This is a genomic window from Dactylosporangium sp. NBC_01737, from assembly GCF_035963215.1.
In the GTDB taxonomy this organism is placed as follows: domain Bacteria; phylum Actinomycetota; class Actinomycetes; order Mycobacteriales; family Micromonosporaceae; genus Dactylosporangium.
On the sequence record NZ_CP109153.1, the window covers coordinates 2178502 to 2236172 of the forward strand.

At 71.5% G+C, this 57671-nt stretch carries 46 protein-coding genes (2 of these 46 only partly in view); 29 read left to right on the forward strand and 17 right to left on the reverse strand.

Annotation, left to right across the window (positions count from 1 at the left end; genetic code table 11):
- Positions 1-1102: the 3' portion of a hypothetical protein gene (locus OHA72_RS09500; protein WP_327007467.1), read on the forward strand. The gene continues 260 nt to the left of window position 1, outside the view; 1102 of the gene's 1362 nt are visible here — the last part of the coding sequence; its start codon lies beyond the left edge, outside the window; its stop codon occupies positions 1100-1102.
- Here OHA72_RS09500 and OHA72_RS09505 read toward each other — a convergent pair.
- A complete protein-coding gene (locus OHA72_RS09505) occupies positions 1017-1514 on the reverse strand; it encodes a hypothetical protein (protein WP_327007468.1) in 498 nt (165 codons plus the stop codon). The two genes, OHA72_RS09500 and OHA72_RS09505, sit on opposite strands and share 86 nt — an antisense overlap.
- Before the next feature lie 87 nt (positions 1515-1601).
- On the opposite strand from OHA72_RS09505, the gene OHA72_RS09510 reads away from it, so the two are divergent.
- Together OHA72_RS09510 and OHA72_RS09515 are read left to right on the forward strand one after the other, a co-directional pair.
- A complete protein-coding gene (locus OHA72_RS09510) occupies positions 1602-2012 on the forward strand; it encodes a GNAT family N-acetyltransferase (RefSeq protein ID WP_327007469.1) in 411 nt (136 codons plus the stop codon).
- A 50-nt stretch (positions 2013-2062) separates the two neighbouring features.
- Entirely contained in the window at positions 2063-2710 is a 648-nt protein-coding gene (locus OHA72_RS09515) for a LysE family translocator (RefSeq protein WP_327007470.1), read from the forward strand.
- On the opposite strand, the gene OHA72_RS09520 is transcribed toward OHA72_RS09515, so the two are convergent.
- The 3 genes from OHA72_RS09520 to OHA72_RS09530 form a co-directional block, all read right to left on the reverse strand.
- Entirely contained in the window at positions 2696-3913 is a 1218-nt protein-coding gene (locus tag OHA72_RS09520; RefSeq protein WP_327007471.1) for an RNA polymerase sigma factor, read from the reverse strand. The two genes, OHA72_RS09515 and OHA72_RS09520, sit on opposite strands and share 15 nt — an antisense overlap.
- 238 nt (positions 3914-4151) lie before the next feature.
- Positions 4152-5954: a gamma-glutamyltransferase gene (gene ggt, locus OHA72_RS09525; protein ID WP_442788547.1), complete on the reverse strand. Its 1803-nt coding sequence runs from the start codon at positions 5952-5954 to the stop codon at positions 4152-4154.
- Between the two features lie 39 nt (positions 5955-5993).
- A complete protein-coding gene (locus OHA72_RS09530; protein ID WP_327007472.1) occupies positions 5994-7010 on the reverse strand; it encodes a GlxA family transcriptional regulator in 1017 nt (338 codons plus the stop codon).
- Between the two features lie 19 nt (positions 7011-7029).
- Between OHA72_RS09530 and OHA72_RS09535 the strand changes: the two genes are divergently transcribed.
- On the forward strand, positions 7030-8358 hold the full coding sequence (locus tag OHA72_RS09535; RefSeq protein ID WP_327007473.1) for an MFS transporter: 1329 nt from the start codon (positions 7030-7032) through the stop codon (positions 8356-8358).
- A 204-nt stretch (positions 8359-8562) separates the two neighbouring features.
- Here the strand turns inward: OHA72_RS09535 and OHA72_RS09540 are convergent, their stop codons facing one another.
- From OHA72_RS09540 to OHA72_RS09560, 5 genes are all read right to left on the reverse strand, one after another.
- Positions 8563-10863 (reverse strand): DUF7933 domain-containing protein, encoded by a 2301-nt coding sequence (locus OHA72_RS09540; RefSeq protein ID WP_327007474.1) that lies wholly within the window; start codon positions 10861-10863, stop codon positions 8563-8565.
- Between the two features lie 76 nt (positions 10864-10939).
- The gene (locus tag OHA72_RS09545; RefSeq protein ID WP_327007475.1) at positions 10940-12499 is read right to left on the reverse strand and encodes an aldehyde dehydrogenase family protein; all 1560 of its coding nucleotides are present in this window, start codon (positions 12497-12499) and stop codon (positions 10940-10942) included.
- Positions 12496-12966 carry a T3SS (YopN, CesT) and YbjN peptide-binding chaperone 1 gene (locus tag OHA72_RS09550; protein WP_327007476.1) on the reverse strand — a complete coding sequence of 157 codons (471 nt, stop codon included), beginning with the start codon at positions 12964-12966 and terminating at the stop codon, positions 12496-12498. Before OHA72_RS09550 ends, OHA72_RS09545 begins: the two co-directional genes overlap by 4 nt.
- Positions 12967-12999: 33 nt before the next feature.
- Positions 13000-13545: a hypothetical protein gene (locus tag OHA72_RS09555; protein WP_327007477.1), complete on the reverse strand. Its 546-nt coding sequence runs from the start codon at positions 13543-13545 to the stop codon at positions 13000-13002.
- Between the two features lie 745 nt (positions 13546-14290).
- Complete coding sequence (locus tag OHA72_RS09560) at positions 14291-14734, reverse strand: HAAS signaling domain-containing protein (protein WP_327007478.1); 444 nt, start codon at positions 14732-14734, stop codon at positions 14291-14293.
- 85 nt (positions 14735-14819) lie between these two features.
- On the opposite strand from OHA72_RS09560, the gene OHA72_RS09565 reads away from it, so the two are divergent.
- From OHA72_RS09565 to OHA72_RS09595, 7 genes are all read left to right on the forward strand, one after another.
- Positions 14820-15275 (forward strand): MarR family winged helix-turn-helix transcriptional regulator, encoded by a 456-nt coding sequence (locus OHA72_RS09565; protein ID WP_327007479.1) that lies wholly within the window; start codon positions 14820-14822, stop codon positions 15273-15275.
- A gap of 83 nt (positions 15276-15358) precedes the next feature.
- Positions 15359-21094, forward strand: a complete 5736-nt coding sequence (gene pulA / locus OHA72_RS09570; protein WP_327007480.1) for a pullulanase-type alpha-1,6-glucosidase — start codon at positions 15359-15361, stop codon at positions 21092-21094.
- A 58-nt stretch (positions 21095-21152) separates the two neighbouring features.
- Complete coding sequence (locus OHA72_RS09575; RefSeq protein ID WP_327007481.1) at positions 21153-21542, forward strand: LPXTG cell wall anchor domain-containing protein; 390 nt, start codon at positions 21153-21155, stop codon at positions 21540-21542.
- A gap of 204 nt (positions 21543-21746) precedes the next feature.
- The gene (locus tag OHA72_RS09580; protein ID WP_327007482.1) at positions 21747-24497 is read left to right on the forward strand and encodes a sensor histidine kinase; all 2751 of its coding nucleotides are present in this window, start codon (positions 21747-21749) and stop codon (positions 24495-24497) included.
- Positions 24497-24919 carry a roadblock/LC7 domain-containing protein gene (locus OHA72_RS09585; protein WP_327007483.1) on the forward strand — a complete coding sequence of 141 codons (423 nt, stop codon included), beginning with the start codon at positions 24497-24499 and terminating at the stop codon, positions 24917-24919. The genes OHA72_RS09580 and OHA72_RS09585 overlap by 1 nt, the downstream gene beginning before the upstream one ends.
- Complete coding sequence (locus tag OHA72_RS09590; RefSeq protein WP_327007484.1) at positions 24916-25881, forward strand: TAXI family TRAP transporter solute-binding subunit; 966 nt, start codon at positions 24916-24918, stop codon at positions 25879-25881. Before OHA72_RS09585 ends, OHA72_RS09590 begins: the two co-directional genes overlap by 4 nt.
- Positions 25882-25956: 75 nt before the next feature.
- The gene (locus tag OHA72_RS09595; RefSeq protein WP_327007485.1) at positions 25957-26916 is read left to right on the forward strand and encodes a threonine ammonia-lyase; all 960 of its coding nucleotides are present in this window, start codon (positions 25957-25959) and stop codon (positions 26914-26916) included.
- A gap of 1180 nt (positions 26917-28096) precedes the next feature.
- Here the strand turns inward: OHA72_RS09595 and OHA72_RS09600 are convergent.
- Complete coding sequence (locus OHA72_RS09600; RefSeq protein WP_327011517.1) at positions 28097-30172, reverse strand: S9 family peptidase; 2076 nt, start codon at positions 30170-30172, stop codon at positions 28097-28099.
- 269 nt (positions 30173-30441) lie between these two features.
- On the opposite strand from OHA72_RS09600, the gene OHA72_RS09605 reads away from it, so the two are divergent.
- The gene (locus OHA72_RS09605; RefSeq protein WP_327007486.1) at positions 30442-31326 is read left to right on the forward strand and encodes an alpha/beta hydrolase family protein; all 885 of its coding nucleotides are present in this window, start codon (positions 30442-30444) and stop codon (positions 31324-31326) included.
- A gap of 224 nt (positions 31327-31550) precedes the next feature.
- Entirely contained in the window at positions 31551-32771 is a 1221-nt protein-coding gene (locus OHA72_RS09610) for an FAD-binding oxidoreductase (RefSeq protein WP_327007487.1), read from the forward strand.
- Here OHA72_RS09610 and OHA72_RS09615 read toward each other — a convergent pair.
- Positions 32768-33265 (reverse strand): GNAT family N-acetyltransferase, encoded by a 498-nt coding sequence (locus tag OHA72_RS09615; RefSeq protein WP_327007488.1) that lies wholly within the window; start codon positions 33263-33265, stop codon positions 32768-32770. The genes OHA72_RS09610 and OHA72_RS09615 overlap by 4 nt on opposite strands.
- Positions 33266-33371: 106 nt before the next feature.
- Here OHA72_RS09615 and OHA72_RS09620 point away from each other — a divergent pair, with 106 nt between their 5' ends.
- The 6 genes from OHA72_RS09620 (at position 33372) to OHA72_RS09645 (ending at position 39117) form a co-directional block, all read left to right on the forward strand.
- Entirely contained in the window at positions 33372-33617 is a 246-nt protein-coding gene (locus tag OHA72_RS09620; protein WP_327007489.1) for an acyl carrier protein, read from the forward strand.
- Positions 33601-34350 carry an SDR family NAD(P)-dependent oxidoreductase gene (locus OHA72_RS09625; protein WP_327007490.1) on the forward strand — a complete coding sequence of 250 codons (750 nt, stop codon included), beginning with the start codon at positions 33601-33603 and terminating at the stop codon, positions 34348-34350. The genes OHA72_RS09620 and OHA72_RS09625 overlap by 17 nt, the downstream gene beginning before the upstream one ends.
- Positions 34351-34461: 111 nt before the next feature.
- Complete coding sequence (locus tag OHA72_RS09630; RefSeq protein ID WP_327007491.1) at positions 34462-35844, forward strand: AMP-binding protein; 1383 nt, start codon at positions 34462-34464, stop codon at positions 35842-35844.
- Complete coding sequence (locus OHA72_RS09635) at positions 35841-36887, forward strand: LuxE/PaaK family acyltransferase (RefSeq protein ID WP_327007492.1); 1047 nt, start codon at positions 35841-35843, stop codon at positions 36885-36887. Before OHA72_RS09630 ends, OHA72_RS09635 begins: the two co-directional genes overlap by 4 nt.
- A complete protein-coding gene (locus OHA72_RS09640) occupies positions 36884-38107 on the forward strand; it encodes an acyl-CoA reductase (protein ID WP_327007493.1) in 1224 nt (407 codons plus the stop codon). Before OHA72_RS09635 ends, OHA72_RS09640 begins: the two co-directional genes overlap by 4 nt.
- 131 nt (positions 38108-38238) lie before the next feature.
- Entirely contained in the window at positions 38239-39117 is an 879-nt protein-coding gene (locus tag OHA72_RS09645) for a glycosyltransferase family 2 protein (RefSeq protein WP_327007494.1), read from the forward strand.
- Positions 39118-39339: 222 nt separating this feature from the next.
- On the opposite strand, the gene OHA72_RS09650 is transcribed toward OHA72_RS09645, so the two are convergent.
- The 5 genes from OHA72_RS09650 to OHA72_RS09670 are packed head-to-tail and all read right to left on the reverse strand — an operon-like array spanning position 39340 to position 45664.
- On the reverse strand, positions 39340-39849 hold the full coding sequence (locus tag OHA72_RS09650) for a GtrA family protein (protein WP_327007495.1): 510 nt from the start codon (positions 39847-39849) through the stop codon (positions 39340-39342).
- A complete protein-coding gene (gene rffA, locus OHA72_RS09655) occupies positions 39846-41003 on the reverse strand; it encodes a dTDP-4-amino-4,6-dideoxygalactose transaminase (protein ID WP_327007496.1) in 1158 nt (385 codons plus the stop codon). Before rffA ends, OHA72_RS09650 begins: the two co-directional genes overlap by 4 nt.
- A 27-nt stretch (positions 41004-41030) precedes the next feature.
- Positions 41031-43397 (reverse strand): hypothetical protein, encoded by a 2367-nt coding sequence (locus OHA72_RS09660; protein WP_327007497.1) that lies wholly within the window; start codon positions 43395-43397, stop codon positions 41031-41033.
- A 40-nt stretch (positions 43398-43437) separates the two neighbouring features.
- Positions 43438-44340, reverse strand: coding sequence for a MaoC/PaaZ C-terminal domain-containing protein (locus OHA72_RS09665; protein ID WP_327007498.1), 903 nt, complete (start codon positions 44338-44340; stop codon positions 43438-43440).
- Positions 44341-44350: 10 nt separating this feature from the next.
- Positions 44351-45664, reverse strand: a complete 1314-nt coding sequence (locus OHA72_RS09670) for a 3-oxoacyl-ACP reductase (protein WP_327007499.1) — start codon at positions 45662-45664, stop codon at positions 44351-44353.
- Positions 45665-45753: 89 nt separating this feature from the next.
- Here OHA72_RS09670 and OHA72_RS09675 point away from each other — a divergent pair, with 89 nt between their 5' ends.
- From OHA72_RS09675 to OHA72_RS09705, 7 genes are all read left to right on the forward strand, one after another.
- A complete protein-coding gene (locus OHA72_RS09675; RefSeq protein ID WP_327007500.1) occupies positions 45754-47028 on the forward strand; it encodes an acetyl-CoA C-acetyltransferase in 1275 nt (424 codons plus the stop codon).
- Positions 47029-47061: 33 nt separating this feature from the next.
- Entirely contained in the window at positions 47062-48657 is a 1596-nt protein-coding gene (locus tag OHA72_RS09680; protein ID WP_327007501.1) for a sugar ABC transporter permease, read from the forward strand.
- Positions 48658-48792: 135 nt separating this feature from the next.
- Positions 48793-50220, forward strand: a complete 1428-nt coding sequence (gene purB, locus OHA72_RS09685; protein ID WP_442788708.1) for an adenylosuccinate lyase — start codon at positions 48793-48795, stop codon at positions 50218-50220.
- Between the two features lie 174 nt (positions 50221-50394).
- Positions 50395-50661 carry a phosphoribosylformylglycinamidine synthase subunit PurS gene (purS, locus tag OHA72_RS09690; RefSeq protein ID WP_327007502.1) on the forward strand — a complete coding sequence of 89 codons (267 nt, stop codon included), beginning with the start codon at positions 50395-50397 and terminating at the stop codon, positions 50659-50661.
- Positions 50658-51338 (forward strand): phosphoribosylformylglycinamidine synthase subunit PurQ, encoded by a 681-nt coding sequence (gene purQ, locus OHA72_RS09695; RefSeq protein ID WP_327007503.1) that lies wholly within the window; start codon positions 50658-50660, stop codon positions 51336-51338. Before purS ends, purQ begins: the two co-directional genes overlap by 4 nt.
- Entirely contained in the window at positions 51335-53917 is a 2583-nt protein-coding gene (gene purL / locus OHA72_RS09700) for a phosphoribosylformylglycinamidine synthase subunit PurL (protein ID WP_327007504.1), read from the forward strand. Before purQ ends, purL begins: the two co-directional genes overlap by 4 nt.
- Positions 53918-53919: 2 nt before the next feature.
- Positions 53920-54675, forward strand: coding sequence for a 2-phosphosulfolactate phosphatase (locus tag OHA72_RS09705; RefSeq protein ID WP_327007505.1), 756 nt, complete (start codon positions 53920-53922; stop codon positions 54673-54675).
- Positions 54676-54742: 67 nt separating this feature from the next.
- Here OHA72_RS09705 and OHA72_RS09710 read toward each other — a convergent pair whose 3' ends face one another.
- A complete protein-coding gene (locus OHA72_RS09710; protein ID WP_327007506.1) occupies positions 54743-54886 on the reverse strand; it encodes a hypothetical protein in 144 nt (47 codons plus the stop codon).
- Positions 54887-55927: 1041 nt separating this feature from the next.
- Between OHA72_RS09710 and OHA72_RS09715 the strand changes: the two genes are divergently transcribed.
- The 3 genes from OHA72_RS09715 to purF all read left to right on the forward strand — a co-directional run.
- Entirely contained in the window at positions 55928-57025 is a 1098-nt protein-coding gene (locus OHA72_RS09715) for a hypothetical protein (protein WP_327007507.1), read from the forward strand.
- Positions 56979-57332 (forward strand): sterol carrier family protein, encoded by a 354-nt coding sequence (locus OHA72_RS09720; protein ID WP_327007508.1) that lies wholly within the window; start codon positions 56979-56981, stop codon positions 57330-57332. The genes OHA72_RS09715 and OHA72_RS09720 overlap by 47 nt, the downstream gene beginning before the upstream one ends.
- Positions 57333-57516: 184 nt before the next feature.
- Positions 57517-57671 carry the 5' end (the start) of an amidophosphoribosyltransferase gene (gene purF, locus OHA72_RS09725; RefSeq protein WP_327007509.1) on the forward strand. It continues 1405 nt past the right edge of the window, so only the first 155 of its 1560 coding nucleotides appear in the window; it begins with the start codon at positions 57517-57519; its stop codon lies beyond the right edge, outside the window.

Consider the following 57671-nt stretch of genomic DNA (forward strand, 5'->3'; position numbering starts at 1 on the left):
GCTGCTGATCACGCTGCCGCTGGTCCCGCCGTTCCTGCGCCTCAGCACCGAACCCGTCACCTGGGACACCCACCTGATCTGGTGGCTGCACGCCGGCTACTTCACCCAGGGCGGCGACTTCGCCCGCGCCGCCATCGCCAACCCCGTGCTCGTCTTCAGCCACCCCGACTACCCGCCGCTCGCATCCGCGCCCGTCGCCCTCGTCTGGCAGCTGCTGAACATCCGCGACTTCTACCCCGCGGCCTTCGTCACCGGCTTCCTCACCTTCTCCGCCATCGCCATGCTCATCCACGCGATCCGGGTCGCGACCGCGCGGGCACATGCCCTGCTGTCCTGGCCCGCCGCGATCGCCGCCGGGTACGCCGCATGGACGCCGCTGTGGCTCGTCCCCACCGCCGGCTTCAGCGACGCGATGTGCGCGTGTGCGTTCGCCGCCGGCGCGGTGCTGCTGCTGTTCGCCCGGCCGTTCGCCGGGATGCTGCCGCTCGCCCTGTTCCTGCTGTCCACGGCGGCGCTCATGAAGAACGAAGGCCTCAGCCTCGTCGCCGCCCTGGCCGTCGTCGGCACCGTCCGCTTCTGGCGCGACCGGCGCCGCGCCGCCCTGCTCTGGGTGCCCGTCGGCGTCGCCGGGATCTGGTCCGTGACCGCCCGCCTGCTCGGCGCAGAGACCGACGTCCTCGCCGGCGGACGCTTCTCCGCCCTCCTGCACGGCGACACCGACACCCTCGGCCGGCTGCCGACGATCCTCGACTTCATGGCCGGCCGCGTCGGCTGGATCGTCCTGCTCGCCGCCGTCGCCGCGCTGCTCGGGCACCTCTTCCTGCGCCGCGCACGCACCGGGCTCGAGCTGGGCGCCGACGGCTGGCTGTGGGCCGTCACCGCCGTGCACACCGCAGGGCTGATCCTGATCTACCTGATCACCCCGTACGACATCCGCTGGCACCTGAGCACGTCGATCGACCGTGTCACGATCGCCATCGCGGTGCTGGCCTGCGCGAGCGCCGCCTGCTGGGGCGTCACCGCGCTGACGTCGGACCCGCCACCCGAACCGCTGCCGACCGGCGCCCCCACGGCTTATACGTCGACAGCACCGTCGAAATGATCAGCAGCGTCGAGGAGACACTCGGCGCGACCACGAGGTTGATCTGATCCCGGCGGGGCAACGCTTCACCCAGGTCGCTGGCGTTGACGAGCCCCGGATACAGCAGGAACGTCACCAGGAACAGCATCACCGTGACGATGACCAGCTTCACCGCCACCCACCACCAGCGCAGCAGCCCCCACGGCGTGCCGAGCGCGTTCACCACCCCGACCACCCACACCAGGAACGACAGCGGCACGAACAGGGCCGTGCCGACGATGCTCATCGCCGGATACGCCACGTCCTTGTCGGCGCCGCCGCTCAGCCCCGCGACCCCGAGCGTCAGCAGCACCAGGTCACTGCCGAGCCAGCCCACCGCCGTGATCACGTGCAGGGTCAGGATCGCCTTGCGCCATTTCGGGGTGAACCTCATGCCCGCCAACCCTGCCTGAAACGGGAGCCCGCGTCGCCAGCCGAGGGCGGTACATCGAACTACTCCCGGTGTCGTACGGTCGGCGGCATGATCCTGCGTGCCGCCACCCTCGCCGACCTTCCCGCCGTCCTCGCCTTCTGGAAGATCGCGGCCGAGGACACGAACCGCGGCGACTCCGCGGACGGCGTGACAGCACTGATCACCCGTGACCCCGACGCGCTGCAACTGGCTGTGGCCGACGGCGAGATCGTCGGGTCGCTCATCGCCGGGTTCGACGGCTGGCGCTGCCACCTGTACCGCTTCGCCGTGCACCCCGACCGGCGCCGGCAGGGCATCGGCGCCCAGCTGCTCGCCGCCGCCGAGGAGCGCTTCCGCGGGTTCGGCGGCCGCCGCGCCGACGCCATGGTCCTCGACGACAACACCCTCGCCCACCACGCCTGGACCGCCGCCGGCTACATCGAGCAGGACGACTGCCACCGCTGGGTCAAGAGCCTCTGACCGCCGATTGGCCCTCGACCGGCGGCGTCCGGACTGGCAACGTCGGGACCGTGATCACGATTGGGGCGGCGGCAGGGGTCGCACTCGTGGCGTTGGGGATGGTGCTCACGCCCGGGCCGAACATGATGTATCTCGTCTCGCGCAGCATCTCGCAGGGCCGCCGCGCCGGCATGATCTCCCTCGGCGGGGTCGCCGCGGGGTTCCTGATCTACCTGACGCTCGCCTCGGCCGGGCTCTCGGTGGTCTTCGCGACCGTGCCGGCGCTGTACCTCACCGTGAAGCTCGCCGGCGCCGCCTACCTCGCCTACCTCGCGTGGCAGGCCGTCCGCCCCGGCGGCACGTCGGTCTTCACCCACCAGGAACTGCCACCGGACTCCAACCGGAAGCTCCTGACCATGGGCCTGATGACCAACCTGCTCAACCCGAAGGCCGCGATCATGTACGCGTCGCTGATCCCGCAGTTCGTCGACCCCGCCGCCGGGCACGTGATGACGCAGGGCTTCCTGCTCGGCGGGGTGCAGATCGCCGTCAGCATGCTCGTCAACGCGGGCATCGTCCTGGCCGCCGGCTCGATCGCCGTGTTCCTCGCGAAGCGCCCCACATGGCTGCGGATCCAGCGGTACGTGACGGGCACGCTGCTCGGCACGATCGCTGTCATGCTCGCCACCGACAAGGCCAGGCCGCTACCCGTGCAGTGACGCGGCCTTGGACAGCAGGTACCGCTGCTCCGGGAGGCTGGTCGTGCGGCGGGCCGCCAGCTCGTACGCCGACCGGGCCTGTTCGGTGTCCCCGGACATCTCCAGCAGGTGGGCGCGGACCGCGGCGAGGCGGTGATGCCGGGCCAGCCGCTCGTCCGCGTCCAGCGCCTCGAGCAGCCGCAGCCCGGCCGCCGGACCCTGCACCATCGCCACGGCCACCGCCTGGTTCAGCGTCACCATCGGATTCGGGGCGACCCGGTCCAGCAGCTGATACAGGGCGAGGATCTGCGGCCAGTCGGTGTCCGCGGCCGACGCGGCCTCGTCGTGGATCGCGGCGATCGCGGCCTGCAGCTGGTACGGCCCCGGCGGCCCCTTCGGCAGCGTCCTGGTGATCAGGTCGACGCCTTCGGCGATCATCGCCGGGTTCCACAGCGCGCGGTCCTGGGCGGCGAGGGGGACCAGCGCGCCGTCGGGCCGGGTGCGGGCCGGGCGGCGGGCGTCGGTCAGCAGCATCAGCGCGAGCAGCCCCGCGACCTCACCGTCGTCGGGCAGCAACCGGTGCACCTCGCGGGTCAGGCGGGTGGCCTCGGCCGTCAGCTCCGGCCGGTGCAACTGCTCACCCGACGACGCCGTGTACCCCTCGTTGAAGATCAGGTACAGCACCTGCAGGACCACCTGCAACCGGCCGGCCCGCTCGGCCGCCGGCGGCAGCCTGAACTGGGCGCCCGCCTTCTTTATCGTCTGCTTGGCGCGGCTGACGCGCTGCGCGAGCGTGGCCTCCGGCACCAGGAACGCGTGCGCGATCTGCGCCGTGGTCAACCCGCCCACGGCCCGCAGCGTGAGCGCCAACTGCGACGCACTCGACAGCGACGGATGACAGCAGAGGAACAACAGCAGCAACGTGTCGTCTTTATCGGGAATGTCCACTGTATCCCATGTTTCATGTGAAACATGGACGGCGATTTCCCGCCTCCGCCGGGCGTCCTCGCTGCGGAACTGATCCGTGAGCCGCCGGCCGGCGACCGTGAGCAGCCAGCCACGCGGGTTGTCCGGCACGCCCTCGCCCGGCCACTGCATCGCCGCCGCGAGCAACGCCTCCTGCACGGCGTCCTCACAGGCATCGAACTGCCCGTGCCTGCGAACCAGGATGCCAAGCACCTGCGGCGCGAGCCGGCGCAACTCGTTCTCGACCTCGATGCCCACGAGAAGCAACCATCCCACGGCCGCCAGTCGTCACCCGACCGTGCCCCGTCCATCACCGGGACGGGCATGCGCCGTGGGTCTGCGGTGCGCGGGGCGCAGAGTGGCGCGCCGCCCCCGCGGGCGACGCGCCACTCTGCCGGTTGCTCTAGGCTGGGGTTCGACGTTGCGTCACTGGAAGGTGACGACTCCGGAGATCAATTAGGTGGCCCGCGGTACGGTCATTGAAAGCGGCCGGCCGTCACCGGGATCCTCCTCCACGGACGGTGCCCGCTGACCCGGTGCCGCGGCGGACAGGTTCGGCGCAGGCCAGCAGCTCGCCATGCGGCAGGAACTCGATCGCGGTCGCGGCCCCGATCTCGGCCATCGACGTGAACGTGTGCCCGAGCGCGCCGAGCGCGGCCCCGGGCCCGGCGATGAACGCCGGCTCCGCGACCACCGAGGCGGTGTTGCGCTGCGTGGCCCGCGGCGCCGCGAGGGCCTGGGGCAGCGTCATCCCGAGGTCGATCCTGTTGATCAGGATCTGCAGGACGGTGGTGATGATGGTCGAGCCGCCGGGGGAGCCGAGCGCAAGGAACGGCCGGCCGTCCTGCAGGACGATCGTCGGGGCCATCGAGCTGCGCGGCCGCTTGCCGGGGCCGGGCAGGTTCGGGTCGTCGGCCGGGGCCTGGGTGTTGGTGAAGTTGAAGTCGGTAAGCTCGTTGTTGAGCAGGAAGCCGCGGCCGGGCACGACGATCCCGTTGCCGCCGATCTGCTCGATGGTGAGCGTGTATTCCACGACGTTGCCCCACTTGTCGGCGACGGTGAGGTTGGTCGTCGACTTGCCGAAGTCGGTCGACGCGCCGCCGGTGGCAGTCGCGCACGAGTCGTAGCGGCCGTCCGGGACGCCCGGCAGGACAGGCTTCGTGGCGGCGTGCAGCGGGTCGATCTTGCAGGCGCGCTCGGCGGCGAAGCCGTTGGTCAGCAGTGCGTCGAGCAGCGGCCGGGGTGTGTAGTCGCCGACGTAGCGGTTGCGGTCGGCGAACGCGAGGGCGCTGGCCTCCAGGTAGCGGTGCAGCGCCTGCGTGCCGTCCAGCTTGCCCAGGTCGGAGCGCTCGAGGATGTTGAGTGCCTCGCCGACGGTCGAGCCGCCCGAGGACGGGGTGGCCATGCCGTAGACGTCGTAGCCGCGGTAGACCATGTGCGTCGGGGTGGGGCGGCGGACCTCGTAGGCGCGCAGGTCCGCGAGGGTCATGCCGCCGGGGCGGATCTCGTACTGCCACGGCAGCGCGGGGCTGGTCGCGACCGGCGGGTGCTGCACGGCCTGGACGATGTCGCGGCCGACCTCGCCGCCGTAGAAGGCGTCGATGCCCCTGCGTGCGACCAGATCGTAGGTCGCGGCGAGGTCGGGGTTGCGCAGCGTGCTGCCGACCGCCGGCGGCTGGCCGCCCGGCAGGAACAGCGCCGCCGTCGGCGTGAACTGCGAGAACGCGGCCGCGTTGTCGCTGACCTGGGTCGCGAACGTCTGGTCGACGGTGAAGCCGCGGCGCGCGACGTCGCTCGCCGGGCGCAGGTTGGTGGCCAGGGACCGCTTGCCCCACCGGTGCAGCGCGGTGTCCCAGGTCGCCAGGGTGCCGGGGACGCCGGCGGAGATGCCGCTGACCCGGGCCTCCTGGAACGCGTACGGCAGGCCGGTCGCGGGGTTCACGAACGCCGACGAGGTCATCGACCGCGGCGCGGTCTCCCGGCCGTCCAGTGTGGACACCTTGCCGCTGCGGGCGTCGTAGTAGACGAAGAATCCGCCGCCGCCGATGCCGGCGGAGAACGGCTCGGTCACGCCCAGGGTCGCCGCGACCGCGACGGCTGCGTCGACGGCGTTGCCGCCCTTGCGCAGCACCTCCAGGCCGACCGCGGTGGCCGTCGGATCGACGGAGCTCACCGCCCCGCCGTAGCCACGAGCGGTGGGTCCGGCAGCCGGCGCACCGGCAAAGGCGGAGGCCGTGCCGCCGAGCAACGATGGCACGAGCAGGAGTGGGATCAGGACGAGCGGGGCGAGCCTGCGCACGGTGCCTCCCGGAGGATCGACGGTGATCGTTCCTCTTGCCTACCGTCCCGGCGCGCCGGGCACAACCCGGAACGTGCGACGGTACGCGCTCGGGGCGACACCGATCGTGGTCTGCAGGTGCTGGCGCAGTGACGCGGCCGTGCCGAGCCCCGACCGGCGGGCGATCTGCTCCACCGCCAGGTCGGTGCTCTCCAGCAGGCCACGGGCGTGGTCGACCCGCTGCTGCAGCAACCACCGGGCCGGGCTCACCCCGGTCTCCTCGCGGAAACGCCGAGTGAACGTGCGCACACTCATCGTGGCGTACGCGGCCATGTCCTGCAGCGTCAACGGCTCGCCCAGCCGCTGCAACGCCCACGCCCGGGTGGGTGCCGTGGTGGTGTCGGTGACCCGTGGCAGCGGTCGCTCGATGTACTGCGCCTGCCCGCCCTCCCGCCACGGCGGCACGACGCTGCGGCGGGCCGCCCGGTTGGCGACCTCACTGCCGAAGTCGGTGCGCACCACGTGCAGGCACAGGTCGATCCCGGCGCCGACGCCGGCCGAGGTGAGCACGTCGCCGTCGTCGATGAACAGCACGTCCGGGTCGAGCTTGACCTGCGGGTACAGGGCCCGGAACTGCTCCGCCCAGCCCCAGTGGGTGGTCGCCGGACGGTCGTCGAGCAGGCCGGCGGCGGCCAGCACGAACGCGCCGGTGCAGATCGACATGACTCTGGCGCCGCGGGCCAAGGCGGCCCGCAACGATGAAGCCACGGCAGGCTCGATGCTGGCGTCCTCGACCGGGCCGCCACGGTGGATGCCGGCCACGATCACCGTGTCGGCCACCGAAGTGATCTCCAGGCCGTGCTCCGGCAGCACCTGGAATCCGGCCGCGCTGCGCACCGGCAGTCCACCTGGGCTGCAGACCTGGATGCGGTACCGGCGGCGGCCCTCGTCGTCACGGGCGGCGCCGAAGATCTGGGACGGGGTGCCGAGGTCGAACGCCACGACGCCGTCCAGCGCGATCACGGCCACGAAATGCTCAGGTGCTGGAGTCGACGGAGCTAGAGGCAGCTTCTCCATGGCCCGATTCTTGCGCACTATGGCTGTCGGGCCACTCGCCCGGCCGTACAAAGTCCAAGATTATTGTTCCGTGAAACGAATCCACCCTGCCTGGCTGGTTGCCGCCGTCGCGTTCGTCGCGCTGGTCGGCGCTGCCGGGTTCCGCGCGACGCCCGGCGTGATGCTGCACCCGCTGCACGAGGAGTTCGGCTGGTCGCTGGGGACCATCTCCCTCGCCGTCTCGATCAACCTGCTGCTGTTCGGGCTGACCGCGCCGTTCGCGGCCGCGCTCATGGAGCGCTTCGGGATCCGGCGGGTGGTGGCGTACGCACTGCTGCTCGTCTCCGCAGGCAGCGGGCTCACCGTGTTCATGCGGCACAGCTGGGAGCTCATCGCGCTGTGGGGCGTGCTGGTCGGCCTCGGCACCGGCTCGATGGCCCTCGCGTTCGTCGCGACCATCACGGGTCGCTGGTTCGTGAAGCGCCGTGGCCTGATCACCGGTGTACTGACCGCCGGTGGCGCCGCCGGACAACTGGTGTTCCTGCCGCTGCTGGCGCTGCTGGTCGACGCCCGTGGGTGGCGCGCGGCGGCGCTGACGGTCGCCGGAGGGGCGCTGCTGGTGGTGCCGCTGGTCCTGTGGCGGCTGCGTGACCACCCGTCCGAGCTGGGCGTGACCGCCTACGGCGCGGACCCGTCGGACCCCCCGCCTCCACCGGCACCGACCGGCGGCGCGGCCAAGCGGGCGATCGGCGCGCTGCGTGACGCGTCCCGGGTGCCGGCGTTCTGGCTGCTCGCCGGCGGGTTCGCGATCTGCGGCGCGACGACCAACGGACTCATCGGCACCCACTTCATCCCCGCCGCCCACGACCACGGCATGACGGAGCCGGTCGCGGCATCGCTGCTCGCGCTCATCGGCCTGTTCGACATCGTCGGGACGATCGCGTCGGGCTGGCTCACCGACCGCATGGACAGCCGCATCCTGCTCGGCTGGTACTACGCGCTGCGCGGCGCCTCGCTGCTGGTGCTGCCGGTGCTGTTCGCGGCGACCGTCAGGCCGAGCATGGTGGTGTTCATCCTCTTCTACGGCCTGGACTGGGTGGCGACGGTGCCGCCGACGGTCGCGCTCTGCCGGGAGTACTTCGGCGCCAGCGGCCCGGTCGTCTTCGGCTGGGTGTTCGCGTCGCACCAGTTCGGGGCGGCGATCGCCGCGACCACGACCGGCCTGCTGCGGGACCGGCTCGGCAACTACGACCTGGCCTGGTACATCGCGGGCGGGCTGTCCATCTCCGCGGCGGCTCTGTCGCTGCTGCTGTTCCGCACCCGGCGGGGCATCGCGGTCCCCGTCCCCGTCGCGGTCGCCGCCGCCTGACCATCGGCCGTCACCGCGACCATCGATTGTCACCGCGGGCGCCGAGCGCACCGCGGGCGCCGAGCGAACGCCGATGCGGAGCGGAGACACGGACGCCGGCCGATCAGCACGTGATCGGCCGGCGTCCCAGGTCGGCGCGCCGCGGCGGCGGCAGTAGTGAAGCGCCGCGGCGACAGTGGTGCAGTGCCGCAGGGCGGCAGTGGGTCAGGTGCTCCGACGGCGGCGCGGACGCCCGGCGAGCAGCAGCCCGCCGCCGGCGAACGTCACCGCGAAGCCGAGCAGCACCGTCGCCGTGGCCGGGGCGCCGGTCACCGGCAGCGAACCGGAGCCCGGCCGCCGCGTGGTGGCCGGGGCCGCCGCCGCGACCTTGATCGCCATCTTCAGGCTGTGCGGCTGGCCGTCGGGGTCGACCCCCGCCGCGACCAGCGAATGCCCGCCGACCACGAGGTCGGCGGGCACCTTCACCGGCTTGCTGAAGTTGCCGAGGCCGTCCGTGACCACGCTGCCCAGGTTGATCGGCAGCGAGTAGATGATGATCGTCGCGGTCGAGTACGGCATGAAGCCCGTGCCGATGACCACGATGTCCTGGCTCGGGGCGGCGGTGGTGATGATGCCCTTGTCGGTGGTGAGCGTCAGGTTCGTGTCGGGCACCGTGGTGCTGATCGGCGGCGCCGCCGGGGTCACCGGGTTGGACGGTCCCGCCTGCGACGAGGTGCCGCCCGGGCCCTTGGCGACGACCGTGACGGTGTACGTGACACCCGCGACCCCGCCCATCACGCACGACGTGTCGGACGCCGAAGCGGTCGAGCAGGTCGCGTCGCCGGGAGTCGCCGACGCGACGTAGCCGGTGACGGCGGACGTGTCGGCGGGTGGCTGCCACGAGGCGGTGATCTGCGCGACCCCTGCCGTCGCGACGACCTGGCCCGGTGCCGGCGCCGGGTCGGGCGCGGGTGTCGGCGTGGGTGTCGGGGTCGGCGTCGCGGTGGGCGGGCCGACGGTGAACGAGCGCGTCACCGGCGTCGCGGCCTCATACGCGGTGCTGCCGCCCTGGTCGGCGATGATCGTGCAGGTGCCGGGCGTCAGCAGCGTGACGATGCCGCCGCTGACCGAGCACACGCCGCCGGTCGAGCTGGTGTACGTCACCGCCAGCCCGGACGACGCCGTCGCGGCGAGCGTGACGGTCTTCTGGGAGACCGGGGCGGTCGCCGGCTGGTCGAACGTGATCGCCTGCGCCACCTTGCTCACCAGCAGCGTCGGCTCGCAGCTCTTCTCGGTGCGGCCGTGCTCCTTGCAGTTGCTGTCCAGGCCCGCCCGAACGCCGGTCGTGACGCTCAGCGCGGCGTCGAGGAGCTTGTACTCGTCCGCCGCCCCGGAGGTGACCGGGACCGTGATCTGGCAGAGCGACGGGTACCCCGTCAGCGAGGCGCCGCCGAGCGTCAGGAAGGAGGCGCCGGGGGTCGCGGTGAGGGTGCCGCCGCAGTCGTTGGTCGTGGCGCCCCCGGCGAGGATGAGCCCGGCAGGCAGGTCCAGCTGGTAGGCGAGTCCGCTGGACACGGCGGCGGCGTTCTGGTCGGTACGGGACATCGCCACCGTCAAGGTCGACGTGGTCAACGCGTCGATGGCGGGCGGGTCGAATGTCGCGACGACCCGTGCCGGCGCGCTGAGGACGGTCAGCGTCTGCGGCGTCTGGCTGGTCGAGACCACGCCGGTCACGGCGGTGAAGTTCACGGCGTCGAAGACGAACAGCCCGGACGTGAGGCTCCTGACCGGGAACTTGATCGTGCAGGTGGTGAAGGTGTCGAGGATCGACGCGCCGACGACGGTGAACGTGGTGTCGCCGGAGCTGCCGGTGACGGGGTCCGCGGCGCAGTCGTTCACGACGTCGCCGTAGGCGCGGTACAGGCCGGTCGGCAGCGTGATCACGTAGCCGAGGCCGGTGGCGTTGCCGCAGTCGTCCGACCTGGTGAGCGTCACGTCAAGGGTGGTGTCCTCATGGTCGTCGACGGTGGCGTCCGCCCAGACCGCGGTGGCCGCGATCGTGCTGGTCTCGGCGCAGGTGGCGATGCTCGCCCCACCCGGCGCGCCGGGTGGGGCGGCGACGGTCAGCGGCCGGGCGAAGTCGACCCGGTCGGCGGCGGCGCCGGCCGTGGGGACCTTCGAGGTGCCGGTCCCGGCCTTCGCGGCCTTGGACCTCCCCGCGCCGGTGCTGTCCTTCGCGGCCTTGGGCTTCCCGGCGCCGGTGCCGGCTTTCCCTGCCTTTCCGGCCTTGGGCCCCTCGGCGGCGGTGGCCTTCTGGCCCGCCTTGGCGTGCTTGCGCTTCGCCGCCTTCCCGGCCTTCGTGACGTCCTTGCCGTCGATGGTGGTGATCGTTGTCCTGCCGGCGCCGGCCTTGCCCGCGGCACGCGGCCGTTCGGCGGCGAAGGCGGTCTGCGGCACCGCGACGGCGCCGCAGGTGACGAGTGCCGCCACCGCGACCCAGCGGATGGTGTGGTTTCGGAATCGCATGGTTCCCCCGTAGAAGGCCGCCCGACCCGGAGCGCGGACGGCCCTACAGAGGAATTTACGTCAAATATCCGATTTGTTATTGACTGAGCCGATAATCCAGGTCCGGCGAGATCTCCAGGGTGTCCATCTGCGCACGCTGGAGGCGGCCGGAGTAGTCCCAGTTCATCGACTGCCAGCGGGTGAACTGGTCGAGCACCCACACGCCCGACTGACGGCTGCCGTTGCCCGACTTGCCGTTGCCGCCGAACGGCAGGTGCGCCTCCGCGCCGGACGTGGAGTTGTTGACGCTGACCATCCCGGCCCGGGTGCGGCGCCGGAACGTGAAGGCCTTGCGCGGGTCGGTGGTGTAGATCGCCGCGGACAGCCCGTAGCCCGGCGCGTCGGCCAGCTCGATCGCCTCGTCGAGGGTGCCGTAGCCGGTCACGCCGACCAGCGGGCCGAAGGTCTCCTGCTGGAAGATCTTGTCCTCCGGGCGCACGCCGTGGACCAGCACCGGATGGTGGTAGAGGCCCGCCTCCGGGTCGCCGACGAACCCGTCGCGCGGGTTGGCGGCGCCGATCCTGCCGACGCCGGACGAGCCCGACACCCGGTGGTGGGCCTCGACCCAGTCGAGGAACTCACCGAACCGCGCCTCGAACCGCTCCGTCATCAGCGGGCCGTAGAGCACCGACGGGTCGGTGGGGTCGCCGATCGGCGCACGGCGTACCGCGTCCTCGAGCCGCGCGGTGAACGCCTCGAGGACGTCCTCGTGCACGATCAAGGTGCCCAGCGAGGTGCAGCGCTGCCCGGCGGTGCCGAACCCCGCGAAGAGCGCGCCGTGCACGGCGAGGTCCAGGTCGGCGTCCTCGGTGACGATCATCGGGTTCTTGCCGCCGAGCTCCAGGCAGGCGCTCTGCAGGTGCCGGCCGGCGAGCTCGCCGATGCGCGCGCCGACCTCCGAGGAGCCGGTGAACCCGATCTTGTCGACCAGGCCGGCGGACAGCGCCCGCTCGAGACCGGCGAACGTCGACTCACCGTCGGCGAAGATCACGTCGAACACCCCGTCGGGCACCCCGGCGCGCCGGATGAGCTGGGCGAACGCGTCGGCGCAGGCGGCGGAGTACTCGGCCGGCTTCCACACCACGGCGTTGCCGCACAGCAGCGCGGGCACCAGGTACCAGCTGGGCACCGCGACGGGAAAGTTGCCGGCCGTGATGATCGCGGTGACGCCGACCGGCACCCGGAACGTGAACAGCTGCTTGTCCGGCATCTCGCTCGGCACGGTCTGCCCGTAGAGGCGGCGGCCCTCGCCGAGGAAGAAGTCGCAGGTGTCGACGATCTCCTGCACCTCGCCGCGGGCCTCGGCGATCGTCTTGCCGACCTCCCGCGTCACGAGCGCCGCAAGCGCCTCGAAGTTGGCCTCCACGAGGCGGCCGAGGTTGGCGATCACGCGGCCGCGGACCGGCGCCGGCACGTCGGCCCAGTCGCGCTGCGCGCGGCGGGCGGACCGGCAGGCGGCGACGAACGTGTCGGCGTCGGCCAGGGCGACCTCGGCGACGACCTGATCGAGGTGGGCCGGGTCGGTCGAGACGAAACGGGCGGCGCCCGGCGCGTCGAGGGATCTGCCGCCGACGGTGGAGACGAGGAGACTGCTCATCGCTCCATCTTGCCGTGGGGCGTGTCCGCCGGGTGCTGGGACGTCGGCGGCGGTGTGAACGCCAGCTCGCCGCCGAACTGATCGTGCAGCCGGACGTCGTAGTAGTCGGCGGCGTCGGCGACCCAGTCGCAGGCGTTGCCCAGCTCCGTCGCGTCGAGGGTCTCGGCCATCAGCTCATAGGAGGCGATGACGGAGTCGTCGCGCCAGAACAGCCGGACGAAGTTGAGCCGGCCGTTGAGCTCGTTGAGCTCGGACAGCAGCTGCGGCGAGCACTCCAGCCGGCGCAGCAGCGGCGAGAAGACCCGCACGAACGGCGGATCGTTGGCGACCAGGCGCAGATAGACCACCGCGGTGCCGCTGCGGATCGCGGCCGGTGTCGCGCTCAGGTCTGCGGGCACCGGTTGCCCGCCGAGATAGTCGGTGAGCAGGCGGTGCACCCGGGTGCGCACGGCGGCGTCGATCGACACCTTGTACACCCTATCGAATGCCCGCACGCTCACTCAGCCGCTCTTGCCCGGCCTGCCCGGCGGCAGGAACCCACGCCGGCGGGCCTCCTTCACCCACCGATGCGCGGTGCTGACCGGCACGCCGTGCCGATCGGCCAGGTCGCAGGCGGGTCGCGGGGAGTCCTGGGCGAAGTCGAGATAGACGTCGGCGACCTCGCGGTAGAAGACGTCGGGGCGCCCGCGTGACCGGGCGCCGTCGGCGGGAGCGGCGCGGGCCACCGCGAGGGCCGGCTCGACCATCTCCCACCCGGTGTCGACCGCGACCGGCGGCACGACCGGCCGGGGGCGCGGGTTGAGCACCGGTGGCGTGTCGATCGCCTCGTGGACGACCGCGAGCTGCGCGTTGGCGGCGGCCTCGATGCGCCCGACGGGGATGGCGCGCAGCAGATCGGCGCTGGGGCTGCCGTCGATGTGCAGGCCGGTGAGCACCAGCCGACCGCCGGTCGCGACGCTGACCCGCACCTGGACGGCCTGCGCCAGGGGCGGCTCCTGGCGCCATTCATACCAGCCATCGGCGACTGGAAAGAGCCGGCCACGCACCCGGCAAATCTAGACCACCTTTCCTCAAATCAACAATTGCGCGAACCTAGACGTCTAGATACGCTGATCTGGACCCGCCAGCCAGACGGCTTCACGGGGGGTGTTCGGAGATGACGATGCATGGCCGTGCATCGATTGGTTCCGGCCGAAGCCAGCGGCACGTTCGCGTCGAATGGGGAGCCAGGGGGCGACGCGGACGGGCGGTCGCCGGGCGGATGCGCAGCAGTGCGCGTTCCGCCCGGCGGCGTCGGTGACGAGCTGCGGTCGCGGGGTCTCGCCGGGCCCCGCGCCCGTTCGTCGCCGACGGGTTCACCCGGACGGGACGACCACGGGTGCGGCCGGGGCGCCAGGCGGCGGCACGGGGCGCAGCCGGGCGGGCGGGGAGCGCGTCGCAGCGCTCGGCCGCATCCAGCCGCACCCGGCCGGCAGGCGGTCGGCACTCAGGCATCGCGGCGGCCGAGGTTCGGCCCGGACGTTGCGGTGGGAGTTTGTCCGGGCGCCGGTCCGGCGCTGCGGCGAGCGGGGTTCGCTGGGGTATCGCGGCGGCCGGGGGTCCGCCCAGGCGTTGCGGCGGGCGTCTGTCCGGACGTTGCGGCCGGCGTTCGTCCGGGTGTTGCGACGGGGCGGGGTTTGCTCAGATGTCGGGTCGGGCGGCGCTCGTTCGGGCGTTGCGGCGGGCTGGGTTCGCTCGAACGGGACGGGCCGCGGCGTGTCCGAGCGGTTCGCGGCGGCGGCGGTCCAGGGGTCAGCGGTTGGTGAAGAAGAGGAACACGCCGGTCAGGACGACGCCGACGCACAGCAGCGACACCATGGCGATCGTGATGAGGACCCAGATGAGCGCGCCGACCTTGCGGCCAGGGTTGATCTCGATCGGCACCGCGGGCCCGGCGGCGGTGGCATGACCGGTGTCCTCGCCGGCGGCCCCGGCCCCAGCGGCCTCCAGTTCGGCGGCTTCGAGCTCGGCGGCCAGCTCGTGCGGATCGCCCAGCAGGTCCAGCACGGAGCGCACCTCGGACTCCGAGGCAGAGGCTGCCGGGCCCTGCTCCGCCCGCCGGGAGTCGGCGAGCTTGGCGGCGATGTGGTCGCTGAGGTCGGCGAGCAGCGCATCGCGACGGCCGGCAGGCACGCCGTCCAGAGCCTGCTCGACAGCGCGGAGATAGTCGTTGACCTGGCCATCGTAGATCTTCATGGCGCCCCCGTCCGGAAAAACTGGCACTCTCCAGCATGATCAGTAAGACTTTTCGCGCAGGCAGGCAACTCCTGGAGGGAGCGATGTGAGCCCACCGACCCGCTGGCTCGACGCCGACGAACAACTCGCCTGGCGTGCTTTCTACACCGCCACGACGCAACTCATCGACCGGCTCGACCGCGAGTTGCAGCACGACGCGGGCATGCCGCACGCCTACTACGAGATCCTCGTCGTGCTGTCGGAGTCGCCGGGACGCACCCGGCGGATGAGTGAGCTCGCCGACCTCACCCGCTCCTCCCGCAGCCGGCTCAGCCATGCGGTCACCAAGCTCGAGGCCCGCGGCTGGGTGCGCCGGCGCGACTGCGACGACGACAAGCGCGGGCAGTTCGCCGACCTCACCGACGTCGGGTTCGCCGCGATCGAGGCCGCCGCGCCGGGGCATGTCGAGGCGGTGCGGACCCACCTGTTCGACCCGCTCACCCCGGAGCAGGTCGATCAGCTGCGCAAGATCAGCGAGGCCATCACCGACTCCCTCAAGTAGCCCTCGCGTGGCGGGGCAAGCCTTGTGTCGATCATTCTGTGTCGATACGTTCACGGCCTGCCGCGAGATGATGAGGCCCCGCCATGAAGCGTCTGAAACTCACGCAAACCATCGCCGCCGCGGGTGTCGCCGTGGCCATGCTGGCCGCGGTGCCGGGCAGTGTCCCCACGCTGCCGGACCAGGCGAGGACGCCGAGCGGCTACGCGGGCGGCGTGCCCCAGTGGGAAGGTGAGCCGTCGATCGCGAGCCTGCTCGCCGGTGCCACCGAGCAGCACGCCGAGCAGTTCTACTTCGTGCTGCCGGACCGCTTCGCCGACGGCGACCCGTCCAACAACACCGGCGGCCTGCCCGGCGACCGGTTGAGCACCGGCTACGACCCGGCGGACAAGGGCTTCTACCACGGCGGCGACCTCAAGGGCGTCATCGACCGGCTCGACTACATCGAGCACCTCGGCACGACCGCGATCTGGCTCGCGCCGGTGCTGAAGAACCGGCCGGTGCAGGGCAGCGGCGCCGACATCTCGGCCGGCTACCACGGCTACTGGACCACCGACTTCACGGCTATCGACCCGCATTTCGGCACGAAGGACGACCTGAAGCGGCTGATCCGGCTCGCGCACGGGCGGGGCATCAAGGTCTACCTCGACGTCATCACCAACCACACCGCCGACGTCATCCGCTACGCGCAGGACCAGTACACGTACCGCAACAAGACGGACTACCCGTACAAGGACGCGGCCGGCAACAAGTTCGACGACCGGGCGTTCGCCGACGGGCGGAACGGGTTCCCGCCCGTGAACGCGCAGTCGTTCCCCTACACCCCGGTCTTCGCCAACGAGGCGGACAAGACGGCGAAGAAGCCGGCGTGGCTCAACGACCCGCTGATGTACCACAACCGCGGCGACTCCACGTTCAGCGGCGAGAACAGCGAGTACGGCGACTTCTTCGGCCTCGACGACCTGTGGACCGAGCGTCCCGAGGTGGTCCGCGGCATGACGAAGATCTACGCCGACTGGGTCAAGGACACCGGCATCGACGGGTACCGCATCGACACCACCAAGCACGTCAACCTGGACTTCTGGCCGCAGTTCGTGGAGGGCATCGACAAGGTCGCCAAGCCGGGCTTCTTCATGTTCGGCGAGGTGTATGACGCCGACCCCGAGTTCGACTCGATCTACGTGCGCAAGGGCCGGCTGCCGGCGACCCTGGACTTCCCGTTCCAGCAGGCCGCGACCGACTACGTGGCGCGGGGCGGGTCCGCCGCCGGGCTCGCCGGCGTGTACGCCAAGGACGACCTGTACACCTCGGCCGGCAGCACCGCGGGCACCCTGCCGACCTTCCTCGGCAACCACGACATGGGCCGCATCGGCATGTTCGTCGCCGGCGGCGGCACCGACCCGGCCGGCCACCTGCGCCGCGACCAGCTCGGCCATGAGCTGATGTTCCTCACCCGCGGGCAGCCGGTCGTCTACTCCGGCGACGAGCAGGGCTTCACCGGCGCCGGCGGCGACAAGGACGCCCGGCAGGACATGTTCCCGAGCGTCTCACCCGACTACCTCGACGACGACCTGCTCGGCACCGACACCACCCACGCCACCGCGCACTACGACGAGACCCACCCGATCTACCGCACGATCGCCGACCTTGCCCGGCTGCGGCAGGCGCACCCGGCGCTCAAGCAGGGCATCCAGCTGACCCGGTACGCGGCGCAGGGCGCGGGCGTGTTCGCGTTCTCCCGGATCGACCCGAAGCAGCGGGTCGAGTACCTGGTCGCGACCAACAACGCGACCACGACCCAGACCGTCACGGTGCCGACCGCGATGGCGAGCACCACCTTCGACAAGATCTACCCGGCCGGCGGGGGGATCGCCGCGTCCGCCGGCGACGGCGGCCTGCAGCTGGACGTCCCGCCGTTGAGCACCGTGGTGTTCAAGGCGCGCGGCACCGTCGCGAAGCCCGCCGCGAAACCGACCGTCAAGCTGGTCGCGCCCGCCGCCGGGCAGCCGGTCCCGGGCCGCGCCGAGGTCAAGGCCGAGGTCACCGGCGACCCGCTGTCGGCGGTCACGTTCGCCGCGAAGGTCGGCAACGGGCCGTGGAAGCTGCTGGGCACCGACAACGCCGCGCCGTACAGCGTCTACCACGACCTCGACGGGCTGCCGGCCGGCACCGCACTGGAGTACAAGGCGGTCGTGCGGGACGGGTCCGGTCGCACCGCCGAGACGAGGATCACGGCGAAGGTCGGCACGCCGCCGAGCGCGGTCGCGCCCGACTACGCGATCGTGCACTACCAGCGCCCGGCCGGCGGTTACGAGCCGTGGAGCCTGTACGCGTGGGGCGACATCGAGTCGCCGATGACGTGGCCGGCGGGTGCCCCGTTCGCCGGGGAGGATTCGTACGGGCGCTTCGCATGGGTCAAGCTGAAACCGGGAGCGGCGAACGTCGGCTTCCTCGTGGTCGACTCGGGCGGGGTGAAGGACGTCGCCGTCGACCGCTCGCTCGACCCGACGAAACACCCGGAGATCTGGCTCAAACAAGGAGACGCGACCATCTACACCTCCCAGGCCGCGGCCACCGGCACCGTCGCCGTGCACTACGGACGACCCGACGGCGACTACACCGGTTGGGGCCTGCACCTGTGGGGTGACGGCCTCGCGCCCGGCACCGGCACCGACTGGAGCGCGCCGCGCCAGCCCGACGGCACCGACGCCTACGGCGCGTTCTGGCACGTGCCGGTCAGCGACCCGAGCAAGCCGGTCAACTTCATCGTCCACAAGGGCGACGTGAAGGACCCCGGCGTCGACCAGTCCGTCCTGCCGAGCCAGCAGGGCGAGGCGTGGGTGCGCTCCGGCGAGGCGACGGTCCACCCGACCCGCGCCGCCGCCGAGCACACCGCGGTGCTGCACTACCGCCGCCCGGCCGGCGACTACACCGGGTGGGGGCTGCACGTCTGGACCGGCGCGGCCACCCCGACAGAGTGGGCCGGCCCGCTGCAACCGGAGGGCTTCGACGCCTACGGCGCCAGATTCCGCGTACCCCTCGCCGACAACGCGACCACGCTCAACTACATCGTCCACAACGGCGACACCAAGGACCTGCCGAGCGACCAGACCCTGGACCTGGTCACGGTCGGGCACGAGGTCTGGATCCTGTCCGGCCGGGAGCGGTACCTGCTGCCGATCCCGCCGCAGGGCACCCCCGACACGGACCTGACGAAGGCCAAGGCGGTGTGGGTCGACCGCGACACCATCGCCTGGCGGGCGGGGCCCACCGACGGGCACAGCTACGAGCTGCTGTCCGCGCCCGCGGGCGGGCTGTCGGTCGTCGACGGGCAGGTCGTCGGCACCGCCACGGCCCTCGCCATGCGGGCGACGGGCAGCCTGACCGAGCCGCAGCGGGCGAAGTACCCGCACCTGTGGGCGTATCAGGCGTTCCACGTCACCGGTGACCGCACGGCGATGTCGACCGCGCTGCGCGGCCAGGTCGTCGTCGTCGAGCGTGACGCCGCCGGCACCGTCACCGAGGCCAGCGCCGTGCAGGTCGCCGGGGCACTGGACGACCTGTACGTGGGTGCCGTCGGTGCGAAGCTCGGCCCGCACTTCGAGGGCGGCCGCGTCACGGTCAGCGTCTGGGCGCCGACGGCGCAGAACGTCGTGTTCGAGTTCTACGACGATCCGGCCGCCCAGCCGGTGCTGAAACCGATGAAACGCGACGAGCACACCGGCGTGTGGAACGTCGTCGGCGACCGCAGCTGGAAGGGCCGCTACTACCGGTTCCGGGTGACGGCGTGGCAGCCCGCGGTGCGGGGGGTGACGACGGCGTCGGTGACTGACCCGTACTCGGTGTCCCTGGCCGCGAACTCGACCCACAGCCAGATCGTCGACCTGTCCGACGCGGCGCTGCAGCCCGCCGGCTGGTCCGCGGTGCGCAAACCGCCGGCGCCGGCCCGGCCGCAGATCCAGGAACTGCACGTGCGGGACTTCTCCGTCGCCGACACGACCGTGCCGCAGGACCAGCGCGGCACGTACCTGGCGTTCACGCAGGCGCAGTCGGCGGGCATGACGCACCTGCGGGAGCTGGCCCAGGCCGGCACCTCATACGTGCACCTGCTGCCGGTCTTCGACATCGCCACGATCCCGGAGCGGCGGGCCGACCAGCTGCAGCCGCCGTGCGACCTGGCGGCGCTGCCGCCGGACTCCAGCCAGCAGCAGGCCTGCATCGCCCAGATCGCGGAGCAGGACGGCTACAACTGGGGCTACGACCCGTTGCACTACTCCACGCCCGAGGGCTCCTACGCGACCGACCCGCAGGGCACCCCGCGGATCAACCAGTTCCGCCAGATGGTCGCCGGGATCAACGGCGCCGGCCTGCGGGTCGTGGTGGACGTGGTCTACAACCACACCACCGCCGCTGGCACCGACCCGCACTCGGTCCTGGACCAGATCGTGCCCGGCTACTACCACCGGCTGCTCGACGACGGCACCGTGGCCAACTCGACCTGCTGCGCCAACACCGCGCCGGAGAACGCGATGATGGGCAAGCTGGTCGTCGACTCGGTGGTGCTGTGGGCCAAGCAGTACAAGGTCGACGGCTTCCGCTTCGACCTCATGGGGCACCACCCGAAGGCCAACATCCTGGCCGTGCGGGCCGCCCTGGACCAGCTGACCCTCGGCAAGGACGGCGTCGACGGCAAGAAGATCCTGATCTACGGCGAGGGCTGGAACTTCGGCGAGGTCGCCAACGACGCCCGCTTCGTGCAGGCGACCCAGACCAACATGGCCGGGACCGGGATCGGCACGTTCAACGACCGGCTCCGTGACGCGGTCCGCGGCGGCGGCCCGTTCGACGGCGACCCCCGCATCCAGGGGTTCGCGTCCGGCCTGTACACCGCGCCCAACGGCGACCCCGCCAACGGCAGCACCGCCGAGCAGCGGGCGAGGCTGCTGCACTACCAGGACCTGATCCAGGTCGGGCTCACCGGCAACCTCGCCGCCTACGAGTTCATCGACTCCACCGGCCACCGGGTCACCGGCGCGCAGGTCGACTACAACGGCTCACCCGCCGGGTACACGAGGCTGCCCGCCGAGGGCGTCACCTACGTCGACGCGCACGACAACGAGATCCTCTACGACGCCCTCGCCTACAAGCTGCCACCCGGCACGACCGCGGAGCAGCGGGCGAGGCTGCAGGTGCTCGCCCTGTCCACGACGGTGTTCGGGCAGGGGACCGGGTTCGTCACCACCGGCTCGGACCTGCTGCGCTCCAAGTCCCTGGACCGCAACTCGTTCAACTCCGGCGACTGGTTCAACCAGATCCGGTGGGACTGCGCCGGCGGCAACGGCTTCGGCTCGGGCCTGCCACCGGCCGCCGACAACCAGGACAAGTGGTCCTACGCCCAGCCGCTGCTGGCCAACCCGGCGCTGGTACCGGACTGCGCGGCGATCGACCTGGCCGCGGCCCGCTTCCAGGAGCTGCTGCGGATCCGGGCGAGCTCGCCGGCGTTCGCCCTCGGCACCGCCGCCCAGGTCCAGCAGCGGGTCGCGTTCCCGCTGTCGGGCACGTCCGCGACGCCCGGCGTGATCACGATGACGCTGGACGCCCGCGGCCTCGACCCGCGGTACCGCACCGTCGTCGTGGTCTTCAACGCCGGCGCGACCGCCGCCACGCAGACGGTCGGCGGGTACGCCGGTGCGCAGTTCGCCCTCCACCCGGTCCAGGCGACCTCGGCCGACCCCCTCGCGCGGCAGGCCACATTCGACGCCGCGCACGGCACGTTCACCGTCCCGGCGCGGACCGTCTCGGTGTTCGTCCGGCCCGAATAACGGCACCACCACGACACCGGCCGCGCGAAGTTCTCAGGAACGGGCGGTCGGTGCCGTTTTGTCCGATGTGAAGGCGTTCACCGTCGCGGGGTTGCTGCTGGTCGCGCTGCTGGCCGGGGCGACCGGCAAGCCGTCGCCGCCGCCCGGGCCGCCGCTGCCCGGGCCGCCGGCCATCCTCGAGCCGGGCGCGCCGCCGTCGACGCTGCCGACCCTGAGCCGGCTGTCGCCGGTGCCGTCGGTGCGGGAACCGTCCGGCCGGTCCGTCGCGCCGCCGGCGTCGGAGAGCGCCCCGCCGGCCGAGCCGAGCGTTAAGGCAACCTCAAGCCCGAGCCCGGTGGCGAAGACCGGGGGTAGCCGGCGGTCGTCGGGGTGGATCGGGCTCGGCGTGGTCATCGTGCTCGCCGCGGCGGCCGCCTTCGTCGTACTGCGACGCCGCCGTCACGCATAGTCGCAAATCGCAGGCCGTTTGGCTTGTGACGGCCGCCGTTCGGCGAATGAAGTCTTATCGGCGCAGCACCTTTCCAGTAGCGTGCCCTTTCGTGCTCCTTAACGACCTTTCCCGCTACAGCGCGGCAACGGAGCACACTCGTCTTCACTCTCCGCACGCACGTGCGGACATCGCGTGTCCTCTGTGACGGGTAGGGGATGACGGTTGGAAGGCAGCAACTCCTCCCGAGCGAACGGTGCCGACTCGCCCCGTGCGATCGGCAGCGGCGGTCGGCAGCGCCGGTCGGGCGCGCCTGACACGTCGGTCGCCGGGCACCGTCGCGGCGGCGCCGCCCGGCCCAGCCGGCTGCGGTCCGTCCGCACCCAGCTGCTCGCGCCGATCATCGTCGCCATGATCGGCCTCGCCGCGCTGAGCACCGCGCAGGCCGCGACCGCCACCACCGCCGCCCGCGACGCGGTCCAGGCCCGCACCCTCGCCTCCACCGCGACCAGCGCGGTGAGCTTCGTGCACGAGCTGGAGCGCGAGGTCGCCGAGACCGCCGCGCTGCGGCAACGTGGCGGCAAGTCCGGCGTCGCGCTCGTCGTGGCCCAGCGGCAGCGCACCGACGCGGCCGCCAAGCGCTACCTTGCCGACAGCCGCGCCGCGGTCAAGGCCGTGCCGGCGCTCGACCAGGCCGTCCGCGCGGTCAGCGACGTCTACAGCCGGCTCGGCGCCACCCGCGAGGCCGCCGACAACAACGCCGCGATCTCGCTGATGGCCGACCCGATCTACCGCCCCCTCGCCGAGGCGCTGTTGGCCATCGCCGACGCGGTGCCGGCCCAGATCGCCGACGTCGAGCTGGCCAACGCGGCCCGCGCCGTCGCCGCCGTCGCCGCGGTCGAGCACTTCGCCGCCCTGGAACGTGACCTGCTGCGCGTGGTCTTCTCCCGCGGCGCCGTCGAACCCGGCGACCTCGGCGCGATGTCGGAGCTGCGCGGCGCCCGCGACCAGCGGGTCGCGGAGTTCCAGCGGGCCGCGACCGGCGCTGCGCGCACCGTGTACGACGACGAGATCCGTGGCCTGGACGTCGACAAGGCCGACAAGCTCGCCGCCGCCGCCCGCAACGCCGAGAAGGACCCGGCCGGGCTGAAGGTCGACGCCGACACCTGGTTCGTGGCGCAGTCCGGCTTCATCCGCCGGCTCAACATCGTCCGCCTGGAGCTGTCCGACCGGCTCGACATCCGCGCCGAGCAGATCGAGGTCACCGCGCAGCAGCGCGCCTGGGCGACCGTCATCGGCACCGCCGTCATCGGTCTCGCCGCGCTCGCCATCGCGATCACCCTCGCCGTGCGGACCGCCCGGCGGCTGCGCCGGCTGCGGGCCGCGGCCCTCACCGTCGCCCGGCAGGAACTGCCCGACGTCATCCACTCCGTGACCACCGGCGCGCCGCTGCCCAGCGGCACGTCGGCCGCGGCGGCGACCCGCAGCATCGCCGCGACCAACGACGAGATCGGCCAGGTCGCCGACGCCTTCGCCACCGTGCACCGCACGGCGCTGCGGCTCGCCGGTGAGCAGGCCGAGCTGCGCGTCGACGTGTCCCGCATGGCCGAGGTGCTCGCCCGGCGCATCCGTACCCTCATCACCCGCCAGCTGCGGCTGCTGGACGAGTTCGAACGCGACGAGACCGACCCTGACGTGCTGGCCCGCCTCTTCGCCCTGGACCACATCGCGGCCCGCCTGCGCCGCAACGGGGAGAACCTGCTGGTCCTCTCCGGCGGCGAGCCGGGCCGCCCCGCGACCCAGGCCGTCGGCATCGGCGCGGTCATCACGGCCGCCGCGTCGGAGATCGAGGACTTCCAGCGCGTCGAGGTCCAGCCCGCCGACCTCGCGATCACCGGGCCGGTCGTGGGTGACCTCGTGCACCTGCTGGCCGAGCTGCTGGAGAACGCGACGACCTTCTCGCCCCCGACGCACCCGGTCCGCGTCGACGCCCGGCCCACGGTCGACGGGGCGATCATCCGCGTGCACGACAGCGGCATCGGCATCGCACCCCGCCGCCTCGCGGAGATCAACTCGCGGCTGGCCACGCCGACGACGCTGAGCAGCGCCGCGGCCGGCACGATGGGGCTGCACGTGGTGTCCCACCTCGCCGCCCGGCACCGGATCCGGGTCGAGCTGCACGCCACCGGCAGCGGCACGGTCGCCTACGTGGCGCTGCCGCACCGGGCGCTGGAGCGGATCAGCGCACTGCCGGCCGCGGCGCCGGTGTCCTCGCTGCCGTTCCCGCACGCGCCGGTCTCGTCGGCGCCGCTTGCCGCCGCCCCGGTCTCCTCGGCGCCGGTCTCCTCGGCACCCATCTCCTCGGCACCCATCTCCTCAGCGCCGATCTCGGCGGTGCCCGTGTCCGCCTCGCCCGGGTTCGGGCCGTCCGGGTTCGGGCCGCCGCCGGTGGTCGTGCCGTCGACCGTCGGTGCGCCGCTGGGGCGCCCGCGCGTGCCGCAGCAACCGCCGAAGCCCGCCGTCGCGCCTGCTGTTGCGCCGTCTGTTGCGTCGTCCGTTGCGCCGTCCGTTGCGCCTTCCGCCTTGCCGCTGCAGCGTCCGGCGCCCGCGGCCGCACACCATCAGCCAGTTCCGTCCGGGCCGCCCGCACCCTGGTTCCGCCCGTATCTCAGCGGTGGCGAAACCCCTGCCCCGCCGTTCCTCGCGTCACCGGCCCCGCCCGCACCCGGTGCCTGGCCGCCACGCCCGGAGGTCCTGTCCAACGCCGGAGGCGCCGCGACGCACGAGGGCGACCTGCCCCGCCGCCGCCCCGGAGCGCAGCTCGCACCCGGAGTCACCGAACCGCAGCCGCCGCCCACCCGCAGTAACGCGGTCGATCCGGACGTCGTCCGGTCCCGGCTGTCCGCGTTCGCGGAGGGCGTATCGGCCGCCGCGCGCCGCACGAACAGCACAGCCCCAGGACAGAAGGACCAGTGATGGCGATGCCAGACGCTCAGAACCCGACCGGCGCGGGCCAGCTCGACTGGCTCATGGCGAGCTTCGCCCGGCAGGTCCCCGATGTCGCGCACGCGATCACGGTCTCCGGCGACGGCCTGCGCCTGGCCTGCTCCGCCGACCTGCCGGTGGACCAGGCCGACCACCTCTCCGCCGTCATCAGCGGCCTGGCCAGCCTCACCTTCGGCGCGGCCCGCGTCATGCAGGCCGGCCAGGTCCGCCAGACCATCGTCGACATGGACGGCGGCGTCATGATCGTCATGTCGGTGGGCGACCGCGCGCTGCTCGGCGTGCTCGCCGCACCCGGCTGCGACCTCGGTCAGGTCGGCTACGAAACGGCGATGCTCGTCCACCGGGTCGCCGACGCGCTCGACCCGCTGCCCCGGGATGCGATGCAGCGGTGAGGCGTTTCACGGGTGCCCTGCTCACCCTCGTCCTGCTGGCCGGCTGCTCGACCACGGCGCCGCCCCGGGCGGGCGCGGGCCTGTGGCACGGCGGGCGGATCTACATCGCCACCGGCAACACCACCGGCGTGTACTACCAGTTCGGCGGCGGGTACGCCGACCTGATCACCAAGTACGTCCCCGGCTACGAGGCGCGTGCCGAGGCGACCGGAGCCTCCGGGGAGAACATCCAGCGCGTCGCGACCGGTGACATGGACGTCGCCTTCAGCATCGCCGACACCGCTGCTGACGCCGTGGCCGGTACGGGCGCCTTCGACGGCGGGCCGCGAAAGGTCGTCGCGCTGGCCAAGGTGTACCGCAGTTACGCCCAGGTCGTGGTCCGCAACAGCGCGCGCATCAACAGGTTCGCCGACCTGCGCGGCAAGCGGGTCTCCACCGGCTCGGCCGGCTCCGGCACCGACGTGTTCGCCGCGCGGCTGCTGTCCGCCGGCGGGCTCAACCCCGACACCGACATCGTCCGGGAACGGCTGTCGCTGCCGGAGACGACCAAGGGCATGCAGGCCGGCACCCTCGACGCGCTCATCTTCACCGGCGGCCTGCCCACCCCGGGCATCGCCGACCTGCTGGCCAGCGCGCCCGGGCAGTACTCACTGCTGCCGCTCGGTGAGGTCTACCGGGCGCTCACGTCCCGGCACGGCGCGGTGTATGCCGCCGGCAAGCTGCCCAAGTCGGCGTACCAGACCCCGGCCGACATCGACACCATCGTGATCGGCAACCTCCTGCTGGTGTCCCCGGACATGCCCGAGCAGCTGGCCCACGACCTGACGAAGATCCTGTTCGACTACCAGGTCGAGCTCAGCCGCGTACACCCAGAAGGCGCCAACTATGACAAAGTGGGCGCCCCGGACACCGATCCTGTGCCGCTGCACCCCGGCGCCGCGAGGTTCTACAGCAGCGGCTGATGTGTGACGTTATGGATCTCTCATTCGCCGGATGCGAGGAGGGTGATCATGCCCGTGGGCTGTCAAGATGACCCCGTGACCGCCACCCAGCAAGACCTCGTCCGCCTGGACGACATCCGCGACGCCGCCGCGCGGATCTCCGGCCTCGTGGTCCGCACCCCGCTGCTGCCCTGCCCCTGGGCCGACGAGCTGTGGCTGAAGCCCGAAAGCCTCCAACCGATCGGCGCGTTCAAGCTCCGCGGCGCGACGAACGCCCTGCACCGCCTCGACCTCGACCACCGCCAGGCCGGCGTGGTCACGCACTCCTCCGGTAACCACGGCCAGGCCCTCGCCTACGCCGGCCGGGCCCTCGGCATCCCCGTCACCGTCGTCATGCCCGACGTGTCGACCCCGCTGAAGATCGAGGCGACCCGCGGCTACGGCGCCGAGGTCGTCCTCGTCCCCCAGGCCTCCCGCGAGACGGTCGCCAAGCAGTTCGTCGCCGAGCGGGGCATGACCCTCATCCCGCCCTACGACCACCCCGACATCATCGCCGGCCAGGGCACCGTCGGCCTTGAGATCTTCGAGGACCTCTCCAACGTCGACGTCGTGGTCGTCCCCGTCGGCGGCGGCGGCCTCTCCTCCGGCGTCGCGACCGCGATCAAGGCCCTCGCCCCGCACGTCGCCGTGATCGGCGTCGAGCCGGCCGTCGCCGCCGACGCCGCGGAGAGCCTCGCCGCCGGCGTCGTGCGCATCTGGCCCGAGCAGCGCATGCTCAGCACCGTCGCCGACGGCCTGCGGACCCCGCTGTCGGAGCTGACCCTCGCGCACCTCACCGCCCACCTCGACGCGATCGTCACCGTCGCCGAGGACGAGATCCTCGACGCGGTCCGGGTCCTCGCCCGCCGCGGCCGCCTCATCGCCGAACCCAGCGGCGCCGCCGCCACCGCCGCCGTCCTGCACCACCGCGACGAACTCCCCGCCGGCCGCACCGTCGCCGTCGTCAGCGGCGGCAACATCGACCCCCGCCTGGCCGCCACCCTTTTCACCGACTGACAGTTATCCACAGGCTGTGGGTAACGCCTGTGGGCATCGCCACCGTCACCCGCACACGGATTGACCCCTGTCACCCCTGCTTGCGTGACCACCAGGCAACACGCAGGTGGATCCCCGGCATACTCCACGTGGTTATCCACAGGCATCGCCGTGTTCATCCACAGGCTCCGGCGCCGTTATCCACAGCTGGGGACAGTTCGCTGTGGACATCCCCTCGGCTCATCCCCACCCCCGACCTTCACCCCCACGCAGCAACCGCCCCCGCCACCGACCAACGCCCCGATCCCGCCGCCCCGCCGCGCTCGTGCCGCAAAGATCGCCGGCGCTCGGCCGCGGGCCCGCGTCCGGCGTGCGAAGCGAATGCAATCTCGACCTGTTACCGGTCGCCCCCGCGGAGTGGATCTTCCGAGTGATCGAAGGCGCGTGCTGGTCGCGCGGACGGCCACGGCCGTCCTTCGATCATGGCAGCCAAGCAACTGGGCCGCGCCGCCGACGCCGGTGTAACGGCACGCCTGTTGCCGGTCGCTCTTCAGCGGTGCCCCAAGGCTCAGCGAAACTCCGTGATCACGGAAAAGTGATCGAAGTAGACGGCCGGACCAGGGAGGACAACGATCTCCGCGGCACGATCGCGTCCCGCCTTGCACCTCGAGCGCGGGGTCGCGACCGAGGCAAGCCCGAATGGGCACAGGTCCAGTGCCTCCACGCGGCTCGTGCGGACTCGGGGTCCGCACGAGCGCTCAGCCCCCGAGCGAATTCGGCCCATGTGACCCAGGCAGGAGTGCTCCGGGGGCAAGTAGCCGCACTCGGCTCCGAGCGGGTCTGGGCCTGAGCGGGCTGCCTGAGCGGGCTGCCTGAGCGGGCTGCCTGAGCGGGCTGCCTGAGCGGGCTGCCCTGAGCGGGCTGCCCTGAGCGGGCCTGGGTTTGAGCGGGCTGCCCTGAGCGGGCCTGGGTTTGAGCGAGCGGCATCGAGCGAGCGGCATCGAGCGAGCGGCATCGAGCGCGCGGCCCCGAGCGCGCGGCCCCGAGCGAGTCTGGGGCCCGAGCGCGCGGCCCCGAGCTGGAGCCAGCCCGAGGCCCGGTGAGGTCACGCCCGTGCCCAGCCTGGGCTTGAGTAAGCCCAGGCTGGGGCCAGGCGGGCCCGAGTGAGCTCAGGCCTGGCGCTCGGGAGCCGGGGCGGTGGTCAGGCGAGGCCGACGCGGTCGAGGACCCAGGCGGTGATGAAAGCTTCCTCGCGCCATGCGTCGTAGCGGCCGCTGGGGCCGCCGTGACCGGCGCCCATCTCCGTCTTCAGCAGGACGTCGGAGGTGGGGGAGAGGGTGCGGAGGCGGGCGACCCACTTGGCCGGCTCGTGATACAGGACGCGGGTGTCGTTGAGGCTGGTCACGGCCAGGATCGCCGGGTAGGGGCGGGCGGAGAGGTTCTCATACGGGGTGTACGACTTCATGTACGCATACACCTCCGGGTCCTCCAGCGGATTGCCCCATTCCTCCCACTCGGTGACCGTCAGGGGGAGCGACGGGTCGAGGATGGTGTTGAGGGCGTCGACGAAGGGGACCTGGGCGACGATGCCGGCGAAGGACTCCGGGGCGATGTTGGCCACGGCACCCATGAGCAGGCCGCCGGCGGAGCCGCCGCGGGCGATGAGCTTGTCCGACGAGGTCCAGCCGGCCTTGACGAGGTGCTCGGCGGAGGCGACGAAGTCGGTGAACGTGTTCTTCTTCGCCAGGAGCTTGCCCTCGTCATACCAGCGGCGGCCCATCTCGCCGCCGCCGCGGATGTGGGCCACGGCGAAGACGACGCCGCGGTCGAGCAGGGACAGGCGCGGGATGGAGAACCAGGGGTCCATCGAGGCCTCGTAGGAGCCGTAGCCGTAGAGGACGGCGGGGGCCGAGCCGTCGCGGGGGGTGCCGGCGCGGGCCACGATGGAGATCGGGACGCGGGTGCCGTCCTCCGCGAGGGCCCACTCTCGGTGCTGCTCGTAGCGGGCGGCGTCGAAGTCGCCCAGGACGGGCTTCTGCTTGCGCAGCGTCAGCTCGCCGCTGTCGAGGTTGCAGTCGAAGACCGAGTCGGGCGTGACGAGCGAGACGTAGTGCAGGCGGAACGAGGTGGTGTCGTATTCGAGGTTGGCCTCGGGGCCGGCGGAGTAGATCGGCTCGGGGAAGGCGATGTCATAGGAGGCGTCGCCGTGCAGCGGCACGACCCGGATGCCGGTGAGGCCGTCGCGGCGCAGCGAGACGACCAGGTGGCCGGAGAACGCGTCGACGCCGAGCAGGCGCGTGCCGGGCTCGTGCTCGATGAGCGTGTTCCAGGCGCCCGGGGCGTCGGCGGAGGTGTAGGACAGCGCGAAGTCCTCGGCGCCGTCGTTGTGCAGGATCAGGAACCGGTGGCCGTGGTGCTCCACCGAATACTCGACGCCCTGGCGGCGCGGCGCGATCGACACCGGCGGGCTGGTCGGGGCGTCGGCCGGGATGACCAGGACCTCGCTGGTGACCTTGCTGTGGATGTCGATGAGGATGAACCGCTCGGAGCGCGTGAGGTCGACGCCGACCCAGAACCGCTCGTCGGTCTCCTCGTGGACGATCACGTCCTCGCCGGAGGTGCCCATGGCGTGCCGCCAGATGCGGTTGGGCCGCCACGCCTCGTCGACGGTGATGTAGAACAGCGTCGAGCCGTCGCCGGACCACGCGGAGCCGTAGAACGCGTCCTCGACCGTGTCGGGCAGCAACTCACCGGTGTCGAGGTCCTTGACGCGCAGCGTGAAGCGCTCGTCGCCGGCGAAGTCGGTGCTGTAGGCCAGGCGGCGGCCGTCGGGGCTGATGTCGAACGTGCCCAGCGCGAAGAACTCGGAGTCGCCGGCGAGCTCATTGCCGTCGAGCAGGACCTGCTCGCCGGGCAGGGCGCCGCCGTCGCCGATCTCGGGCGGGGTGCTCTGGCCCGCGGCGACCGGGACGCGGCAGTGGATCCCATACTGCTTGCCCTCTTCGGTGCGCGTGTAATACCAGAAACCGCCCTTGCGGGTCGGCACCGAGAGGTCGGTCTCCTTGGTGCGGGACTTGATCTCGTTGAACGCCGTCTCGCGGAGACTCTCCAGGTGCGCCGTCGCCGCGGTCGTGAAGGCGTTCTCCGCCTCGAGATAGGCGATCGTGTCTGGATCTTCCTTGTCCTGCAGCCAGAAGTATTCGTCGACCACGGTGTCGCCGTGGTGCGTCCGCTCGTGCGGAACCTGCTTCGCCGTCGGCGGCTGAACGCCCGTCACACCTGAAGTCACGCTCAAGACGTTACCCGTACCCTCCGACACTTTCCGGCGCGTCGGCCCCTCAAGACACCCCACGGAAAAAGCAACCAAGGGGGTAACTCGGCGGTCTGTCCTGTAGGAGAAAGCGGCGCCGGTACCGTCATGGTCTCGAAGTTCGGGCGAGCCCATGGAGGAGTGCGGTGCGGCGTCGCGGGGTGTTGCACATCGGGGTGGCGGGACTGGCAGGAATGCTGGTCCAAGCGTGCGCCGGGGAGTCGGATGCACCAGACGTGAAGGGCGGCGCGGCGCCGGGCTCCTCCGGCGCGGTCCAGCCGTCCGCCACGTTCGACCCCTCGGTGTACGTGCCCGCCGCGGTGCCGATCGGCGAGCTCAAGAAGCTGTTCAACTATGACGCCAAGGCGACCCTCAACGCCCAGCTCACCGACAAGCGGACCGGCGACGGGGTGATCCTCGAGGACATCACGTACTCCGACACCAGGGGTCGCGAGGAGATCCCGGCGTACGTGGTGGGCCCGGAGAAGTTCACCGGGCGGCTGCCCGCGGTGGTCTACGCACACGGCAGCGACGGCAACCGCGACACGCTGCTCGAAGAGGCGATGGCGGTGGCGCGCCTGGGTGCGCTGGTGTTCGTGCCCGAACTGCCGCTCAAACCGACGGGCGACCCGGTCGCGGACAGCAAGGTGGTCGCCGACTCGGTGGTGGCGTTGCGCCGCGGCTTCGACCTGCTGATCCGCCGTTCGGACTGCGACGGTACGAGGGCAGGGTTCGCCGGGCACAGCTGGGGCGCAGTCCAAGGCGCCGTGCTGTACGGCATCGACTCCCGCATCACAGCGAGCGTCCTCGCTTCCGGCACCAGCCGGATCTCCAGGTGGATGGTGCGGCAGCCGGTCCCCGCCGACTGGCACGGCTACCTGGACGCATTGTCACGATTCGATGCATTGCCGTATGTCGCAGTGACGGGACGCAAGCCGGTGCTGCTGCAGTTCGGCAAGCAGGACGCGGTTGTGCCGGAGGCGGAGCGCACGGAGCTGGCGAGCGGCGTCGCCGGGCCGAAAGAGCGCAAGGACTACGACACCGGTCATGATCTCGCGGCGTTCGAGGCGGCGCGCACCGACCGGGTGGCCTTCCTGCGGAAGCAGTTGCGGCTGAAGTAAGGACCGACTACGCTTTCGAACACATGTTCGATGTCGCTTGATGCACCATGTGCATGGTTCCTGCGCTCGATCATTCATGAACGCGTCGTTGGGAAAGCCTGGATCATGCCGTTACCGGCCTGCCCCGGCTTCCGCGAATCCCGCCGACGAGCACTTCCCCGTGTGGTCGTCTCGTCGGACGGTCCAGCTGGTGCTGGACCGTGAGCAGGGAAGCGTGGGCTGCGGTGAGCGTGATCGAAGTGTTGGCGGAGGCGTGCGGGCCTGAGCACGTGTGGGAGGCCGGCCCCGCCGACAGGGTGGACGGGGTGCCGGCCAGCTGGGTGGTGGCGCCCGGCACCGCCGAGGAGGTGTCCGGCGTGCTGCGCGCCGCGGCCGCCGCGGGGCTGTCGATCGTGCCGTCCGGCGCCGGCACGAAACTCGACTGGGGACTCCCGCCCACCCACGTCGACATCCTCATGGATCTCAGCCGCATGACGGGCGTGCTCGATCATGCCCCCGACGAGCTCGTCGCCACGGTCGCCGCCGGCACCCCCATGCGCGCGCTGAGGGCGTACCTCATGCGCGAAGGACAACGCATCCCGCTCGACGTCGCCTCGCCGGGCGCGACCCTCGGCGGCGTCCTCGCCACCAACGAGGCCGGCCCGCTGCGCCACCGCTTCGGCGCACCCCGTGACCTGGTCACCGGCGTGCGGGTGGCGCTGGACGAGGGCAGCCTGGAGCGCCATCTCGACGGGCACGACCTGGCCCGGCAGATCTGCGGCTCGTTCGGCACCCTGGGCGTCATCACCGAGGCGACCGTCCGGCTGGAGCCGCTGCCCGCGGCCAGGGCGTGGGTGGTGCGCCCCGTCTCGACGCCGCGCGAGGTGCAGCAGCTGACCGAGGCGCTGATCTCCTCGTCGCTCGGCGCCGCGGCCATCGAGGCCGACCTGCCCGGGGGCGCCGGCCGCCCCGCCGAGATCGCCGCGCTGTTCGAAGGCAGCCGCGCCGGCGCCACCGCCAGGGCCGAAGCGGCCGCCCGCTTACTCGGGGGCGGCGCCGCGGTCGAGCAGGCGCCGCCCGACTGGTGGGGCAGCTACCCGTTCGATGCCGACGACGTGGCGCTGAAGATCTGGGGTCAGCCGAGTGAACTGTTTGCCGTCGTGTACGCGCTGCGCGACGCCGCCGGCATCCCCGTGCCGGTCCGTGGCTCGGTCGGCGCGGGCATCGCCCACGTGGCCCTGCCCGGCACGATCGCTGTGGAGCGGCTCGCCGGCATGCTCACCGCGGCCCGGACCGTCCTGATGGCCCGCGGCGGGGGCGGGTGCACGCTGCTGCGCGCCCCGGTCGACCTGCGCGAGCTCGTGGAGACCTACGGGCCGCAGGCGCTGCCGGACGCGACGGTGCGGCTCAAACTCGCCCTGGACCCGGAGGAGCGGATGGCCCCGGGCCGGCTGCCTGCCTGCTAACGGCGGGTCTTCTCGGTCCACACGACCAGCTGGTCGACGCCGTCGATCTCGGTCGTGTACTGCCGCTGCGGCACCTCGACGAAGCCGAACCGCCGGTGCAGGGCGATCACCTGCTTGTTCCACGCGAGGGTGCGACCGCCGACAGACGTGAGTTTCATCTCGTCGAAGGCATAGGCGACCGCCGCCTTCTCCAGCTCCATCCACGCGGGCAGCAGCTCGCCGCGCTCCTCCAGCCCGTCGACGTCGAGGAAGAACCCCCACTCGGCGGTGCCGGTGTCCTCGTCGTGGTCGTTGAACGTGACGACACCGCAGTCATTGCCCTTGTAGGCGAAGACGAGCACCCGGCGGGACGGGTCCGACTGGACCTTCGCCCACCACTGTGCGTGACCCTCGGGGGTGATGAACGCGGTGTAGATACTGGCACCGCGGGTCTTCGGGTGATTGCGCCAGCTGCGGATGGTCTCGACATCCGATTCGTCGGCTTCGCGCAGCACCTGGAAACCTCCCGTGGGTCCACCGTGACTCATTGAAAGACCGGCCAACGGTACACTCGCTCGCGGATGCCGGCCCGCTTTCCCGATCGAACAGGACCCTGAACTGATGAGCAACCTCGATCGTCTCCGCACCGCCTTCCGCACCGCGCTGGCGCTGCCGGATGACTACGACGTCGACAAGCTCGAATACCGGGGCATCGAGAAATGGGACTCGCTGGCGCACCTTTCCCTGGTCGGAGAGATCGAGGACACGTTCGACGTGATGATCGATACCGACGAGGTGATCGACCTCAGCTCGTTCGGCAAGGCCGTCGAGATCCTCGGAAAGCACGACGTTGAGTTCTCCGGCTGACGCCAGGGTCGCCCTCGTCACGGGATCCTCACGGGGGATCGGCCGTGCCGTCGCGCGCAAGCTCGCTACCGAGGGTTACCAGCTGGTCCTCCACGGCATGCGGGAGGGATCGGCCAAGACCACGGCCGACGAGATCACCGCGGACTTCGACATCGAGCCGCTGGTCGTGCACGGCGACGTCAGCGACGCCGCCGACGTCAAGGCCATGCTGCGGCTCGTCTTCGAGCGCCACCGCCGCCTCGACGCCCTGGTCGTCAACGCCGGCGTCCACGAGGCCGGCCTGCTCGGCATGATGGGCGACGCGGCCATCGAGCGGCTGTTCGCCGTCAACGCCGTCGGCGCCACCTACACCGTCAACGGCGCGGTCAAGCTGCTGCGCCGCGGCAACGCGCCCTCGGTCGTCCTGCTGTCCTCCGTCATGGGCACCACCGGCGCCGCCGGCCAGGTCGTCTACGGTGCGACCAAGGCCGCCGTCGCCGGGTTCGCCCGCGCCGCGGCGAAGGAGCTCGGCCCCGCCGGCATCCGGGTCAACGCGGTCGCGCCGGGGTTCATCGCCACGGAGATGCTCGAGTCCCTCGACGAGTCCGGGCGCGCCGAGCGGGTCGCGGCGACCGCCCTGCGCCGCCTCGGCGAGCCGGAGGACGTCGCCGACGTGATCGCGTTCCTGCTCTCCGACGCGTCCAGGTTCGTCACCGGCCAGGTGATCGAAGTCGACGGCGGTCTGGTGGTATGACGCATCGTAACGGGGTCGTGCACGACAAATCGGGCTGCTTTTTCGGGCGGTGTACGTTGAGAGAAATCCGCGTCCACCTCGACGGCACCACTGCGCCGCGGAGGTGACGACGTGACACTGCTGCACCCCGACGCCAGGCTGATCGATGCCGCCACCGACGCCGAGCTGAGCGGTGTGCCGCTGCGCGAGGCGGTGCACGCCGCGGTCGCCGGGTTCGCCGAGATCACGCCCGGCGTGGTGTTCCTGCGCACGCCGACGACCGTCGAGGCGATCGTCCGCTACATCGGCGCGTTCGAGGCGGGACGCCCGCTGGCCCTGCTCGACCCGGGCCTGCCCGCGGAGACGCTCGCCGACTTCGTGGAGCGGTTCGAGCCCGCCGCCGTCTGCGGGCCGCTGCCACAGGACGTGCACAAGGGGTACACCGGCCGCAGCGACGACCTGTGGGAGCGGGACACCCAGTCCGGCACCGCACCGCACCCCGACCTCGCGACGCTGCTGGCGACGTCCGGCTCCACCGGCAACCCGAAGCTGGTCCGGCTGTCGCGGGACGCGATCCTGGCCAACACCACGTCGATCATCGAGGCGCTCGGCATCACCGGCGCCGACGTTGCCGTGAGCAGCCTGCCGTTCTACTACAGCTTCGGCATGTCGGTGCTCAACACGCACCTCGCGGCCGGCGCCACCGTCGTCGTGGAGTCCGAGGGCCTGGTCGCGCGGTCGTTCTGGCCGGCGATCACGAAGCACGCGGTGACCTCGCTGGCGCTGGTGCCTTCGCAGTACGAGATGCTGCGCCGCCTGCGGTTCGACCCGAAGCGGTATCCGAGCCTGCGCACGCTGACGCAGGCCGGCGGCCGGTTGCGGGCCGAGCTGGTCCAGGACTTCCACGACCGGATGGCGACCGTGGACGGGCGGCTGTTCGTCATGTACGGGCAGACCGAGGCCGCTCCGCGGCTCACCACCCTGCCCGCCGGGCGGCTGGCGGAGAAGCTCGGCTCGGTCGGGCCCGCGGTGCCCGGCGGCACGCTCACCGTCCGGCTCGAGGACGGCACGGAGACCACCGCGCCGGGCGTCGTCGGCGAGGTGCTCTACCGCGGCCCGAACGTGATGATGGGCTACGCGGAGACCGCCGCCGACCTCGCCCGCGGCGACGACCAGGGCGGCCTGCTGGAGACCGGCGACCTCGGGCATCTCGACGAGGAGGGCTATCTCTTCATCGACGGCCGGCTGAAGCGCTTCGGCAAGGTGTTCGGCGTCCGGCTCAACCTGGACGACATCGAGCAACTGGTGGGTGGCGCCGTCGCCGCGGTCGCCGGCGACGACAAGATCATCGTTTTCGTCGAGGGCGCCACGGCGGAGGAGCTGGCGCCGCGCGTGACGGAGCTCGCCGATCGGTTGAAGCTGCACTGGTCGGGCTTCGAGATGCGCGGCATCCCCGCGCTGCCGCTGCTCAGCAACGGCAAGGTCGACTATCGAGCGTTGGAGTCCGCACGATGAGCGTGTTCACCCTGCCGCAGCCGGACCGCGAGGCCCAGCTGCTGCCCCGCCTGATCGAGCTGACCGAGCAGCACCGGGCACGGGGCGAGGCGTACGCCAACATCCTCGCCGCCACCGGCCACGACACCGGCCGCGCCTACGAGCGGATCAGCGACCTGCCCTGGCTGCCGGTCCGGCTGTTCAAGACCCACCAGCTCAAGAGCATCCCCGACGACGAGGTCTTCAAGGTCCTGACCTCCAGCGGCACCACCGGCGACGTCAGCCGCATCTACCTGGACAAGGCGGCCGCGGCCGCGCAGACCAGGATGCTCGGCCAGACCCTGCAGGCCGTGCTCGGCCCGAAGCGGCTGCCGATGCTCATCGTCGACACGACCGCGATCATCAAGAACCGCCGCTCGTTCAGTGCCCGCGGCGCCGGCGTCCTCGGCATGATCACCTTTGGCCGTGACCACGTCTGGGCTCTCGACGAGGACAGCAAGCCCGACCTCGAAGCGGTCCGCGGGTTCCTCGCCAAGCACGGCGACAAGCCGTTCCTGGTCTTCGGCTTCACGTTCATGGTGTGGCTGTACCTGTATGAGCTGGCCCGCGACAACGGCCTTGACCTGAGCAACGGGATCCTGGTCCACTCCGGCGGCTGGAAGAAGCTGGTCGACCAGCAGGTCGACAACGCCGAGTTCCGCCGCGCGTTCCAGGCCGACACCGGGCTGACCCGCATCCACAACTTCTACGGCATGGTCGAGCAGATCGGCGTCGTGTACCTCGAAGGCCCCGACGGCAACTCGCTGTACTGCCCCGACTTCGCCGACGTCGTCATCCGCGACCCGGAGACATGGGAGCCGCTGCCGCCGGGCAGGCCGGGGCTCGTCGAGGTGATCAGCACGCTGCCGGAGTCGTACCCGGGCCACGTCCTGCTCACCGAGGACATGGGCGTCATCAACGGCATCGACGACGGCGCCTGGCCGGGCAAGCGCTTCTCCATCCTGGGCCGGCTCCCCCGCGCCGAGGCCCGGGGCTGCAGCGACACGTTTGTGGGTGCATCATGAAAAGCGTTTTTCCGGTTATTTCCGATATCTCCCCGGAGCGGCTCCTCGCCGAGATCACCGACGAGCCTGCCGGCGGCCGGCTCACCGTCGGCGACGAACGGGTCCGCAACTTCCTGATCGCGTTCTCGCGGCGGCTGCTCAAGCCCGACCTCGCCCGCCGCCACCCCGAGCTCGGCTCGCTCGGCTTCTTCCTGCGCAAGGGCGAGCTGGCCCGCGCCGTGGAGCGCCTCGCCGACGGCGTCGCCGGTCAGCGCCGCGCCCCGCGCGGCCTCGTCCTGCACTTCCCGCCGGCGAACGTCGACACGATCTTCGTCTACTCCTGGGCCCTGTCCGCCCTCGCCGGCAACCACAACATCGTGCGGGTCTCGGCCCGCGCCGCCGGCGCCGCGCAGACCGTCCTCGAAGCGCTCAACGACGTCCTCGCCGACGCCCACCCGGCGATCGCGCAGACCCAGCGCATGATCACCTACGACCGCGACGACGCGATCACCGGCGCCCTGATCGGCGCCTGCGACCTGCGCGTCCTGTGGGGCGGCGACCAGTCCGTCAACGAGCTGCGCAAACACCCGATCCGCCCGCTGACCCGTGACCTCGCGTTCCCGGACCGCTCCTCGTTCGCGGCCATCTCGGTCACCGGCTGGCAGTCCTCGACGATCGAGCAGCGGCGGGCGGCGGTGGACGGGTTCGCCAACGACCTGTACTGGTTCGACCAGGCCGCCTGCTCCTCGCCCCGGGACCTGTTCTGGGTCGGTTCGACCGGGATCGCAGCGGCAAGGGCAGAGTTCGACGAGCTCCTGGCCGAGGTCGTCGCCCAGCGCGGCTGGGGCGTCGACCCGGCGATGGCCGTCGAGAAGTACGTCGCCACCTACGGCCTCGCCGCGACCGGCGCCGCGACCAAGGTCGCCTTCAGTGGCAACGCCGTGGCCAACGTGTCGCTCGCCGGCCTCGACGACCTGCAGCGGCACTGGCTCGGCGCCGGCACCATCTGCCACGTCACGGTCGGCTCGCTCGCCGAGCTCGCCCCAGCGATCCAGCGCAAGGACCAGACGCTCAGCCAGTACGGCTTCACCATGTCCGACCTCGACGACTTCGTCACCACCCTCGCCGGCCGCGGCATCGACCGGATCGTGCCGTTCGGTCAGGCGTTGACGTTCGCGGGGACCTGGGACGGTTTCAACCTGCTCCACGAGTTCACGCGCATCATCACGATTCAGGCCTGACCGGAAGCGACCCAGGCCTGACCGGAAGACGGAGTACTCTCCTCCGTACACGTTTTTGTGAGGAGCTCCACAACGTGTCATTGTCCGTCGTCGTTCCGTGCTACCGCTCCGCGCGTATCCTTCCGACGCTGGTGGAGCGGCTCAACGGTGTCCTGCCCGGCATCACCCCGGACCACGAGGTGATCCTGGTCGTCGACAGCACCGACAACACCTGGGACGTGGCCAGCCAGCTCGCCGGCAAGTACGAACACGTCCAGGCGATCCGCATGGCCCGCAACTACGGGCAGCACAACGCCCTGATCGCCGGCATCCGCGCCGCCTCGTTCGACCGCATCATCACCATGGACGACGACCTCCAGCACCCGCCGGAGGAGCTGCCGAAGCTCGTCGACGCCCTCACCGACGACCTCGACGTCGTCTACGCGGTGTCCGAGCAGGAGGAGCACGGCGTCTTCCGCAACCTCACCTCATGGGGTGCGAAGACCCTCGTCATGGGCCGCACGATGGGCATCCCCAACGCGGACGTCCTCGGCGCGCTGCGCATCTTCCGCACGTTCCTGCGGGCCGGTTTCGACCAGGTCAGCGGGCCGCACGTGTCGGTGGACATCGTCCTGTCCTGGACCACGACCCGCGTGGGCTCCACGACGGTGCGCATGGACCAGCGCAGCGAGGGGCGGTCGGGCTTCACGTTCCGCTCCCTGATGAAGCACGCCGTCAACATGATCCTCGGGTACTCGACGAAGCCGCTCCGGCTCGTCACGTACCTCGGGTTTCTGATCGGCGTCTGCGGTCTGGTGCTGACGATCCGGCTGATCTGGCTGTACTTCAGCGGCGACACGACGGTGGCGGGCTTCACGACGGTGGCGTCGCTGGTGACGGTGTTCTCGTCGGCGCAGCTGATCGGGATCGGCGTGCTGGGGGAGTATCTCGGGCGGGTCCACGCTCATGGCATGGGGCGGCCGACGTACGTGATCCGCGAACACGTCCGGACGCCTCGCGTGCCCAGCTGATTCGCTGGTCACCTCCCGTCCGGGTCCGCGCAGCCTCCGGCGGCGCGATCACCGTCCGTGCCGCGTGCGGTGATGCCAAGCCAGGTCCGCACTCGCATGATCGAAGGACGGCCCTGGTCGTCCGGGCGGCCATCCCCGTCCTTCGATCATGACGGGCGTAGGCGCGGACCGAATGACCGCACGGTTTGGGCGGTTTGTGGCAGTTGAAGGCCCGGCTGGCGGTCAGCGGCGGAAGGCCCAGAGCTTGCTGAGCTGGTAGTTGATCAGCGGGGCGACCACGATCAGGATCGCCTGGGCGGTGAGGACCGGGACGTTGAAGACCTCGACCAGCAGGGGCAGGCCGGCCCACGTGAACAGCAAGGCCCACAGGCAGATCAGGTAGAACTTGAAGAAGCCCGACAGGACCGGGCCCTTCGACTGGAAGACGAAGTGCCGCTGCAGCGGATAGGTGACCACGCCGCAGAGGAAGTTCGCGATGATCGTGGGGACCAGGTAGTGCATCTGGTCCGCGGTCAGCATGAGGACCCGGCCGTAGAAGTCGTCGGGGGTCAGCAGATACAGCGCGGTGTAGAAGCCGTAATACGAGACGGCGGAGACGCCGCCGACCCCCAGATACCGCACGCGGCGGTCGTTGTAGAGCGCGATGGCCGTGCGGACCAGCCACGACCGCGGCGGCGAGCCAGCCGCCGCGTCGCTCGCCGCGTCGGTCGCCGAGGACGGGACGGCGGTCATCCGCGGGGCTGGAACGACTCGACGGCGGTGATGACGAGGTCGATGTCGGCGTCGGTCATGGCGCCGTAGAGCGGCAGGCGCAGCAGGCGGTCGGCGACGTCCTCGGTGACGGGGCAGCCGTCGGGGCCGGTGCGGCCGAACTTCACGCCGGCCGGGGCGACATGCAGCGGCTGGTAGTGGAACGTGCCCAGGACGCCGTGGCCAAGGAGGTGCTTGAGCATGCCCTGGCGGCTCTCGAGGTCGGGCAGGAGCAGGTAGTAGAGGTGCGCGGGCTGCTCGCGGTCGTCGGGGACCGTGGGCTGGGTGACCCCGTGCTCGACGGCCCAGGTGGCCAGGCGCTGGTGGTAGCTGTCCCAGATGTGCTTGCGGCGGCGCTGGATGTCGGTGAAGTGCTCCAGCTGCGCGGTGAGGAACGCGGCGAGCAGGTCCGAGGGCAGGTAGGACGAGCCGATGTCGATCCAGCGGTACTTGTCGACCATGCCGCGGAAGAACTGGCCCCGGTTGGTGCCCTTCTCGCGGATGATCTCTGCCCGCTCGTAGTACGTGTCGTCGTTGAAGATGAGGGCGCCGCCCTCGCCGCACTGGACGTTCTTCGTCTCGTGGAAGCTCTGGGTGGCCATCGCGCCGATGGAGCCGAGCTTGCGACCGCGGTAGGTGCCGCCGATGCCGTGTGCGTTGTCCTCGATGACGACGAGGCCGTGCTTGCGGGCGATCGCCTCGATCGCGTCCATCTCGACCGCGACGCCGGCGTAGTGCACGACGACGATCGCCTTGGTGCGGGACGTGACGGCGGCCTCGACCTGACGCTCGTCGAGGTTGAGCGTGTCGGGGCGGCAGTCGACGAAGACCGGCACGGCGCCGCGCAGCGCGTAGGCGTTGGCGGTCGAGCAGAACGTGAACGACGGCACGATGACCTCGTCGCCGGGCTCGAGGTCCAGCAGCAGCGCGGTCATGTCCAGCGCGTGCGTGCAGGAGGTGGTCAGCAGCGAATGCTTCGCGCCCAGGATCTCCGTGAGCAGCGCGCTCGCGCGCTTGGTGAAGGGCCCGTCCCCAGTGAGCGGTCCACTCGTCATCGCCTGCTGCATGTAGCCGGTCTCGTCACCGGTCAGATAGGCCCTGTTGAATGGAACTGCGAGTTGGTTCGTGGGGGTCACTGCTGGAGCCTACCTAACGGTGTGTGGTCATGCCGACGGCAGTTCATACACCACAGCGACCCCCGACCGATAACGTTCGGTAGCGAAGGCCGACAACTGTGGCGAAACATTGTTCTGGCTCTCGTCAACGAACAGCCAGCGTACCCCGTAGCGGTCCCGCAGCAGACCTACCGTTTGGGGTGACGGGTTCGTGAACACTGCGTCATTGTCGGCGAGGATCTCGGGGCGCCAGTAGGGCACGTAACCGACCCAGGTCTTGAGCCTCGCCGCCTCGACGTGCGCGGTCGTGGTGAAGCCCCAGCCCTCCACCAGCATGCGCCGCTCGCTGTAGGCGGTCATCGAGAAGTGAAGATCCGTGCAGTCCTTGTTCCATCGCTGGCAGTGCGCGTTGGTGGCGACGAGGTCGTCGGGGTCGGAGTGGTCGCGCAGCCAGCGGCCGGCCGGAAGGACCCCGTCGGAGACGATGACCTCGCCCTTGACCACGTTCTTCCAGCCGACGTGTGTCGAGTCCCACAGGATCTTGTAGTAGTTCTGGAAGCTGGTGTTGAGCCCATACCCGGCGAGCAGCGCGACGACCAGGGCGACGACCATGCCCCGGAGCGCCGGCACGCGGCGCCGGGCCAGCAGCAGCCCGGCGGCGATCAGCGCCGCGACGACGGCGAGCGCCGCATAGGGCAGCACGATGTCGCGGGTCAACGCCGCATAGGAGCCGGTGTTGCCGATGTTGGGCACGTCGCCGCGGCCGGTGATCTGGATGGCCTGGGTGACGGCCATGCCGAGCACGACGAAGCCGGCAAGGGCCCACGCCCGGCGGGCGGCCAGCCGGCCGACGGGGAGCAGCGAATACAGCCCGACGACCGCCGCCACCGACAGGTAGGGCCGGGCGGCCTCGACGAAGAACCGCTGGCTGTCACCGGACTGGCCGGTCAGGATCGTGGCGCCGGCACCGGCCACCCCGATGCCGATCATGGCGATGACCGCGGGCTCCGGCAGGCGGCGGCGCAGCAGCCCGGCGAGGCCGGCCCAGATGCACACCCAGCAGAAGAACAGCAGGACGGCGAGGACCGCCATCCGGCTGGTGACCTCGCCAGCGGCGTAGCCGGTGCTGGTGCCGAGCGCGCCGGTGACGAGCGTGAAGAACGGCTTGAGCTCCGTGCCCTGGCTGGTGCCGCCGAAGAGCACGATCTGCGAGAAGACCAGGGCGCCGAACGTGATGCCGAGGCCGATCAGGGCGCCGCGGTGCAGCGTGCGGTGCAGGAGCAGCTCGGCGCCGAGGACCAGCAGCAGGCCGCAGAACAGCAGGGGCAGGTAGGTGGCCTTGGCACCCATCACGCCGGCGAGCAGGATCGCGAAGAACACCCAGCCGCGGGTGTCGCGCCACTCCCGGAGGCGGTCGACGAGCACGATCATCAGCGGCAGCATCAGCAGCGCGCCGAACGTCTGCGTCGGCCCGGTCCATACCGTGAGCCGCAGCGACGAGCCGTCCTCCAGGGTGCTGAAGGCGAGGTTGGTGTAGAACTCCCAGGTGACCCACTGGTAGGGGTTGGGCGACAGCACGAACAGGGTCAGCACGCTCGCCGCGACGCCGCTCCACCAGCCGCCGGTGACCTTTCGGGCCAGCACGGCGACGAGGACGGCGAAGCCCATCAGCATCGGCAGCATCGACAGGCGCAGCAGCAGGACCTGCGGCTCGATCCCGGTCACCCAGCTGGACGCGGCCATCTCGGGATAGACGAACCAGTGATACCAGAGCGGCTCGTCGGTGATCCACGGGACCATCATCGGCATGTGGTGCTTCGCCTCGCCGACCAGTGCGAGGTGGAAGGTCGAGTCGGTGTCGGGTGTCGAGTTGTACGGGTAGCGCAACCCATACAGCCGGTAGAACTTGAAGCTCCACAGCATCGTCATGCCGGCGATCAGCGTCAGGCCCCAGCGCCACAGCAGCGGCGGCACGGGCGCGCCGGCGGCGGTGCGCCAATACCGGCGCAGCGACGGCACCAGCAGGAACGCCGCGACCGTGCCGAGTGGCCAGGCGAGCACCAGCAGCGGCAGCCCGAGCAGCCGGGCGCCGATGTAGACGAAGACCTCACCGATGTAGCCGAGCGCGAGCCCGGCGGCGACGTCGGCGACGAAGAACCCGCCGCTGCGGCTGAGGAAGCGCCACCACAGGGTGCCCGGCAGCGCGATGCCCAGCGCCAGATACAGCGTGAACACGATCGTCGTGGTGGGCGGGACCTCGAAGAACCACAGCGCGGCGGTGGTCGCGACCCACAGCAGCCCGACCGGCAGCCAGCCGGACGTCAGCACGCGGCGCAGCGGGCCGCGGTGCGCGGCCACCGGCTCCGGGACGGTGTCCGTCACGTCGGGGTCAGCGGCTTCGGTCGGCGTCTGCACGGTCTTGGCCCCCCGAAATTTGGCTTTGGCGCTGAGCAGGTTACCTGACGAGCCCGGTCAGATGCGGTCTGCCGGAACGCTCATCATGCACCCCGAAATCCCACCCATCACCCTGCGCGACGGCGCTGAAGCCGACGGTGGCCGGCAGCAGGATCGGCAGTTTGAAGGCCACGTCGGCGGTGTACGTGTCGGGCAGCCGGCCCTCCAGCGCGGCGAGGCAGCGGGCCTTCGTCCACATGCCGTGCGCGATCGTGCGCGGGAAGCCGAACACCTTCGCCAGCAGGCGCGACGTGTGGATCGGGTTGCGGTCGCCGGACACCGCCGCGTAGTCGGTGCCGACCCGCCGCGGCACCCGCCACACGGCGTTCGGCGCAGGAGCCTCACCGGAGGGCGAACCGGAGGGCGAACCGGAGGGCGAACCGGAGGGCGAACCGGAGGGCGAACCGGAGGGCGAACCGGAGGGCGAACCGGAGGGCGAACCGGAGGGCGAACCGCCGGCCGCGGCGGCCGTGCGCCGCAGGTAGGTGGAGGTGTCCCGCCACACGAGCGTTCCGTCGACCGTCGCGGTGGTGACGATGTCGAGCTGCGTGCCTCGGTCGTGCGGTCGCAGCGCCTCGGCTCGTACACCGAACGAAAAGGAAGCGGAGGACCGCAGCGGGCCGAGGACCTCGACGCGGTTGGCCACGTGGATCAGTCCGAGCAGCGGAAACGGGAAGTCCGGCGCCGTCATGAGCGCCATGGCCAGGGGGAACGCCACGACGTGCGGATAGGTGGCGGGCAGTTCGTCGCGCAGGCGGAAGCCGCAGACCCGGTTGTAGCCGGCCAGGTGCGACAGGTCGACGCCCACCCCTTCGACGGTGAGCTCGCGCGACGGCAGCGCGGGGTCGGCGGCCACCCCGCGCCGCAGCGCCGCGGCGCGGTACAGGGGACCGAGGCTCGGCATCCGGTCCACGTCAGGCGCCCAGGAGGCTCTGCCCGCAGACCCGCACGACGTTGCCGGTGACCCCGCCGGACGCCGGGTGGGCCAGCCACGCGACCGTCTCGGCGACGTCGACCGGCAGGCCGCCCTGCGACATGCTGTTCATGCGGCGGCCCGCCTCGCGGATGAGCATGGGCATCGCGGCGGTCATCTTCGTCTCGATGAACCCGGGCGCGACCGCGTTGAGGGTCAGGCCGGCCGCGGCGAGCGCCGGCGCGTGCGCCTGGACGAGGCCGATGACGCCCGCCTTGGACGTGGCGTAGTTGGTCTGCCCGCGGTTGCCGGCGATGCCGGAGACGGAGGAGACCGCGACGATGCGGCCGTTGCCGCCGAGCAGGTTCTCGGCGAGCAGCACGTCGTTGATCCGTTCCTGGCTGCAGAGGTTGACGTCGAGGACCGACTGCCACTGGGCGGCGTCCATCCGGCCGAGGGTCTTGTCCCGGGTGATGCCCGCGTTGTGGACGAAGATGTCGGCGTGCACGTGCCGGGTGGCGATGAAGTCCGCGAGGCGGCGCGGCGCGTCGTCGGCGGTCAGGTCCAGCTGCAGGGCGGTGCCCTTGAGCTCGTTGGCGACGCGGGTCAGGTCCTCGCCGGCGGCGGGCACGTCGAGGCAGACCACGTGCGCGCCGTCGCGGGTGAGCACCTCGGCGATGGCGGCGCCGATGCCCCGGGCGGCGCCGGTGACGATCGCGGTCTTGCCGACGAGGGGCTGGTCCCAGTCCTCGGGGACGTCGACGGCGGCCGGGCCGATCCGCACGACCTGCCCGGACACGTACGCCGAGCGCCCTGACAGCAGGAACCGCATGGTCGACTCGATCGCCTCCTCGGCGCCGGGCGCGACGTAGACCAGCTGTGCAGTGCCGCCCCGGCCGATCTCCTTGCCGACGGAGCGCACGAAGCCCTCCAGGGCCCGCTGGGCGGTGGCCTCACGGGCGGAAGCGCACAGCTCGGGCGGGCTGCCCAGCACGACGATCCGGCCGCTGGAGCGCAGGGTGCGGATCGTCGGGTGGAAGAAGTCGTACAGGGCGCGCAGGCCGTCGGTGTCGACGATGGCAGTCGCGTCGAACACGAGGGCGGCGGTGGGCCCCTCCAGCGGCGCGCCGAGCTTCTCCAGCAGCTTGCGCATCGGCTCGGCCACGCGGCCGGCGCCGTTGACGATCACTTGTCCGTTGATGAGCGGTTCATCCGGATCGTGCCGGCGCAGCTTCGGCGGATCGGGCAGGCCGAGTCGTCTGACGAAGAACTTCCCGGCGCCCGAGTGGGCGAAGTTGGCGTAGCGATCGGTCATTGCAGTGCCTCCCCAGTCACAACAAACGCGCTAACCTACTCACGAGTAGGGTAGCGCCAGGCCGCCCTGTCGCACTGAAGGAGACTCCGATGGCCCCGGAACGAGTGGCGATCGTCGGCGGTAATCGCATCCCCTTCGCGCGCTCGGGCAGTGCCTACGCCACTGCATCAAACCAGGACATGCTGACTGCCGCTATAGATGGCCTGCTGGCGCGATTTCGGCTGGCAGGGGAGCGACTCGGCGAGGTCGCGGCCGGTGCGGTGCTCAAACACAGCCGCGATTTCAACCTGACGCGTGAATCCGTGCTCGGGTCCCGTCTCGACCCACGGACTCCTGCGTACGACGTCCAGCAGGCCTGCGGAACCGGTCTCGAGGCCGTGATCCTCGTCGCCAACAAGATCGCCCTCGGGCAGATCGAGGCAGGCATCGCCGGCGGCGTCGACACCACCTCCGACGCGCCGCTCGGCGTCAACGAGGACATGCGGCGGGTGTTCATGGAGCTCAACCGGGCCCGGTCGCTCGGCGCCCGGCTCCGCGCCGTGAGCAAGCTCCGCCCGACCCAGCTCAAACCCGACATCCCGCGCAACTCGGAGCCCCGCACCGGGCTGTCGATGGGCGACTCCGCGGCGCTGACCGCCCTGGAGTTCGGCGTGACCCGCGAGTCGCAGGACGAGCTGGCGCTCGCCTCGCACCGGCAGCTCGCCGCGGCGTACGAGCGCGGCTTCTTCGACGACCTGGTCACGCCGTACCTCGGCCTCCAGCGCGACCAGAACCTGCGGCCCGACACGTCGCCGGAGCGCCTCGCCGCCCTGAAACCCGTCTTCGGGCGCGGGGCGGGCTCGACCATGACCGCCGGCAACTCCTCGCCCTTGACCGACGGCGCCGCGGTGGTACTGCTGGCGAGCGAGTCCTGGGCGGCCGAGCGCAACCTGCCCGTCCTGGCGTACTTCGACACGGCGGAGACGGCGGCGGTCGACTTCGTCCACGGCGGCGACGGCCTGCTCATGGCCCCGGCGTACGCGGTGCCGCGGATGCTCGCCCGGGCCGGGCTGGCGCTGCAGGACTTCGACTTCTACGAGATCCACGAGGCGTTCGCCTCGCAGGTCCTCGCCACCCTGAAGGCGTGGGAGGACCCGACGTTCTGCAAGGAGCGCCTCGGCCTCGACGAGCCGCTCGGCGCCATCGACCGCGCCCGGCTCAACGTCAACGGCTCCTCCCTCGCCGCCGGCCACCCGTTCGCCGCGACCGGCGGCCGGATCGTGGCCACCCTGGCGAAGCTGCTCGCCGAACGCGGCTCGGGCCGCGGCCTCATCTCCATCTGCGCCGCGGGCGGACAAGGGGTGACCGCGATCCTCTCCAGATGAGCGCGCCGCTCGATCCACCCATATCGTTGACGCATGACGATCCAGCCGACGATGCTCCGGCCGCCACCGACCCGACCCGGCTGGCAGGTCGCCGTCGGCCTGGTCCTCACGTTGCCCGCGCTGGTGCTGCTGCTGACGTCCTACGTCGAGCCGCTGTACTGGACCGTCTCCTCCAGCTTCCGCAAGTTCAGCGGGCTGCGGATGACCGAGGGCGGCGAGGGCGTCGGCTGGGACAACTACGACGCCGCGTACGCGCAGGGCCGCCTCGCCGACGCGCACTGGTTCGCCCTGAGCCTCGCGATCGTGCCGATCCTGCTGGTCGTCCTGCTCGCGCCGGCAATCGCGTGGGCCGCGCACGCCGGCGGCACCTGGGCCCGATGGGTCACCCGGATCGCCCTGGCGCTGCCGATCGCCGCCTTCGCGCCCGTGGCGATCGCCGTCGGGCTGCGTGAGTCGCCGACCCGGTCCGCGTACTGGCTGGGCACCTTCGGCCTGGTGGTTGCCCTCGCCGCGACCGCATACCTGGCCGCGCTGCGCCGCCGCACCCTGGACTCCACCCGCAGCCCCGTCCCCGCCGCCCTCGTCGTCGGCGGCCTGGCCGTCCTCGCCGTCGTCGCGGTCGCGCTGCAGGACTTCACGTTCGCGTTCATCGGCGGCTTCGGCAGCAGGGCCGACCTCACCCCGGCCCGCCTCATGTACGAGACCTCCTTCCGCACGATGAGCTTCGGCGCCGGCGCGGCCATCTCGGTGACCCTCCTCCTGCCGCTCATTCTGCTCGGCCTGGCCGCCACCCTCCTGGTGATCCTGCCCGGCACCCGCCTCGAGGTGGATCCGAAGCTGCCGTCCGCGTCGAAGGGTCAGCCGGTGGTCGCCTGGGTCGTCGGAGGCGTCCTGCTGCTCGCCACGCTCGGCGGCATCTGGTCCGGCCTGGGCCCGTGGCTGTCCGACATCACCGAAACCGGCCGCCCCGGCGCGCCCTCCACCTGGGTCAACACCTGGCTGCCGCCCGTGATCTCCACCCTGGTCGGCGTCACCGTCGCCGCCCTCGCCGCGTTCGGCATCAGCGGCCTGCGCCCCTTCGGCCGGCACAGCGAGTGGCTGCTGCTGCCCTTCGGCCTGTTCCTCTTCGTCGGCTCCGCGCCGCTGGCCCTGCGCAACTTCGCCGCGGGCGTCACCGCCGACCGGCTCGACTCCTTCATCGGCCTGATCCCGCCGTCGCGGGTGGCGATCCCGGCCCTGTTCGTCCTGGCGCTGCTCTTCCGCGGCCAGGCCCAGCGCCGCGAGGTCCTGCTGCAGGAGGGTCACCGCGCCCCCTGGACCGGCGTCGTGCTGCCGGCGCTGCCGATGCTGGCCCTGGCGTACGTGGCGACGTGGCTGGTCCAGGCCCAGGACCTGATCTGGCCCCTGATCACCGCCGCCGGCGACCACCCCACCGCACAGAACCAGCTCGTGCAGACCCTGCTCCTGCGGGCCCGCACCGCGGACCAGAGCCTGCCGTATGCGCAGCTGCTGCCGCTGTGGCTGCTCCTGCTGCTCGTCGCGGTCGTGATCGCGGCGCAGCTGCTCTACCTGGACCGGCTCGCCCTGCGCGTCGGCCTCCCCGAACGCGACCACCCGCCCCGCACCTGACCTGCCAACTTGCACACCCTGCAAGTTGGTATGCAGGGTGCGCAAGTTGCCCACCGAGTGGATGGGCCCGCGAGGCTCGCTCTGAAGGCGCGGGGATGGCAACCCCCCGCCCCGGCGCCGCCGGCGCGGGAGAGAATAGGGCACGTGATTCCTAATGTGCTTGCTGCTCGGTACGCGTCGCCTGAGCTGGTGGCGATCTGGTCGCCTGAGGAGAAGGTCCGGTTGGAGCGGCGGCTGTGGCTGGCCGTGCTCACCGCGCAGCGGGACCTCGGGGTGGCGGTGCCGGACGGGGTGGTCGAGGACTACCGGCGGGTGCTGGACGACGTGGACCTCGGCAGCATCGCCGAGCGGGAGCGGGTCACCCGGCACGACGTGAAGGCGCGCATCGAGGAGTTCTCCGCGCTCGCCGGGCACGAGCACATCCACAAGGGCATGACGTCGCGGGACCTGACGGAGAACGTCGAGCAGCTGCAGATCCGCAAGTCCCTGGAGCTGGTGCGGGACCGGATCGTGGCGGCCCTCGCGCGGCTCGCGGCGCGGGCGAAGCAGTACGACGAGCTGGTCATGGTCGGGCGGTCGCACAACGTGCCGGCGCAGGCCACCACGCTGGGCAAGCGGTTCGCGAGCGCGGCGGAGGAGCTGCTCATCGCGTACCAGCGGCTGGAGAACCTCCTGGAGCGGTATCCGCTGCGCGGGATCAAGGGGCCGGTCGGGACCGCCGCGGACCAGCTGGACCTGCTCGGCGGCGACAGCGGGAAGGCCGCGGAGCTGGAGCGGCGGGTGGCGGAGCACCTCGGGTTCGGCAACGTGCTCACCAGCGTCGGCCAGGTGTACCCGCGCTCGCTGGACTTCGACGTGGTGTCGGCCCTCGCGCAGGCGGTCGCGGGACCGTCGAGCCTGGCGACCACGATCCGGCTGATGGCCGGCTACGAGCTGGCCACCGAGGGGTTCAAGAAGGGGCAGGTCGGCTCGTCGGCGATGCCGCACAAGATGAACACGCGCTCCTGCGAGCGGGTCAACGGGCTCGCCGTGATCACCCGGGGCTACCTGTCGATGATCGGGGAGCTGGCCGGGGACCAGTGGAACGAGGGCGACGTGTCGTGCTCGGTGGTCCGCCGGGTGGCGCTGCCGGACGCGTTCTTCGCCGTCGACGGGCTGTTCGCCACGTTCCTGACCGTGCTGGACGAGTTCGGCGCGTACCCGGCCGTCGTCGCCCGGGAACTGGACCGGTACCTGCCGTTCCTGGCCACGACGCGGGTCCTGGTGGCCGCGGTCGGCAAAGGCGTCGGCCGTGAGGATGCTCACGAAGCGATCAAGGAGCACGCCGTCGCAGTGGCGCTCGCCATGCGCGAAAAGGGCATCCAGGACAACGATCTGCTCCAGCGGCTGGCCGGTGACGAGCGGCTGCGGCTGTCCAGGGGCGACATCGACGCCCTGGTGGCGGACCCGCAGCAGTTCGTCGGGGCGGCATCCGCGCAGGTCAGCGCGGTTGTCGCGGCCGTGGCCGAAATTACCGCGAAGCACCCGGAGGCGGGTGGCTACGTGCCTCCGCCCATCCTGTGAGCGGCGGATCTTGATCCCGGAGCGGGCCGCTAAGATGCGTGTCGGGCGATGTTTCAGGGCAGCGTTCAAGATCGTCTCCGGCGGCTCCATAGCCGGTGATCTGCGGCGTTGCCCCGCCCGGTAGGCTCGTGTCGCTCGCCCTCGAGCGCCCGACTCAACTGTCAGGAGTGCCCCGTGGCCCGCGTCGTGGTGGACGTCATGCTCAAACCGGAGATCCTGGACCCCCAGGGTCAGGCGGTCGCGAACGCGCTGCCACGTCTCGGCGTCGCCGACGTGGCATCCGTGCGCATCGGCAAGCGGATCGAGATCGAGTTCGCCGGCGCCGCCGACCTCGACCGGGCCCGCGAGATCGCCGACAAGCTCCTCGCCAACCCGGTGATCGAAGACTTCACCCTGCGGGTCGAGGAGACGCCGGCCGAGACCGATCAGGCGCAGCAGTGACCGCCCGGATCGGTGTCGTCACGTTCCCCGGCTCGCTCGACGACCGCGACGCCGCCCGTGCCGTGCACCTGACCGGCGCCGCGCCGATCTCCCTCTGGCACGCCGACCCCGAGCTGTACGGGGTTGACGCCGTCATCCTCCCGGGTGGTTTCTCCTACGGCGACTACCTGCGCGCCGGAGCCATCGCGCGGTTCTCCCAGGTCATGGAGTCGATCATCAAGGCGGCCGGCGACGGCCTGCCCGTGCTGGGCATCTGCAACGGCTTCCAGGTGCTGTGCGAGGCCCACCTGCTGCCGGGCGCGCTGACGCGCAACCAGCACCTGCACTTCCGCAACCGTGACCAGGCGCTGCGCGTGGAGAACACCACGACCGCGTGGACCGGCGGGTTCCAGCACGGCCAGGAGATCGTCATCCCGGTCAAGAACGGCGAAGGCTGCTACATGGCCGACGAGCGCACGCTCGACGAGCTCGAAGGCGAGGGGCGGGTCGTCGCCCGCTACATCCGTGGCAACCCCAACGGCTCGCTGCACGACATCGCCGCGATCACCAACGCTGCCGGCAACGTCGTCGGGATCATGCCCCACCCCGAGCACGCCGTCGAGGTGCTGACCGGCCCGTCGATCGACGGGCTGGGCATCTTCACGTCCGTGCTCGCACACCTGGGAGCTCGTGTATGACCGCCACAACCGGTTTCGACACCGTCTCGCACGCCACCGACACCCCGGACGAAGAGCAGCCCTTCGAGGAGCTCGGGCTCCGCGAGGACGAATACGAGCGGATCAAGCAGATCCTCGGCCGCCGGCCGACCTCGTCCGAGCTCGCGATGTACTCGATCATGTGGAGCGAGCACTGCTCGTACAAGAGCAGCAAGGTCCACCTGCGGCAGTTCAGCGAGAAGGCCCCGCCCTCGGACCTGATGCTCGCCGGGATCGGTGAGAACGCCGGCGTGATCCGGATCTCCGACGAGATCGCGGTCACGTTCAAGGTCGAGTCCCACAACCACCCAAGCTTCGTCGAGCCCTACCAGGGCGCGGCGACCGGCGTCGGCGGCATCGTCCGCGACATCCTCGCCATGGGCGCCCGCCCGGTGGCCGTGATGGACCCGCTGCGCTTCGGCGCCGCCGACCACGAGGACACGAAGCGCGTCCTGCCCGGCGTCGTCGCCGGCGTCGGCGGCTACGGCAACTGCCTCGGCCTGCCCAACATCGGCGGCGAGGTCGTCTTCGACCCCTGCTACCAGGGCAACCCGCTGGTCAACGCGCTGTGCGTCGGCGTGCTGCCGGTCAACCGGCTGCAGAACAAGGAGGCGCACGGCCCCGGCAACGTGGTCGTGCTGCTGGGCGCCAAGACCGGCCGCGACGGCATCGGCGGCGTGTCGGTGCTGGCCAGCGCCACCTTCAACGCCGACGGCCCGGCCCGCCGCCCGTCGGTGCAGGTCGGTGACCCGTTCATCGAGAAGCTGCTGATCGAGAGCTGCCTGGAGCTGTACGAGCGGGAGCTCATCGTCGGTGTGCAGGACCTCGGCGGCGCCGGGCTCACCTGCGCGCTGACCGAGACGAGCGCCTCGGCCGGCACCGGCATGGACGTCAACCTGAACCTGGTGCCGCTGCGCGAGGCCTCGATGGACCCGCAGGAGGTCCTCGCCAGCGAGTCGCAGGAGCGCATGCTGCTCATCGTCGAGCCCGGCAAGCTCGACGAGGTCCTCCGCGTCGCCGAGCGCTGGGGCGTCATCGCCACCGCGATCGGCCGGGTCACCGACGGCGGCCGGCTGATCATCAGCTGGCACGGCGAGGTCGTCGTCGACGTCCCGCCCGGCTCGCTCGTCGACGACGGCCCGGTCTACGCCCGGCCGATGCGCGAGCCCGCCGACCTGATCCTGCTGCAGGCCGACCGCGCCGAGACGCTGCCCCGGCCGCGCACCGGCGTGGAGCTGCGCGAGACGCTGCTGCGCCTGGCCGCCAGCCCCAACCTGTGCGACAAGAGCTGGGTCACCGAGCAGTACGACCGCTACGTGCAGGGCAACACGATCCTCGCCCAGCCGGAGAACTCCGGCGTGATCCGCATCGACGAGCAGACCGGTCTCGGCATCGCGCTGTCCGTCGACGGCAACGCCCGGTTCGCGCGGCTCGACCCGTACAACGGCGCGAAGCTCGCCCTCGCGGAGTCCTACCGCAACGTCGCCGCCTCGGGAGCGACCCCGCTCGCGGTCACCAACTGCCTCAACTTCGGCTCGCCGGAGGACCCGCAGGTCATGTGGCAGTTCGCCGAGGCGGTCCGCGGCCTGGCTGACGGCTGCGCGGAGCTGGGCATCCCGGTCACCGGCGGCAACGTCAGCTTCTACAACTCGACCGGCTCGCAGGCAATCCACCCGACCCCGGTCGTCGGCGTCCTCGGCGTGATCTCCAACGTGGGCAGCCGCGTCCCCATGGGCTTCGGCGGCGACAGCGACGTGATCATGCTGCTCGGCGAGACCCAGGAGGAGCTGTCCGGCTCCGAGTGGGCCTGGGTGACGCACAACCACCTCGGCGGCCAGCCGCCCAGGGTCAACCTGGTCCGCGAGCGCATCCTCGCCTCCGTCCTCACCGAGGCGGGCGAGCGCGGCCACCTGTCCTCCGCGCACGACCTCTCCGACGGCGGCCTGGCCCAGGCCCTGGTCGAGACGACGCTGCGCTACGACAAGGGCGCCAACATCACGCTGCCGGAGGGGCTCAACCCGTTCGTCGCGCTGTTCTCCGAGTCGACGGCCCGGGCCCTGGTCTCGGTGCCGCGCGGCCACGAGAAGGCGTTCACCGCGCTGTGCGCCCAGCACGGCCTGCCGGTCGCGGTCATCGGGACCGTCGACGGGCGCAGCCGCGCGCTGGACGTGCGGGGGCAGTTCACGATCTCGCTCGACGAGCTGCGTTCGGCCTGGAAGAACACGCTGCCGGCACTGTTCGGCGACGTGTCCACCGACGCGCCGTCCTACGCGTCGACCGCGTTCGCACCGCCCGCCGCGGAAGCCACCGCGGCCCCGGCGCCGGACGCGCCGGTGTCCGGCGCCGGGAAAGCCGCCGGGGAGAGCGCTGGGAAAGCCGCCGGGGAAGGCGCCGGCGACACAGCGCCGGAGGCCCCTGTGTCCGGTGGCGGCATCTTCGACGCGGTCGCCGCGCCGGAGGTGCCCGAGGTGCCCTCCGCCGCGACGGTCTCCGCGCCGCCGGCACCGGCGGCCGACGCCCCGGACGACCCGGACGCACCGGCCCGCGATCCTGACGCCTGACGATGACCGAGGGCGTCTTCAGCCAGCCGGGCTCCGGCGCCCGCTTCGACTGGGGACCGGCAGGCGCCGCTGAGCTGGCGCGCGTCTGCTCGGTCCTGGTCGTTGTCGACGTCCTGTCCTTCTCCACCGCGGTCGACGTCGCCGTCGGCCGCGGCATGCGGGTCCACCCGTTCCCCTGGAGCGACCAGGCCCGCGCCTACGCCGACCGCATCGGTGCCGCCGTCGCCGTCGGCCGCCAGCAGATCTCCGACGCGTCGCCGTGGTCGCTGTCCCCGGCGGCGCTGCAGAACGCGCCGTTCGTCGCGGAGCTGGTGCTGCCCTCACCCAACGGCGCGTCGATCTGCTCGGCCGCCGCGTCCACCGGTGTACCGGTCGTCGCGGCCTGCCTGCGCAACGCTCCCGCGGTCGCCCGCTGGCTGCACGGCCAGGGTCACGGCACCCCGGCCAGCCCGATCGGCGTGGTCGCCGCCGGCGAGCTGTGGCCCGACGGCACCCTGCGCCCGTGCGTCGAGGACCTCCTGGGCGCCGCGGCCGTCCTGGACGGGCTGTCGATGCTGGGCGTGCCGCTGTCGGTCGAGGCCGCGGTCAGCCTTGCCGCGCTCGCCTCGGTCCGCAACGTGGCGGCCGCGGTCCGGCGGTGCGTCAGCGGCCAGGAGCTGATCCTGCGCGGCTTCACCGAGGACGTCCGGCTCGCCGTCCAGTCCGGCGTCTCGCACACCGTCCCGGTGCTGACCGGGCAGTCGTTCGCGCCCGCCTGAGCGCACCGGGGGAGCCCACGAAAAACGGCGCCCGTTGCGGGGCGCCGTCCTCGTCGTGCCGGGTGGATCAGTCGTCGAGCCAGTCCAGCGACCGGCGGTTCGCGCCGCCCTGGCCGCGGGGGCTGCCCTGCGGCTCGCCGTAACCACCGCGCTGCTCGTAGTTGTCGTTGCCGCCCTCGTACCCGTTGCCGGCCCGCGGCGGCTCAGGCACCCGCTCGTAGCCGTCACGCTCGTACCCGGCGGCGGGCTCATAGCCGCCACGCTGCCCCGCGGCGGGCTCATAGCCACCGCGCTCACCGTAGCCACCGCGACCGGCGTACGGGCCGTCGTAGTCGGCCTGGCCGTTGTAGCCGTTGCCGGCGCTCGGGCCGTAGCCGCCGCCGGCGCTCGGGTAGCCGTCACCCGCGCCACCGGAGGCCGGGCCGTAGCCGCCCTGACCGGCCGGCGGGCCGTAGCCACCGGCACCCGCGCCACCCGGGCCGTAGCCGCCCTGGTCCGCGCCGTACCCGTTGCCTCCGCCACCGCCGTTGTAGCCGGCGCCGTAGCCGTTCTGGCCGGACTCGGCGCCGTAGCCGTTGGCCCCGCCGCCCGCGCCGTACCCGTCGCCGCCGCTCTGAGCGCCCGCGTAGCCGTTGCCGGCACTGGGCTCCCAGCGCTGCGTGGAATCGGCGTACGCGCCGCCCTGAGGGCCACCCTGAGGGCCGCCGTAGCCGCCGGCCTGGTCGTTGTAGCCGTTGCCGCCGCCGGCGCCGTACTCCGGGCCGTAGGGGTCGACCGCCGGCCGCGACGACGGGCCGTAGCCGGCGCCCGCGGGGCGCCCTGGGCGAAGCCGGCCTGGTCGTTGTAGCCGCCGCCGTTCGCGGCGCCGTAGCCGGCACCCGCGCCCGCCGCGCCGTATCCCGAGCCGGCCCGCGGCAGCGGTGCGCCGTACGGGTCCGGGGGCACGTCGTAGTCGGCGGCCCGGCCCGGCCGCACGATCGCGGTCGCGTCGTTCGCGGCGCCACGGTTGATCATCGTCGCGCCGCCCATCGCGCCGACCATGGTCGGGTCGGCCTGCGGCTGGCGGTAGCCGGGGCGCTGGCCCCCGCCGCCGCGCCGCGGTGCCGGCTCCTCCTCGAGGTCCTCTTCGTCGTCCTCGCCGCGACGGCGCAGGAGCAGCACGATCGCGACGATGCCGAAGACCACCAGGAGCGCGCCGAGCGCGATCAGGATGTAGGAGGACATCCCGCTGCCGCTGTCGTTGGAGGCGTTGGTGGTGTTGCCCGCGCCGGGAGCCGCAGACTGCGAGTCCTCCCCGGTGGGCGTGGACTCGTCGGTCGACGGGACCACGGGTGAGGCGGTCGAGCCGATCGGCACCAGCGCGACCCTGATGCTGGTGTTCGACTTGCCGGCCACCCCGGTGACGTCCTTGGACGCGGCGTCGTACCCGTTCATCGTGACCGAGATCGAGATGCCGCCGGGAGCGATCGGGTTGGACTCCGAGCCGAGGAAGCGGAACTGGCCGGCGTCGTTGGAGGTGACGGAACGGCTCTTGCCGGCGCCGTCCTCCATGGCGACCGAGGCGCCCTTGATGGCCTTGCCGGTCGTCGAGTCGTTCACCGTGCCGGAGACCTCGGTCACCGTGGTCGCCGCCGGCTGGGTCGCCGCGGCGGCCTTCAGGCTCACCTTGAACGGGGCGGACGCACCGCCGTTGATCTTGGCCGTGCCGTTGACGTCACGGGTCTGGCCGGCCGGGATCGAGCTCTGCCCGGGCGGGGTGAAGGAGGCCGAGAAGGTCCTCGTGTCGTTCGGTTTCAGGTCCATCTTGTCGATCGAGCACTTGAAGCCCGTCCCGGTGGCCGAGCAGCCGGGGGGCGTGCTCATCGCGATCTCCTGGGAACCGACCGGGATGTCGACGGTGAAATCGACGTCATCGGCCGGAGGCGCGTCGCCGGTGTTCCTCACCGAGATCGTCGAGGACTGCGCCCCGCCCCCGACGGTCAGAGTCGGACTGGTCGCGCTGATGGTGATCACCGCGTCCGCGAACGCCGGGACGGCTGTCGTGCCGACCAGAGCGCCCGTCACCAGTACGGCCGCTGCCCCTGCGCGGAGCAGCAAGGCTCGTCGGTGGGTAGTCACGTCCACACCCCTCCGGATCTTGACTTTCACCCGAGCGTCTCTGTCGAGCATGTCTGTCGATGGTCCAACATGCGAGCGGGGCTCGCTTTGCATGGTGCGCCGCAGCAAACTATGCCTTGTCCACAGGGGTCGGCGAAAGGCGCAGGGTGTTGCGACCGCCCCACAGCGGGTCGTATCGTCCCGTCATGTCCACTCCGCACCGATATTCCGACACGGTGCAAACCGTCCTTGATGCGATGGATGACGGACTCGTTCCCGACAGGCTCGCCCTGCGTGACGCTGTGCGTGAGCTCCTAGCTGACCTGCGGTCCCGAGTTCCCGGCCGTTCGGTGGAGGTGCGGGTTCCTCCGTACGGCGCGATTCAATGTGTCGAGGGACCGCGGCATACGAGAGGTACGCCACCCAATGTGGTCGAGACCGACCCCGCCACCTGGCTCGAGATCGCCACGGGTCGGAAATCGTGGCATGAAGCAGTCAGCACCGGGAAGATCCGCGCGAGCGGGGTTCGGGCTGATTTATCGGCCTATCTACCCTTGTAAGTCCGCATACGGTGCGCGACACTGATTACGAACTGCGTGCGAACTGTGGCTGTGCGTCATACCGAATTCCTCGCGTACACTTTGGGTCGCGAAGGCGACCGAATTTCCGGCGCCTATCAGGTCGGATTCCCCTCGGCCGACACCGCCGACGAACCCCGGTAACTGCGACGACAGGAGCGGCAACGTGCCCCGAGGCGATGGCCGGTTGAGCCACGAGCTCGACCCCCAGCGTCCAGGTCCCCAGGACAAGTGCGGTGTGTTCGGCGTCTGGGCGCCGGGCGAAGAGGTCGCGAAGATGACCTACTACGGGCTGTATGCGTTGCAGCACCGTGGTCAGGA

Bases quoted from the DNA above. Each gene is read 5' to 3' on its own strand.
- OHA72_RS09640 (WP_327007493.1), top strand. From the start codon at position 36,884: ATGAAAAGCGTTTTTCCGGTTATTTCCGATATCTCCCCGGAGCGGCTC.
- OHA72_RS09635 (WP_327007492.1), top strand. From the start codon at position 35,841: ATGAGCGTGTTCACCCTGCCGCAGCCGGACCGCGAGGCCCAGCTGCTG.
- OHA72_RS09505 (WP_327007468.1), bottom strand. From the start codon at position 1,514: ATGAGGTTCACCCCGAAATGGCGCAAGGCGATCCTGACCCTGCACGTG.
- OHA72_RS09670 (WP_327007499.1), bottom strand. From the start codon at position 45,664: ATGACCGATCGCTACGCCAACTTCGCCCACTCGGGCGCCGGGAAGTTC.
- OHA72_RS09665 (WP_327007498.1), bottom strand. From the start codon at position 44,340: ATGCCGAGCCTCGGTCCCCTGTACCGCGCCGCGGCGCTGCGGCGCGGG.
- OHA72_RS09545 (WP_327007475.1), bottom strand. From the start codon at position 12,499: ATGAGCAGTCTCCTCGTCTCCACCGTCGGCGGCAGATCCCTCGACGCG.
- OHA72_RS09535 (WP_327007473.1), top strand. From the start codon at position 7,030: ATGGCTGTCGGGCCACTCGCCCGGCCGTACAAAGTCCAAGATTATTGT.
- OHA72_RS09650 (WP_327007495.1), bottom strand. From the start codon at position 39,849: ATGACCGCCGTCCCGTCCTCGGCGACCGACGCGGCGAGCGACGCGGCG.
- OHA72_RS09540 (WP_327007474.1), bottom strand. From the start codon at position 10,863: ATGCGATTCCGAAACCACACCATCCGCTGGGTCGCGGTGGCGGCACTC.
- OHA72_RS09585 (WP_327007483.1), top strand. From the start codon at position 24,497: ATGGCGATGCCAGACGCTCAGAACCCGACCGGCGCGGGCCAGCTCGAC.
- OHA72_RS09510 (WP_327007469.1), top strand. From the start codon at position 1,602: ATGATCCTGCGTGCCGCCACCCTCGCCGACCTTCCCGCCGTCCTCGCC.
- OHA72_RS09620 (WP_327007489.1), top strand. From the start codon at position 33,372: ATGAGCAACCTCGATCGTCTCCGCACCGCCTTCCGCACCGCGCTGGCG.
- OHA72_RS09560 (WP_327007478.1), bottom strand. From the start codon at position 14,734: ATGAAGATCTACGATGGCCAGGTCAACGACTATCTCCGCGCTGTCGAG.
- OHA72_RS09680 (WP_327007501.1), top strand. From the start codon at position 47,062: ATGACGATCCAGCCGACGATGCTCCGGCCGCCACCGACCCGACCCGGC.
- purL (WP_327007504.1), top strand. From the start codon at position 51,335: ATGACCGCCACAACCGGTTTCGACACCGTCTCGCACGCCACCGACACC.
- pulA (WP_327007480.1), top strand. From the start codon at position 15,359: ATGAAGCGTCTGAAACTCACGCAAACCATCGCCGCCGCGGGTGTCGCC.
- OHA72_RS09705 (WP_327007505.1), top strand. From the start codon at position 53,920: ATGACCGAGGGCGTCTTCAGCCAGCCGGGCTCCGGCGCCCGCTTCGAC.
- OHA72_RS09530 (WP_327007472.1), bottom strand. From the start codon at position 7,010: ATGGAGAAGCTGCCTCTAGCTCCGTCGACTCCAGCACCTGAGCATTTC.
- OHA72_RS09720 (WP_327007508.1), top strand. From the start codon at position 56,979: ATGTCCACTCCGCACCGATATTCCGACACGGTGCAAACCGTCCTTGAT.
- OHA72_RS09675 (WP_327007500.1), top strand. From the start codon at position 45,754: ATGGCCCCGGAACGAGTGGCGATCGTCGGCGGTAATCGCATCCCCTTC.